The organism is Burkholderia sp. MR1-5-21, assembly GCF_053427715.1.
This window is the reverse complement of sequence record NZ_JBSAXD010000024.1, coordinates 55,740-110,185: the sequence shown is the minus strand read 5'-3', so window position 1 is coordinate 110,185 and position 54,446 is coordinate 55,740. Positions and strand designations below refer to the sequence as shown.

Below are 54,446 nucleotides of genomic sequence, written 5' to 3'. Positions count from 1 at the left end.
CGCTGTCGCTGATCTACTTCAAGAAAGTGCTGGTCACGAAGGCTGCGGTCGCCCAGATCGAGGAGTTGCTGTCATGAGCGAGATTCGCAAGAACGATCATCGTTTGATGCAGGTCCTGCTCGCACCGGTGATTTCCGAAAAGGCGACGCTGGTTGCCGACAAGAACGAGCAAGTCGTGTTCGAAGTCGCACCGGATGCCACGAAGCAGGAAGTGAAGGCGGCTGTCGAGCTGCTGTTCAAGGTTGAAGTTGATTCCGTCAACGTGCTGGTTCAGAAGGGCAAGCACAAGCGCTTCGGCCGTTCGATGGGCCGCCGCAAGGACGTGAAGAAGGCATATGTTTGCCTGAAGCCCGGCCAGGAAATCAACTTTGAAGCGGAGGCCAAGTAATCATGGCAATCGTGAAAGTTAAACCGACTTCGCCGGGTCGCCGCGCGATGGTCAAGGTGGTCAACAAGGACCTGCACAAGGGCAAGCCGCACGCGGCACTGCTCGACACGCAGAGCTCCAAGGCTGGCCGCAACAACAACGGTCGCATCACGACGCGTCACCAGGGTGGTGGTCACAAGCAGCACTACCGCGTGATCGATTTCCGTCGCACGAAGGACGGCATCCCGGCGAAGGTCGAGCGTCTCGAGTACGACCCGAACCGCAGCGCGAACATCGCGCTGGTGCTGTACGCAGACGGCGAGCGCCGCTACATCATCGCGCCGAAGGGCCTGACGGTGGGCCAGCAGCTGATGTCGGGTTCGGAAGCGCCGATCCGTTCGGGCAACACGCTGCCGATCCGCAACATTCCGGTCGGTACGACGATCCACTGCATCGAAATGCTGCCGGGCAAGGGCGCGCAGATGGCGCGTTCGGCCGGTACGTCGGCGATGCTGCTCGCACGCGAAGGCGTGTACGCGCAGGTTCGTCTGCGTTCGGGCGAAATCCGCCGCGTGCACATCGAGTGCCGTGCAACGATCGGTGAAGTCGGCAACGAAGAGCACAGCCTGCGCCAGATCGGCAAGGCCGGTGCAAACCGCTGGCGCGGTATCCGCCCGACGGTGCGTGGCGTGGCAATGAACCCGGTCGACCACCCGCACGGTGGTGGCGAAGGCAAGACTGCAGCGGGTCGCGACCCGGTGAGCCCGTGGGGCACGCCGACGAAGGGCTTCCGCACGCGTCGCAACAAGCGCACGACGACGATGATCGTCCAGCGCCGTCACAAGCGTTAAGGAGTAGGCAATGGCACGTTCTGTTAAAAAAGGTCCGTTCTGCGACGCCCATTTGCTGAAGAAAGTTGAGGCGGCTGCAGCTTCGCGTGACAAGAAGCCGATCAAGACCTGGTCGCGTCGCTCGACGATCCTGCCGGATTTCATCGGTCTGACGATCGCCGTTCACAACGGCCGTCAACACGTTCCGGTGTACATCTCGGAAAACATGGTCGGCCACAAGCTTGGCGAGTTCGCACTGACCCGTACGTTCAAGGGTCACGCGGCCGACAAGAAGGCCAAGAAATAAGGGGCTATCAAGATGGAAGTGAAAGCAATTCATCGCGGTGCCCGCATCTCGGCGCAAAAGACGCGCCTTGTGGCTGACCAGATCCGCGGTTTGCCGGTCGACAAGGCGCTGAACGTTCTGACGTTCTCGCCGAAGAAGGCGGCTGGCATCGTGAAGAAGGTCGTGCTGTCGGCGATCGCGAATGCGGAGCACAACGAAGGCGCCGATATCGACGAGCTCAAGATCAAGAGCATCTACGTCGACAAGGCGGCATCGCTCAAGCGGTTTACCGCGCGCGCCAAGGGCCGCGGCAACCGCATCGAGAAGCAATCCTGTCACATCACTGTGACGGTCGGGAATTAAGGAGCCATACGATGGGACAGAAAATTCATCCGACTGGCTTCCGCCTGGCTGTCAGCCGCAATTGGGCGTCGCGTTGGTACGCGAACAACAACAATTTCGCGGCGATGTTGCAGGAAGACATCGGTGTTCGTGAATACCTGAAGAAGAAGCTGAAGAACGCTTCGGTCGGTCGCGTCGTCATCGAGCGTCCGGCAAAGAACGCGCGCATCACGATTTTCAGCTCGCGTCCGGGTGTGGTCATCGGCAAGAAGGGCGAGGATATCGAACTGCTGAAGACGGAACTGCAACGCCGCATGGGCGTGCCGGTTCACGTCAACATCGAAGAGATCCGCAAGCCGGAAACCGATGCTCAGCTGATCGCTGACTCGATCACGCAACAGCTCGAGCGCCGGATCATGTTCCGTCGCGCGATGAAGCGTGCGATGCAGAACGCGATGCGTCTGGGTGCCCAGGGCATCAAGATCATGAGCGCGGGCCGTCTGAACGGTATCGAAATCGCGCGTACGGAGTGGTATCGCGAAGGTCGCGTGCCGCTTCACACGCTGCGTGCCGACATCGACTACGCGACTTCGGAAGCGAAGACGACCTACGGGATCATCGGCGTCAAGGTGTGGGTGTACAAGGGCGATACCCTTGGCCGCAACGACGCGCCGGTGGTGGAAGAAGTAGCCGAAGACAAGCGTCCGCGTCGCAATGCGCGTCCGGGCGACCGTCGTCCGCGCCGTGACGGCGAAGGCGGCGCTCCGGGTGCTCGCCGTGGCGCACCGCGCCGTGGCGCCGGCAAGCCGGAAGACGGCAAGACTGGAGAATAACGATGCTGCAACCGAAACGCAGGAAGTATCGCAAAGAGCAGAAGGGTCGTAACACCGGCAAGGCGACGCGCGGCAACGCGGTGTCGTTCGGTGAGTTCGGCCTGAAGGCGATCGGTCGCGGTCGTTTGACCGCACGTCAGATTGAAGCGGCGCGTCGTGCAATGACGCGTCACATCAAGCGTGGCGGCCGCATCTGGATTCGTATCTTCCCGGACAAGCCGATTTCGCAGAAGCCGGCCGAAGTACGTATGGGTAACGGTAAGGGTAACCCGGAGTACTACGTCGCCGAGATTCAGCCGGGCAAGATGCTGTATGAAATGGACGGCGTAACCGAAGAACTGGCACGCGAAGCGTTCCGTCTGGCTGCAGCCAAGCTGCCGCTGAAGACGGCGTTCATCGTGCGCCAGCTCGGCGCCTAAGGAGAAAACATGAAGGCTTCCGAACTTCTCCAGAAAGACCAGGCCGCGCTCAACAAGGAGCTCGCGGACCTGCTGAAGGCGCAATTCGGCCTGCGCATGCAACTCGCGACCCAGCAGCTCACGAACACGAGCCAGCTGAAGAAGGTTCGTCGCGACATCGCACGTGTGCGGACCGTCATGACTCAGAAGGCGAACCAGAAATGAACGATAGCGTGAAAACCTCGCTGAAGCGGACGCTGGTCGGTCGGGTCGTCAGCAACAAGATGGACAAGACCGTCACCGTGCTGATCGAGCACCGCGTCAAGCATCCGATCTACGGCAAGTACGTCGTGCGCTCGAAGAAGTACCACGCGCACGATGAAGCGAACACCTGCAACGAAGGCGATCTCGTTGAAATCCAGGAAACCCGTCCTCTTTCGAAGACGAAGGCCTGGACGGTGTCGCGTCTCGTCGAGGCAGCCCGCGTCATCTGAGCGGGCCAGGCGGCAGAGCAGTAGCAGGCACTTCTCCGCGAAGTGCTTGAAATCGCAAAGTTTTTGCTTGCGTGACCAGGATTATTTGTTATAATCCTGGTCTTCCCTCTTTATGGGAGCCCCGTCGCGGGCGAAGTTGGTGGGGGAAGCGGACAGGCGCCAGCCTGCTCCGAAAGATTCACCGAATTGCGATGGCGGGTTTCGTTTGCCGTCGCTGCTGTTCCAACCCAAGCAGCCGATTGGCTGACGGGACCAAGACTGACCGAATGCATCATGGTGGTGCATCCGGATTAAGTTGGGAAAGACAAACCATGATCCAGACCGAATCTCGGCTTGAAGTAGCCGACAACACGGGTGCGCGTGAAGTCATGTGCATCAAGGTGCTCGGCGGCTCGAAGCGTCGTTATGCCAGCATTGGCGACATCATCAAGGTGAGCGTCAAAGAGGCAACGCCGCGCGGGCGTGTGAAGAAAGGCGAAATCTACAACGCCGTGGTGGTCCGCACCGCCAAGGGCGTTCGCCGTCAAGACGGCTCGCTGATCAAGTTCGACGGCAACGCCGCTGTGCTTTTGAATAACAAGCTCGAGCCGATCGGCACCCGTATCTTCGGGCCGGTGACGCGTGAGCTGCGTAGCGAACGATTCATGAAGATCGTTTCGCTGGCGCCGGAAGTGCTGTAAGGAGTCGCGATGAACAAGATTCGCAAAGGTGACGAAGTCATCGTCGTCGCAGGCAAGGACAAGGGCAAGCGTGGTGTCGTGCTGGCCGTCGGTGCCGACAAGGTGACGGTTGAAGGTATCAACCTCGTCAAGAAGCATGTGAAGCCCAACCCGATGAAGGGTACGACGGGCGGCGTGGAAGCGAAGACGATGCCCCTGCACATCTCGAACGTCGCACTGGTCGACGCGAATGGCAAGGCGTCGCGTGTTGGCATCAAGGTCGAGGAAGGCAAGAAGGTTCGCTTCCTGAAGACGACCGGTGCCGTACTGAGCGCCTGACGCAGCGGAGTTAAAAAATGGCTCGTTTTCAAGAGTTTTACAAAGAAACCGTAGTGCCCGGCCTGATCGAGAAGTTCGGTTACAAGTCGGTCATGGAAGTGCCGCGCATCACCAAGATCACGCTGAACATGGGTCTTGGCGAAGCGGTTGCTGACAAGAAGATCATCGAGAACGCCGTTGGCGATCTCACGAAGATCGCTGGTCAGAAGCCGGTCGTGACGAAGGCACGCAAGGCAATCGCAGGCTTCAAGATCCGCCAGGGCTACCCGATCGGCGCGATGGTGACGCTGCGTGGCCGCGCGATGTACGAATTCCTCGACCGCTTCGTGACCGTTGCCCTGCCCCGCGTGCGTGACTTCCGCGGTGTGTCGGGCCGTGCTTTCGATGGCCGCGGCAACTACAACATCGGTGTGAAAGAGCAGATCATTTTCCCCGAAATCGATTACGACAAGATCGACGCGCTGCGTGGGCTGAACATCAGCATCACGACGACCGCGAAGACCGACGACGAAGCGAAGGCTCTGCTCGCCAGCTTCAAGTTCCCGTTCAGAAACTGAGGTTACCGTGGCTAAACTGGCACTGATCGAACGTGAAAAGAAGCGCGCCCGCCTGGTCGCGAAGTTCGCAGCAAAGCGCGAAGCGCTGAAGGCGATCATCGAAGACCAAAGCAAGTCGGAAGAAGAGCGCTACGAAGCACGCCTTGAGCTGCAGCAACTGCCCCGCAACGCAAACCCGACCCGCCAGCGTAACCGCTGCGCGATCACGGGCCGTCCGCGTGGCACGTTCCGTAAATTCGGCCTCGCGCGCAACAAGATTCGTGAAATCGCATTCCGTGGCGAGATTCCTGGCCTGACCAAGGCGAGCTGGTAATAGGAGAAACATAAATGAGCATGAGTGATCCTATCGCCGATATGCTGACTCGCATCCGCAACGCGCAGATGGTCGAGAAGGTATCGGTCGCGATGCCCTCGTCGAAGGTCAAGGTTGCAATCGCGCAAGTCCTGAAGGACGAAGGTTATATCGACGATTTCGCCGTCAAGGCGGAGGGTGCGAAGTCCGAACTGAATATCGCGCTGAAGTACTACGCCGGCCGCCCGGTCATCGAACGCCTCGAGCGCGTGTCGAAGCCTGGCCTGCGCGTGTACCGTGGCCGTAACGACATTCCGCAGGTCATGAATGGCCTCGGTGTGGCTATCGTGTCGACGCCGAAGGGCGTGATGACCGACCGCAAGGCGCGCGCTACGGGCGTCGGCGGCGAAGTCATCTGCTACGTCGCTTAACCGAAAGGAGAGAGGAACATGTCTCGAGTAGGTAAGAGCCCGATCGCGCTGCAAGGCGCGGAAGTCAAGCTGGCCGACGGTGCGATCACCGTCAAGGGCCCGCTGGGCACCATCACGCAAGCGATCAATCCGCTCGTGAACGTGGCGAACAACGACGGCACGCTGAACCTGTCGCCGGCGGACGAAAGCCGCGAAGCAAATGCACTGTCGGGCACGATGCGCGCGATCATCGCGAATGCCGTGCACGGCGTGACCAAGGGTTTCGAGCGCAAGCTGACGCTGGTTGGCGTCGGTTACCGTGCGCAAGCGCAAGGCGACAAGCTGAACCTGTCGCTGGGTTTCTCGCACCCGGTGGTGCACCAGATGCCGGAAGGCGTCAAGGCAGAAACCCCGACGCAAACCGAAATCGTGATCAAGGGGATCAACAAGCAACAAGTCGGTCAAGTGGCTGCGGAAGTCCGCGGTTACCGTCCGCCGGAGCCCTACAAGGGCAAGGGCGTGCGCTATGCCGACGAGGTTGTGATCCTCAAAGAAACGAAGAAGAAGTAAGGGTGCGCAATCATGGATAAGACTCAATCTCGCCTGCGCCGCGCTCGCCAGACGCGTATCAAGATCGCTGAGCTGCAGGTCGCGCGTCTCGCCGTGCATCGCACGAACACGCACATCTACGCTCAAGTGTTCTCGCCCTGCGGCACCAAGGTGCTGGCCAGCGCGTCGACGCTCGAAGCGGAAGTGCGCGCCGAGCTCGCCGACAAGTCGGGCAAGGGCGGCAACGTTAATGCTGCGACGCTGATCGGCAAGCGTATTGCCGAGAAGGCAAAGGCCGCCGGCATCGAATCCGTCGCCTTCGACCGCTCGGGCTTCCGCTACCATGGCCGCGTCAAGGCGCTGGCTGAGGCAGCTCGTGAAGCTGGGCTCAAGTTCTAAGGAAGGAATTCGTCATGGCAAAGATGCAAGCGAAAGTTCAGGCTGACGAGCGCGACGACGGCCTTCGTGAAAAGATGATTTCGGTCAATCGCGTGACCAAGGTCGTGAAGGGTGGCCGTATTCTCGGCTTCGCCGCACTGACCGTGGTTGGCGATGGTGACGGCCGTATCGGCATGGGCAAGGGCAAGGCGAAGGAAGTGCCGGTTGCCGTGCAGAAGGCAATGGAGCAAGCTCGCCGCAACATGTTCAAGGTGCCGCTCAAGAACGGCACGCTGCAGCACGAAGTGCACGGCAAGCATGGCGCATCCGCAGTCCTCCTCGCCCCGGCGAAGGACGGTACGGGCGTGATCGCAGGCGGCCCGATGCGCGCAGTGTTCGACGTGATGGGCGTTCAGAACGTCGTGGCGAAGAGCCACGGTTCGACGAACCCGTACAACCTCGTTCGCGCCACGCTGGACGGTCTGCGCAAGCAGTCGACCCCGGCAGACATCGCGGCGAAGCGCGGCAAGTCCGTCGAAGATATTTTGGGCTAAGCCCGGGTGGTCACCATGTCTGAAAAAACTGTCAAGGTTCAGCTCGTCAAGAGCCTGATCGGCACCCGCGAATCGCACCGTGCGACCGTGCGTGGCCTGGGCCTGCGCCGACTCAACTCGGTCAGCGAGCTGCAGGATACGCCGGCGGTCCGCGGCATGATCAACAAGGTCTCGTACCTCGTCAAGGTCATCGCGTAAGCGGCCGATTACGGATCAAGGAGTTGATATGGAATTGAATAACCTGAAGCCGGCTGCTGGCGCCAAGCACGCCAAGCGTCGCGTCGGTCGCGGCATTGGTTCGGGCCTCGGCAAGACGGCTGGCCGCGGTCACAAGGGTCAGAAATCGCGTTCGGGCGGCTTCCACAAGGTCGGCTTCGAAGGCGGTCAGATGCCGCTGCAACGTCGTCTGCCGAAGCGCGGTTTCACGTCGCTGACGAAGGAATTCGTTGGTGAAGTGCGCCTGGGCGACCTCGAGAAGCTGCCGGTCGATGAAGTCGATCTGCTCGCACTGAAGCAAGCCGGTCTGGTCGGCGAGCTGACGAAGAGCGCGAAGATCATCGCCACGGGCGAACTGAAGCGCAAGATCGTCGTGAAGGGTCTCGGCGCCACCAAGGGTGCGCGCGCAGCGATCGAAGCGGCTGGCGGTTCGTTTGCCGAGTGACACGCATAACGCGTCGTCACTAGCATTTGCATCGGAGAAGGTACTTGGCTAACAGCCCGAGTCTTGCAAAACCCGGTCGAAGCACGGCGAAGTTCGGCGATCTGCGCCGGCGTGCAATGTTCTTGCTGCTGGCGCTGATCGTCTATCGCATCGGCGCGCACATTCCCGTGCCGGGCATCGATCCGGATCAACTGGCGAAGCTGTTCCAGAGCCAGGCGGGCGGCATCCTTGGCATGTTCAACATGTTCTCGGGTGGCGCACTTTCCCGCTTCACGATCTTTGCGCTGGGGATCATGCCGTACATTTCGGCGTCGATCATCATGCAGCTGCTGGCGATCGTTTCGCCGCAGCTCGAAGCGCTGAAGAAGGAAGGGCAGGCAGGGCAACGGAAGATCACGCAGTACACGCGGTATTTCACCGTGGTGCTCGCGACCTTCCAGGCATTCGGTATCGCGGCCGCGCTGGAAAACCAGCCTGGCCTCGTCACCGATCCCGGCATGCTGTTCCGGCTGACGACGGTCGTGACGCTGGTGACTGGCACGATGTTCCTGATGTGGCTGGGTGAGCAGATCACCGAGCGTGGTCTGGGCAACGGTATCTCGATCATCATCTTCGGCGGGATCGCAGCAGGGTTCCCGAATGCCGTCGGTGGCTTGTTCGAGCTGGTGCGTACGGGTTCGATGAGCATCATTTCGGCGATCATCATCGTCGTCCTGATTGCCGCGGTGACTTACCTGGTCGTGTTCATCGAACGCGGTCAGCGCAAGATCCTCGTGAACTACGCGAAGCGCCAGGTCGGCAACAAGATCTACGGCGGGCAGTCGTCGCACCTGCCGCTGAAGCTGAACATGTCGGGCGTGATTCCGCCGATCTTCGCATCGTCGATCATCCTGTTCCCGGCAACGATTCTCGGCTGGTTCAGTACCGGTCAGCCGACGGGAAGCTGGTTCTCCAACACGCTGCATAACGTGGCGGAGGCGCTGAAGCCGGGTCAGCCGGTCTATGTGCTGCTGTACACGCTGGCGATCGTGTTTTTCTGCTTCTTCTACACCGCACTGGTGTTCAACAGCAGGGAAACTGCGGACAACCTGAAGAAGAGCGGTGCATTCGTGCCGGGCATTCGTCCGGGCGAGCAGACCGCGCGATACATCGACCGCATCCTCACGCGTCTGACGCTGGCCGGTGCGATCTACATCGTCTTCGTGTGTCTGCTGCCGGAATTCCTGGTGCTGCGCTGGAACGTGCCGTTTTATTTTGGTGGAACGTCGCTGCTGATCATTGTCGTCGTCACGATGGACTTCATGGCGCAGGTGCAGTCGTACGTTATGTCGCAACAATATGAGTCGCTGCTCAAGAAGGCAAACTTCAAGGGTGGCAACGTCCCAATGCGTTGAAAGGACTTATGGCCAAAGACGATGTAATCCAGATGCAAGGCGAGGTGATCGAAAACCTGCCGAATGCGACCTTCCGTGTGAAGCTGGAAAACGGCCATGTCGTATTGGGGCATATCTCCGGAAAGATGCGGATGCACTACATCCGCATCCTGCCGGGCGACAAGGTGACGGTTGAATTGACGCCTTACGATCTGTCGCGTGCGCGGATCGTGTTCCGGGCGAAGTGATTTGAAAAAAGGGTAATATCATGAAAGTGATGGCATCGGTTAAGCGCATTTGCCGCAATTGCAAGATCATCAAGCGCAAAGGCGTCGTTCGCGTGATCTGCAGCTCGGATCCGCGCCACAAGCAGCGCCAAGGCTGACCGCGCGTTTGTTTGCGCTTTTTGTTTGAGGAAAAACAATGGCTCGTATCGCAGGGGTTAACATCCCGAATCACCAGCATACCGAGATCGGCCTGACGGCAATCTTCGGTGTCGGCCGCACCCGCTCGCGCGAAATCTGCGTGGCTGCTGGCGTGGAATTCTCGAAGAAGGTCAAGGACCTGACCGACGCAGATCTCGAAAAGCTGCGTGAAGAAGTGGGCAAGTTTGTCGTCGAAGGCGATCTGCGCCGTGAAGTGACGATGAACATCAAGCGCCTGATGGATCTCGGCTGCTACCGCGGCGTGCGTCATCGCAAGGGCCTGCCGATGCGCGGCCAGCGTACGCGTACGAACGCACGCACTCGCAAGGGTCCGCGTCGTGCAGCGCAAGCGCTGAAGAAGTAAGCGGAACTGACAGTTACAGGAAAACGTAATGGCTAAGGCTTCGAACACCGCGGCGCAACGCGTTCGCAAGAAGGTCAAGAAGAACGTCGCTGAAGGCGTGGTTCACGTTCACGCGTCGTTCAACAACACGATCATCACGATCACCGATCGCCAGGGCAATGCGCTGGCGTGGGCGACGTCGGGCGGCCAGGGCTTCAAGGGCTCGCGCAAGTCGACGCCGTTCGCTGCTCAGGTTGCTGCTGAGTCGGCCGGTCGCGTGGCGATGGAATACGGCGTGAAGAATCTGGAAGTGCGGATCAAGGGCCCGGGCCCGGGTCGCGAGTCGGCAGTGCGTGCACTGCACGGCCTCGGCATCAAGATCACCGCGATTTCGGACGTCACTCCGGTTCCGCACAACGGCTGCCGTCCGCCGAAGCGTCGCCGCATCTAACGATGTGCTGGCGCAACGCCTGTCGCCGCCTAGCGTCGACGGGCTGTGCTTTTTTGATTGACTAAGCCCACCGTTCGCCCCAAAGGGAGCGAACTAGCGCGGACTCCGGTTCGCGTGACCGATTGATAAAGGAATGCAAAGTGGCACGTTATATCGGCCCTAAGGCCAAGCTGTCCCGCCGTGAAGGCACCGACCTCTTCCTGAAGAGCGCACGCCGCTCGCTCGCAGACAAGTGCAAGCTCGACAGCAAGCCGGGCCAGCACGGCCGTACCTCGGGCGCACGTACGTCCGATTACGGCACGCAGCTGCGTGAAAAGCAGAAGGTCAAGCGTATCTACGGCGTGCTGGAGCGTCAGTTCCGCCGCTACTTCGCCGAAGCCGACCGCCGCAAGGGCAACACGGGTGAAAACCTGCTGCAACTGCTCGAGTCGCGCCTCGACAACGTCGTGTACCGCATGGGCTTCGGCTCGACCCGCGCTGAAGCGCGTCAGCTGGTGAGCCACAAGGCGATCACCGTGAACGGCGTCGTCGCGAACGTCCCGTCGCAGCAAGTGAAGGCAGGCGACGTGGTTGCGATCCGCGAAAAGGCGAAGAAGCAGGCGCGTATCGTCGAAGCGCTGTCGCTGGCCGAACAAGGCGGCCTGGCGAGCTGGGTTGCGGTCGATGCGAAGAAGTTCGAAGGTACGTTCAAGCAAATGCCGGAACGCGCTGACATCGCTGGCGACATCAACGAAAGCCTGATCGTCGAATTGTATTCGCGTTAATCCGATTGACGGCCGAGGTACCCCGATTGCGTCGCGCAAGGAAGGGCCTCGGCTGTTTATTTTCTGGTTGTTACCGGTCAGCCTTATCGGTGTAACGAGCCGAGGGTATTGAAAAGGAAAGCCCATGCAAACCAGTTTGCTGAAACCCAAGATCATCGCCGTGGAATCGCTGGGCGAGAACCACGCGAAGGTGGTCATGGAACCGTTCGAACGCGGTTACGGCCACACCTTGGGCAATGCGCTCCGTCGTGTGCTGCTGTCGTCGATGGTCGGCTATGCGCCGACCGAAGTGACGATCGCGGGCGTCGTGCACGAGTATTCGACGCTTGATGGTGTGCAAGAGGACGTCGTCAACCTGCTGCTGAACCTGAAGGGCGTGGTGTTCAAGCTGCACAACCGCGACGAAGTGACGGTAACCCTGCGCAAGGAAGGCGAAGGCGTCGTCACGGCCGGCGATATCGAGTTGGCGCACGATTGCGAAGTCATCAACCCGAATCACGTGATCGCGCATCTGTCGAAGGGCGGCAAGCTCGACGTGCAGATCAAGATCGAGAAGGGCCGCGGCTATGTGCCGGGCAACGTGCGTCGCTATGGCGAAGACACGGCCAAGATCATCGGCCGCATCGTCCTCGACGCATCGTTCTCGCCGGTTCGCCGCGTGAGCTACGCGGTCGAAAGCGCGCGTGTCGAGCAGCGTACCGACCTCGACAAGCTCGTGATGAACATCGAGACGAGCGGCGTGATCACGCCGGAAGAAGCGATCCGTCAATCGGCACGCATCCTGGTCGACCAGCTGTCCGTGTTCGCGGCGCTGGAAGGCACGGAAACGGCAGCGGAAGCGCCGTCGCGCGCACCGCAGATCGACCCGATCCTGCTGCGTCCGGTGGACGATCTCGAGCTGACGGTTCGTTCGGCGAACTGCCTGAAGGCCGAGAACATCTACTACATCGGCGACCTGATCCAGCGCACGGAAAACGAGCTGCTGAAGACGCCGAACCTCGGTCGCAAGTCGCTCAACGAGATCAAGGAAGTGCTCGCTTCGCGCGGTCTCACGCTGGGCATGAAGCTCGAGAACTGGCCGCCGGCTGGTCTCGACAAGTAAGCCCGGTTGTTGCTGTAACTGGTCAAGATGCGGATTTTCCTTTAGAATCCGCATCTTGCTTTTTTTCGTTACCGGCCCGTGCACCTCTTGGGTGCGATAGAAGAGCTGGATCAAAACTTTGAATCAAGGAAACTGAAATGCGCCATCGTCATGGTCTGCGGAAACTGAACCGCACGAGCAGCCACCGTCTGGCTATGCTCCGCAACATGTCCAACTCGCTGATCGAGCACGAAGTCATCAAGACGACGCTGCCGAAGGCGAAGGAACTCCGTAAGGTCGTCGAGCCGCTGATCACGCTCGGCAAGAAGCCGTCGCTGGCAAACCGCCGCCTCGCGTTCAACCGCCTGCGCGATCGCGACTCGGTCGCGAAGCTGTTCGACGTGCTCGGTCCGCGTTTCGCGAACCGTCCGGGCGGCTACCTGCGCATCCTGAAGTTCGGCTTCCGCGTCGGCGACAACGCACCGATGGCACTGGTCGAACTGCTGGATCGTCCGGAAGTCGAAGAAACGGAAAACGTCCAAGAAGCTGAATAAGCTTTTCGGCACGTAGCAGCAAGAAAGGGCTAAGCGAATGCTTGGCCCTTTTTGTTTTGGCGCGCCGATCTGCGATCGATTGTCGCAGTGCCGTTCGTCGGCACCGTCGCGCAGGGTGCGCTACGATACGGGGCAACCGGCGTGCGCGAACAGCCGGTGAACGAACGGGAGGGCACGTATGGTGGTGGTCCTGATGTTGACGACGGTGCCGGATGCGGCGACCGCCGAGACGCTCGCCGACGGTGCGCTCGCCGCACGGCTCGCTGCCTGCGTGTCGGAGCTCGGCACGATCCGCTCGCGCTATCACTGGCAGGGCAAGGTCGAGACGGCGCAGGAAATTCAGCTGCTGTTCAAGACGAGCCCGGTACGCGCGCTCGAACTGGAACGATTTATTCACGCGCATCATCCGTACGACACCCCCGAAATCGTCTCCTGGCAGGCCGCCGCATCGCCGGCATATGGCCAGTGGGTGACCAGCGAAACTCAACGTCTATTTCATGTTTAACGGTATGGCTTTACGCGCGCGCGTCAACGCGCTGCGATTCCTCGCGTTCCTGTTGCCGCTCGCGTTCGTGCTGGGCGGGATGTCGCTTGCCCGGGCCGCCGACGATTTCCTCGATCCGTCGGTCGCGTTCAAGTTCAGCGCGAGCGAGGTGCCCGGCCAGGTCGACGTCCGCTTCAAGATCGCCGACGGCTATTACCTGTATCGGGAGCGGTTCGCGTTCGCGGTCAAGAGCGGGCAGGCGACGCTCGGCGAGGCGCAGATGCCGGCCGGCCACGTGAAGTTCGACCAGACGTTCCAGAAGAACGTCGAAACCTATCGTGGGGACCTGGTGATCCACGTGCCCGTCAAGCAGGCATCGGGTCCGTTCGAGCTCGCGGTGACGTCGCAGGGCTGCGCGGACGAGGGCATCTGCTATCCGCCCGCCGAGCATCTCGTGAAGGTCAGCGGCGATGCGTTGGGCGCAGCAACGGCCGCATCGTCGGCCGGCCCCGACACCGCGGCCGGCAATTGGTTCGACAAGGTCACGAGCGCCGAGTATGCGCAGTCGCTGCTCGAAGGACACGGCTTCCTGACGATCGTCGCGCTGTATTTCGTCGCGGGCATGGTGCTGAGTCTCCTGCCCTGCTCGTACCCGATGATTCCGATCGTGTCGGCGATCATCATTGGCCAGGGCACGCGTGCGACCCACGCGCGGGGCTTCGCGCTGTCGCTGACGTATGTGGTCGGCATGGCGCTCGTCTACACGGTGCTCGGCATCGCCGCCGCGCTGGTCGGGCAGAGTCTCGGCGCATGGCTGCAGAACCCGTGGGTGCTGGGCAGCTTCGGCGTGCTGCTGACGGCGTTCGCGGTGTCGCTGATTTCCGGCGTCGATATCGCGTTGCCGCAGCGCTGGCAAAACGGTGCCGCAAACGCGTCGGGCGGCCGCAAGGGCGGGCACTTCGCGGCGGTTGCGGCGATGGGCGCGCTGTCGGCGCTCGTCGTCGGCGCGTGCATGACGGCGCCGCTGTTTGCCGTGCTCGCGTTCATCGCCCACACCGGCAACGCGCTGCTCGGCGGCGCCGCGCTGTTCTCGATGGGGTTGGGGCTCGGCGTGCCGCTGCTGATCGTCGGGGTCGGCGCCGGCGCAGTGCTGCCGCGCGCGGGCGCGTGGATGGACGGCGTGAAGGTGTTCTTCGGGATCGTGCTGCTCGCGGCCGCGCTGTGGATCGTCTGGCCGGTGCTCGGCGGTGCGTTCAAGATGATCCTCGCTGCGGTGTGGCTGCTGATTGCCGCCGCGGCGCAGGGGCTGTTCACGCCGCATGCGGGGGCGGTTTCGATCTGGCGGCGCCTCGGGCGCGGGCTCGGCGCGGCACTGACGATCTGGGCGGCCGCATTGCTGGTCGGTCTGGCGGCGGGTTCGACCGATCCGGTGAAGCCGCTGGCCGTGCTCGCCGCGCGCACGACGGCGGCCGTCTCGGGCGCGCCCGCAGCCGGTGCGTCCGCTGCGCAGGACGGGCCGGCGTTTGCGTCGGTCGGGTCGAATACGGAGCTGGATGCGTTGCTGAAGACGTCGGGCCGGCCGGTGATGCTCGATTTCTATGCCGACTGGTGCGTGAGCTGCAAGGAAATGGAGCATCTGACGTTCACCGATTCGCGCGTGCAGGCGCGGCTCGCGCAACTGCATCTGGTGCGCGCGGACGTCACCGCGAACAATGCGGCCGATCAGGCGCTGCTCAAGCGCTTCAACCTGTTCGGGCCGCCCGGCATCATTTTCTTCGACCGCAACGGCAATGAGATCGGGCGCGTGGTCGGCTACCAGGCCGCCGAGACGTTCCTGCGCAGTCTCGATCGCGCGGCCGTTCCGTCGGTGTGACCGGCGCGGCGCCGCCGGGGAATCGGGGCAGCCGCCGCGACGCGAACGGGCACCCGATTCGCACGCGATGCGGCAGGTGCTACAGGCAAGAAAAAACGGCGACGCACCGAAGTGCGTCGCCGTTTTGCTTTGTGCGTGCAGGCCTGCGGATCAGCGCTGGGCCTTCAGCAGTCGCGCGGCGTCGAGCGCGAAATACGTCAGCACGCCGTCGGCGCCGGCGCGCTTGAACGCGAGCAGCGATTCGAGCACGACCTTGTCGTGATCGAGCCAGCCGTTCATCGCCGCGGCCTTCAGCATCGCGTATTCGCCGCTGACCTGGTACACGTAGGTCGGGAAGCGGAACTCGTCCTTCACGCGGCGCACGATGTCGAGGTAAGGCATGCCGGGCTTGACCATCACCATGTCCGCGCCTTCCTCGATGTCGAGGCGCACTTCGCGCAGCGCTTCGTCGCTGTTCGCCGGATCCATCTGGTAGGTCATTTTGTTGCTCTTGCCCAGATTCGCCGCCGAACCGACCGCGTCGCGGAACGGGCCGTAGAACGCCGACGCGTACTTGGCCGAATAGGCCATGATGCGCGTGTGGATATGGCCATCGCTTTCGAGCATTTCCCGGATCGCGCCGATGCGGCCGTCCATCATGTCCGACGGCGCAACGATATCGACGCCGGCCTCGGCCTGCGCGCGCGCCTGTTCGATCAGGATCTCGATGGTGTCGTCGTTGATGACGTAGCCGTTTTCGTCGAGGACGCCGTCCTGGCCGTGGCTCGTGTAAGGATCGAGCGCGACGTCGGTCAGCACGCCGAGCTCGGGGAAGCGCTGCTTCAGCTCGCGCACCGCGCGCGGGATCAGGCCCTCGGGGTTGGCCGCCTCGCGGCCGTCGGGCGTCTTCAGCGACGGCTCGATCGCCGGGAACAGCGACAGCACGGGCACGCCCAGTTCGACGCACTGCTCGGCGACGTGCATCAGCAGGTCGACGGACACGCGCTCGACGCCGGGCATCGACGGCACAGGTTGCCGCTCGTTCGTGCCCTCGACGACGAACACCGGATAGATCAGGTCGTCGGTGGTCAGGCGGTTTTCGCGCATCAGGCGGCGGGAGAAGTCGTCACGGCGCATCCGGCGCGGACGGTGAAGCGGATGGAAGCTCATGGCAGTTGGGCAGAAATGAGGGCAATAAGGGCCTTACGGAACCCTTAGGTTATTTTCTGGAGCGTTGGTATATGATAGCGATCGAGCGGTACGCCTTGCGTGACGCTCCCCGCTTCTCCTCCCTGAGCGGGTGCCTGTCGTTATTCGATTAGGCTGTTTGACCCGCCGTTCAACGGCGGGTTTTTTTATGAGCCGGCCGAATCGCAGGCACTGCCAGGTGCGCGCCGCCGATCCCGGCTGCGCGTTGCCCGATCATTTTGCTACAGGCTCGGCATTTGCGTCGGCGACGGACGGCCGCACCCAGCTTTCGATCAGCGCATGAGCCTCGTCGAGCCCCGTGCGCTTGAGCGCGGAGAACAGCTGGACCGTCAGCTTGCCCTGGACGCCCGCGTCGCGATACGCATCGAGCCCCTTCTGCGTCGTCCGCAGCGCGTTGATGCTTTCCTGGCGCGTCAATTTGTCGCACTTCGTCAGCAACGTGTGGATCGGCTTGCCGGTCGGCGCGAACCACTCGATCATCCGGCGATCGAGATCGGTCAGCGGACGGCGGGAATCCATCATCAGGATCAGGCCGCACAGCTGCGAGCGGGTCGCGAGGTAGCTCGACAGCAGCATTTCCCAGTGCGCTTTCGCGGCGCCGGGCACTTCCGCGTAGCCGTAGCCGGGCAGGTCGACGAGATTCGCGACGGGCTCGGCCGCCGGGCCGACCGAGAAGTAGTTGATGTGCTGCGTGCGGCCGGGCGTCTTCGACGCGAACGCGAGCCGCTTCTGGTTGCACAGCACGTTGATCGCCGTCGATTTGCCGGCGTTCGAGCGGCCCGCGAACGCGACTTCAGGCTGCACCGTCGGCGGCAGGTCGCGCAGGTGGTTGACGGTTGTGTAGAAGCGGGCTTGATGGAGCAGAAAGGCCATGGGAACCGGGGACGGACGGGCGGCGCGAGCCGCTTGGTGGAGGCGGGGTAGCCCCGATAGGCGCGGGGGCTTTCAGCGCGATATTGTACAATACGGCCGTTTTACCGAAGGCCCCGGGTGCCCGCCTCGCGCGCTTCTGCGGTAGACTGGTCGCCGTCGTTTATTGCAGAACCTCAAATTCCCACAAGACGAAACAGGGTGTGCGAATGAATCGACTGTGCAAGTCTCTGATGGTGCTTCAGGTTGCAGCAGGGTTCGTAGGTTTCGTAGCAGAGGCAAAGGCGGCGGATGCGGCAAAGCCGGATCTGGACCGCGGCAAGGCGATCGCGGGGCAGGTTTGCGCATCGTGTCACGGCGCCGACGGCAACAGCGCGACGGGGAGCTTTCCGAAGCTCGCCGGCCAGCATCCCGAATATCTGGTCAAGCAGCTGAACGACTTCAAGGCACAGCCGGGCGCGAAAGGGCCGGCACGTACCAATGCCGTGATGGTGGGTTTCGCGAGCGCGCTGAGCGCTGACGACATGCGCAATGTCGCCGCGTACTACGGTTCGCAGACGACGAAGCTCGGCACCGCGCACGACGCGGCGACCGTGCCGATCGGCCAGAAGATCTACCGCGGCGGCATCGCGGAGAAGGGCGTGCCCGCATGCGCGAGCTGCCACGGGCCGACGGGGCAGGGGATTCCCGTCCAGTATCCGCGTCTGTCGGGCCAATGGTCGGATTACACGGTTGCCCAGTTGACGGCGTTCCAGCAGGGGGCTGGCGCCCGTAACAACAACGAGGCGATGCATCAGATCGCATTGCGTCTGACGGACAGCGAGATCAAGGCCGTGGCGGATTACATCGCCGGCCTGCACTGAGCGTCAGCGCGAACGAAGTGTCCGGGCGCCCGAAGGGCGGCCGGCGTCAGAACAAGAAAAGGGTGGGGCGCCGCGTCGTTGCGGCCGCCTTGCCCTTTTTTGTTGTCAGTCGGAGTTTGAATGAGCGTTAGCACGTCGGGGTTGCAGTCGAAGTCGGGTCAGGGCGCGCCGAAGCGCGCGGTCGAGCTGTTGAGCTCGATGCGCTTCGCGATCGCATTGCTGGTGGTGCTGTCGATTGCGAGCATCGTCGGGACCGTCCTGACCCAGGACGACCCGTATCCGAACTACGTGAACCAGTTCGGGCCGTTCTGGGCGGACATCTTCCGCTCGCTCGGCCTGTACAACGTGTACAGCGCGTGGTGGTTCATGCTGATCCTGATCTTCCTCGTCGTGTCGGTCTCGCTGTGCGTGACCCGCAATGCGCCGAAGATGCTCGCGGACGCGAAGAGCTGGAAGGACAAGGTCCGGGAAGGCAGCCTGCGCGCGTTCCATCACAAGGCCGAATATTCCGCGAGCGGCACGCGCGCGGCGGCCACCGCGACGCTCGCCACCTTCGTCACGAAGGCCGGCTACAAGCACGTCGTGCGCGAAACCGACAGCGCGACGCTGATCTCCGCGAAGCGTGGCGCGCTGACGAAGTTCGGCTACATCTCCGCACACGTCGCGATCGTCGTGATCTGCATCGGCGGCCTGCTCGACAGCAACCTGCCGATCAAATTCCAGATGTGGATGTTCGGCAAGAGCCCCGTCAACACGAGCGCGACGATCAGCGAGATCTCGGCCGACCATCGCCTGTCCGCGTCGAATCCGACATTCCGCGGCTATGCATGGGTGCCGGAAGGCCAGTTCGTGTCGACCGCGATCCTGAACCAGCCGAGTGGTTCGCTGATCCAGGACCTGCCGTTCTCGATCCAGCTCAACAAGTTCATCGTCGACTACTACACGACGGGCATGCCGAAGCTGTTCGCGAGCGACATCGTCGTGATCGATCGCGAGACCGGGCAGAAGATCCCGGCGCGCGTCGAGGTCAACAAGCCGTTCACGTACAAGGGCGTGTCGATCTACCAGTCGAGCTTCCAGGACGGCGGCTCGCAGATGCAGATGACCGCGTACCCGATGACGGGCGGCGCGGCGAAGACGTTCCCGCTGCAGGGCACGATCGGCAGCTCGGTGCCGCTGCCGGGCCCGGACGGCGACACGATCGAGTTCTCCGACTTCCGCGCGATCAACGTCGAGAACATGGCCGACGCGAGCGGCAAGCCGGACGTGCGCGGCGTCGCGAAGACCGAATCGCTGAAGGAAGTGTTCGACGAGCGGCTCGGCTCGGGCGCGAAGTCGTCGAAGCCGATGCAGCTGCACAACATCGGCCCGTCGGTCCAGTACAAGGTGCGCGGCAAGGACGGCCAGGCACGCGAGTTCAACAACTACATGCTGCCGGTCGACATGGGCGGCGACCGCGTGTTCCTCGCCGGCGTGCGCGCGAGCCCGAACGATCCGTTCCGCTACATGCGGATCCCGGCGGACAGCCAGGATTCGATCGGCGAATGGATGCGCATGCGCGCTGCGCTCGAGGATCCGGCCGTGCGCGCGGAGGCCGCCGCACGCTTCGCGCAGCGTTCGCTGCCGGGCAGCGAAGCGGCGCTGCGCGGCCGTCTGCAGGATAGCGCATCGAAGGTGCTGACCCTGTTTGCAGCCAGCGACGACAGCGACGGGCGCGGCGCGGACGGCCAGCCGCTGGGCGGCTTCCAGGCGGTTGCGACGTTCATCGACCGCTCGGTGCCGAAGGCCGAGCAGGAGAAGGCGGCCAGCCTGCTGCTGCGGATGCTCGAGGGCGCGATGTGGGAGGTCTGGCAGATCGCGCGCGAGCGCGCGGGCGAGCCGCCGGCCCAGCAGGGCGCGGATTCGGTCCGGTTCGTGCAGGGCTCGATCAACGCGCTGTCCGATAGCTTCCTGTATGGTTCGCCGGTCTATCTGCAGCTCGACTCATATAAGCAGGTGCAAGCTTCGGTATTTCAGTTGACGCGCGCGCCGGGCAAGAATCTGGTGTATCTTGGCAGCCTGCTGCTGGTCGCCGGCATCTTCGCGATGTTCTACGTGCGCGAGCGGCGCCTCTGGTTCTGGCTCAAGGACGCCGCCTCCGGCGTCGATGTGGTGATGGCGATGTCCACGGCCCGTAAGACCTTCGATTTCGAGAAAGAATTCGTGCAGACGCGCGACGCGGCAGGCGCCGCATTGCGCGCCGCACCTCGCGATGCCGCCCCGGCCGCCCCGGCCAGTTCGGCAACAGCTTCCCGCCCGCCGGCTGGCGGCGGTTCCGAGAATTCCACCCGGTAACATCATGGATCTCACTCAAGTCTCCCCCTCTCGTGAGGCGTCGGTACAGGCCCCGGTTTCGGCGCCGTTGTTCGACGACCGTCCGTTCCTGATGCGCCTGTCGCCGATCGACTGGCTGTTCGCGCTGGCGCTGGTGCTCGGCGCGGGCTACGCGTTCGTGCACTACAACGCGCACATGGATTACTACGACAAGGCGGTGCTGACCGGCACCGTCCCGGCGCTCGTCGTGCTCGGCTGGCGCTGGAAGCCGGCCCGGCTGCTGATGGCGTCGATCGCGGTGCTGTCGCTGCTGTCGATCCAGATCTACCAGGGCGACCTCGCGCGCGCGGATTCGGCGTTCTTCCTCAAGTATTTCCTGTCGAGCCAGTCGGCGATCCTGTGGATGAGCGCGCTGTTCGTGCTCGCGACGATTTTCTACTGGATCGGCACGCTGACCCGCTCGGAGACGGGCGGCGCGATCGGGCAGAAGCTCACGTGGGTCGCGGTGCTGATGGGCTTCACGGGGATGATGGTGCGCTGGTACGAGTCGTACCTGATCGGTGCAGACGTCGGCCACATTCCGGTGTCGAACCTCTATGAAGTGTTCGTGCTGTTCAGCCTGATCACTGCGCTGCTCTATCTGTACTACGAAGGCCATTACGGCACGCGCGCACTCGGCGCGTTCGTGCTGCTGGTCATCAGCGCGGCCGTCGGCTTCCTGATGTGGTACTCGATCGCCCGCGACGCGCAGCAGATCCAGCCGCTCGTGCCGGCGCTGCAGAGCTGGTGGATGAAGATCCACGTGCCCGCGAACTTCATCGGCTACGGCAGCTTTGCGCTGTCGGCGATGGTGTCGGTCGCGTACCTGATGAAGGAGCGCGGCGTGCTCGCCGATCGCCTGCCGGCGCTCGACGTGCTCGACGACGTGATGTACAAGTCGATCGCGGTCGGTTTCGCCTTCTTCACGATCGCGACGATCCTCGGCGCGCTGTGGGCGGCCGAGGCGTGGGGCGGCTACTGGAGCTGGGACCCGAAGGAAACCTGGGCGCTGATCGTCTGGCTGAATTACGCGGCGTGGCTGCACATGCGTCTGATGAAAGGCCTGCGCGGCACGGTCGCTGCATGGTGGGCGCTCACCGGGCTCGTCGTCACGACATTCGCGTTCCTCGGCGTCAACATGTTCCTGTCCGGGCTGCACAGCTACGGCAAGCTGTAAGATCCCCGACGCTCGTCCGACCAAAGACCGCCGGTGCACTGCGTGCCCGGCGGTTTTCTTTTGTAACGGGCGGGCGAACCGGGTGCCGAACGGCGCATGATGGGCCGGGTCGAACGCGCATGGCGCGTGCATGATGCGCACGCAGGAGGAGCAGCACGATGTGGATCAGACGGCCTTTCCGGAGCGCGTTGAGCGGTGACGACATTCCGCGCAGCGAGATCACGCCGCGCGCGGTATTCGAGAACCGCAGGCGCGTGCTGCAGGCGGCCGGCATCGCGGCGGCCGGCGGCATGCTGGGCGCGAGCGGCGCAGCGTTCGCCGCGTACGCGTCGCCCGATGCGCGGGCGGCGAAACTGGCCGCGAAAACCAACCCGAAGTTCGTCGTCGCCGACAAGGTGACGCCGTTCAAGGACATCACGTCCTACAACAATTTCTACGAGTTCGGCACCGACAAGGGCGATCCGGCCCAGAACGCCGGTACGCTGCGGGCGCGTCCGTGGCGCGTGAGCGTCGAAGGCGAGGTGCAGCATCCGAAGGTGTTCGATCTCGACGAGCTGCTCGGCCTCGCGCCGCTCGAGGAGCGCGTGTACCGGCTGCGCTGCGTCGAAGGCTGGTCGATGGTGATTCCGTGGATCGGCGTGCCGCTCGCCGAGCTGATCAAGCGCGTGCAGCCGACCGGCAACGCGAAATACGTGCAGTTCGTCACGCTCGCCGACCCGTCGCAGATGCCGGGGCTGTCGACGCCGATCCTCGACTGGCCGTATTCGGAAGGCCTGCGGATGGACGAGGCGATGCATCCGCTGACGCTGCTGGCGATGGGCGTGTACGGGCAGGTACTGCCGAACCAGAACGGCGCGCCGGTGCGCGTCGTCGTGCCGTGGAAGTACGGTTTCAAGAGCGCGAAGTCGCTCGTGAAGATCCGCTTCGTCGCCAAGCAGCCGCCGACCAGCTGGAACACCTATGCGCCGAACGAGTACGGCTTCTATTCGAACGTGAATCCGAATGTCGACCATCCGCGCTGGAGCCAGGCCACCGAGCGGCGTATCGGCGAGGACGGCTTCTTCACGCCGAAGCGCAAGACGCTGATGTTCAACGGCTACGGGGACCTCGTCGCGTCGATGTACCAGGGCATGGACCTGAAGAAATTCTTCTGACGCGACCGGTGAGAAACGACATGTCTCCTTCGACGCTCACGCCCGCGCGCGCCGCCGCGCCGCGACCGGGCAGGCTGCGCACGGCGGCAGCGCCAAGCTGGGTCGCGCCTGCCAAGGTACTGGTGTTCGCCGCCGGCCTGTATCCGCTTGCCCGTCTCGTGCTGTTCGGCCTGAGCGAGCGGCTCGGCGCCAACCCGATCGAGTTCGTCACGCGCTCGACCGGCCTGTGGACGCTCGTGATGCTGTGCATCACGCTCGGTGTCACGCCGCTGCGCCGGATGACGGGCGTCGCGGTGCTGCTGCGGTTTCGGCGGATGCTCGGGCTGTTCGCGTTCTTCTATGCGACGCTGCACTTCACGACCTATATCTGGTTCGACAAGTGGTTCGATCTGGTCGCGATCCTGAAGGACGTCGGCAGGCGGCCGTTCATCACCGTCGGCTTCACCGCGTTCGTGCTGCTGATCCCGCTCGCCGCAACGTCGCCGCGTGCGGTGGTGCGCAGGCTCGGCCGCCACTGGGCGATGCTGCATCGCGCGATCTATGCGATCGCGCTGCTCGGCGTGCTGCATTTCTGGTGGATGAAGGCCGGCAAGCACGATCTCGCGCAGCCGAAACTGTACGCGGCGATTGTCGCGGCGCTGCTCGGCTGGCGGCTGCTTGCGTGGGGCTGGCGGCGCGTGCGCGCCTGACGGGGCGAGAATGCCCGGATATGGCAAAAGGCGATGACCGGGCAGTCATCGCCTTTTTTGCGGGGGCAACGTGCGTGCCCCGCTGCGTCGTTTACTGCGTGCTCGCGGGACCGGAAGCCGGCGCGGGGGCCGGCACGTCCGAAGCGCCGCTCGACAGTTCAGGCGACAGCGACAGCGGCGTGCCCGACGTATCGGGCATGCTGTCGGCCGCGGATTCGTCGGTCGGCTTGACGCCCGACGGCGGTGTATCCTGCTGCTCGATCGGTTTCGGCGGCAGCGGCGGCACGGTGGGCATATAGAGCGGACCGCGTTGACCGCAGCCTGCAAGAATTGCCAAAGCCGCTACAATCGCGCTCATCCGGAAAACGACTCGCATGATCGTCCCTGAACAATTGAATCGATAGAGTTTAGCATGTCCGATACCGAATACCTGACCCGTGCCGAGGCCGTGCTGACGGCCGTCGAGCGTACCGTGGACGCCGCCAACGACGGCGATCACGACATCGACCTGGAGCGCAACGGCAGCGTCCTCACGCTGACGTTCGAGAACGGCTCGAAGATCATCGTCAACCTGCAGCCGCCGATGAAGGAAGTGTGGATTGCCGCGAAGGCGGGCGGATTCCATTACCGCTACATCGACGGCAAGTGGCTCGATACGCGGACCGGCACCGAATTCTTCTCGGCGCTGAGCGACTACGCGACGCAGCAGGCCGGGATGCCGATCACGTTCAGCGCGTGAGCGTCGGCGTCGACTGGCGCGAATCGTCCTGCCAAAATCGTCGTACCAAAGAGAAAGCGGCCCGCGGGCCGCTTTTTTTCATGTCCGTGCTATCAGTCAGTAGCGCGGTCAGTGGCCACGGAACAGGTTCATGATGTCCTGCTTCTCCTGCTCGTCGACGTGCGGAACGGGCTCCTCGGTCGCGTCCTGCACCGCCGGCGCTTGCGGCACGCCAACCGTCGACACGAAGCCGTGTCCCGGCGTGAAGTCGGTGAAATACAGCTCGCTGCCGAGCGCCTCGACGCCGTCGGGCATCGCCGGCTTGAATTCGGGGACGCCCTTCAGCGCCGCGCCCATGTAGTCGATCCACACGGGCAGCGCGAGGCCGCCGCCGGTTTCGCGATCGCCGAGGTTGCGCGGGTTGTCGTAGCCGATCCACGCGATCGCGGCGAGCGTGTGCTGGTAGCCGGCGAACCATGCGTCGTGCGAGTCGTTCGTCGTGCCGGTCTTGCCCGCGAGGTCGGTGCGCTTGAGCATGTTGGACTTCGCGCCGGTGCCGCGCTGCGCGACGCTCTGCAGCAGGCTGTTCATCACGTACGCATTGCGCGCATCGATCGCGCGCGGCGCGTTCTGCTCGGCGACGAGCGGCTGCGCACGGGCCACGATCGCGCCGTTCGGATCGGTCACTTCGGCGATCAGGTACGGATTGACCCGATAGCCGCCGTTCGCGAACACCGAATAGGCGCCCGCCATCTGCAGCGGCGTGACGAGACCTGCGCCGAGCGCCATCGGCAGGTAGGCCGGGTGGCGGTCGGCGTCGAAGCCGAAACGCGTGATGTATTGCTGCGCGTACTTCGTGCCGATGTGGTTCAGGATCCGGATCGACACGAGGTTGCGCGAGCGCTGCAGCGCGGTGCGCATCGACATCGGGCCCTCGAAGCCGCCGCCGTAGTTCTTCGGTTCCCACGGCTGGCCGCCGGTTTCCGCGGCGCTGAAGTACAGCGGGCCGTCGTTGATCACCGTCGCCGGCCCCAAGCCCTTGTCGAGCGACGCCGAGTAGATGAACGGCTTGAACGACGAACCCGGCTGCCGCCACGCCTGCGTGACGTGGTTGAACTTGTTCTTGTTGTAGTCGAAGCCGCCGACGAGCGAGCGGATCGCGCCGTCCTGCGGAACGATCGACAGGAACGCGCCCTCGACCTGCGGCAACTGCGTGATCGCCCATTTGCCGGCGTCGTTCTTCACGACGCGAACGATTGCGCCCGGGCGAATGCGCCGGTTCGGCTGCGCGTTGGTCGACAGCGCGCCGGCGGCAAAGCGCAGGTTGTCGCCTTCGAGCGTGGCCTCGCTGCCGTCGATGAACGCGACCGTGATCTGGCGCGGGCTTGCCGCGGTCACGACCGCCGCGATCAGCTCGCCGTTGTCCGGGTGCTCGAGCAGCGCGTCGTCGATCGCCTGCTCGCGGTCGTCTGCGTTGGCCGGCAGCTCGATGAAGCCTTCCGGGCCGCGATAGCCGTGGCGCCGCTCGTAGTCCATGATCCCGTTGCGCAGCGCGCTGTAGGCGACCTGCTGGTCGGCGGAATCGATTGTCGTGATGACGTTGAAGCCGCGCGTATAAGTCTCTTCGCGGTATTGCGCATACATCATCTGGCGCACCATTTCCGCGACGTACTCGGCGTGCACGCTGTACTCGCGGCCTGCGCCCTTGACGACGAGCGGCTGTGCGATCGCCTCGTCGTACTGCTCGCGCGTGATGAAGTTCAGCTCGAGCATCCGCTGCAGGATGTACTGCTGGCGCACCTTCGCGCGCTTCGGATTGACGACAGGGTTATACGCGGACGGCGCCTTCGGCAGGCCCGCGAGCATCGCGGCTTCCGCGAGCGTGATGTCCTTCAGGTCCTTGCCGAAATAGACCCGCGCGGCACTCGCGAAACCGTATGCGCGCTGGCCGAGATAGATCTGATTCATGTAGACCTCGAGAATCTGATCCTTCGTCAGCGCGCGCTCGATGCGGTACGCGAGCAGCATCTCGTAGATCTTGCGCGTGTAGGTCTTCTCGCTCGACAGGAAGAAGTTGCGGGCGACCTGCATCGTGATCGTGCTCGCGCCCTGCGTCGCATGGCCGTTCGTCAGCGCGACGATGCCGGCGCGGAAGATCCCGGTGAGGTCGACGCCGCCGTGGTCGTAGAAGCGTGCGTCCTCGATCGCGAGGATCGCCTTCTTCAGCGAGTCGGGCACGTCCTTGAAGTGGACGATGTCGCGGCGTTCCTCGCCGAATTCGCCGATCAGCACGTGATCGGACGTATAGATGCGCAGCGGAACCTTCGGACGATAGTCGGTCAGCGCGTCGAGCGACGGCATGTTGGGCGACGCGACCACGAGCGCGTAGCCGAGCACCAGGCCGCCGCACAGGACGAGCGCCACGCATACCGCGGCGAAGCCGAGCAGGACTTTCAGCCACCAGGGGCGTTTCTTCGGCTCCGGGGCAGGGGGCGGGGACGTAGGGGACGTGGATTGCATAGGCATACCGGAATACAGTCCCGCGATTATAGCTGCCCGGTATGACCGGCCCCGACGCGGGGGGAGTTCCCGCGCCGGGGGGCGCGGGTACGGCCGTGGTTGCCGTCCTTCAAGGATAGCGCGCCGGCGGGCGCGTTTCGCGGCGTTGGCCGTTCGGCCGACTGTCGGCGGCGCGTGCCGCTGCGCAGAATGCGAGCCTGGGATTGCGGCATGGGCCGCAACGATTGCGGGAGGCTCGGATGGCCGGACGATGGGTGGCGCGTTTCGCGATGGGCAGGTGCACGGCGACAGGGATCGACGTCGGCGCCAACGAGGTGAGGGTGGCGGTGCTGAGCCGGGGCCGGCGTGGCGCGAACGTGCGGGTCGAGGGGCTCGAGGTCGAGCCGCTCGGGCCGGCGGACGGGCCCGAGGACGCGCGCTGGGCGGCGGTCGGCCGGGCACTGTCGGTGGCCGTGTCACGCTTGTCGTCGCGCGGGGTGCGATGTGACGCGCGCGGCGTGATGGCGCTGCGCGACGACGAGATGCGCACCGCAACGCTCGATCTCGCCGGCCGTGACGATGTTGCCGACGCGGCGCGGCAGGCGGCGGAGCGCATTTCCGGGCTTGCGCCGGACAGTCTCGCGTTCGACTGGCGGACGGCGGACGGCGCGCGGCCGGGCGAGATCGCGATCGCCGCCGCGCCGCAGGTCCTGCTGCAGCGGCGGATCGATGCGGCAGCGCTCGCGGGCGTCGACCTGACGGCGGTGGACGGCGAGTCGATGGCGGCGCTGCGGGCGCTGCGCCATGCCGCATCGCACGAACTGGACGCGCACGACCCGTATTGCGCGCTCTGGTTCGGCGAGACGGGCGTGCGCGGCTGGTGGCTGGAGCGCGACGCCGCGGTGCTGCAGTTCGCGTTCCCCGATCGTGCGCATGGCGCGCTGCCCGATGCGCTGCGCGCGTTTGCGCGGCAGCCGGCCCGTTGCGTGGTCGTCGGCGGCGACGATCGCTGCGTCGCCCGGTTCGGAACCTCCGTCGCCGAAATCGGCGATCTGCTCGGCGCGATCGCGTTGCCGTTCGAATGCGTGCATTGGGCGGCCGACGTCGCCGACGTGCAATCCGGTGCGCCGAGCGGGCCGGCGTTCGCGGTGGCGTTCGGGCTGGCGCTGCGCGGGGTCCGGGAATGAGTGCGCAGGGCGCCATGACAGGCGCATCCGCGGCATGTGCGGCCGGGCCGGCATCGCTCGGCGGATTCAACCTGCTGCCGTATCGCGACCGCATCGCGCGTGCGATGCGCCGCCGCCGCGCGGCGCAATGCGGCGCCGCGATCCTGCTCGGCGCGGCGGGCGTCGGCGTGTGGACGGGTGGCGCGGCCTGGCTGCGCGTGCGCACCGATGCCGAACGCGCGCGCGTTGATGCGCGGCTGCTGCGGCAGCAGCCGCAGGTCGACGCGGCCGTGCGCGCCGCGCGAAGCGCCGAGGCCGCGGTGCAACGCAGCGGGCAGGCGGCAGTGCTGGCTGCGCCATACCGGCAGGCAGTCGAATTGCTCGCGTTGCTGGCGCGGGTGCGCGACGACGAAGTGCGTCTGGACGCGTTGCGTGCCATGCCGTCCGGCGCGGAACTGGACGCACGGGCGGCCAGCTACCGCGCGGCGGCGCGGTGGTTCGCCCGGCTCGCGCACGAACCGCAAAATTGGCGTGCCGACGTCGATGCGCTGACGCCGGCCCCGCCCGAACCGGCGGGCGCCGCGGGCGCGGCAGGGATGCCGTACCGCTTTTCCGTGCAATTGCGCTGGCACGACGCGCCGTCGCATCCGGCGCCGCCGGAGGGGCATCGATGACGGCGATCGCACATCGATCGGGATTCGGCGGCACCCGCTGGAACGGTGTCGTGTCGCGTGTGCAGCCGGCCGCGTTGCACGCCGCAGGCTGCGTCCTCGCGTTCGGCGCAGTGCTCGCCGGCGGCATTCATCTGGCGGATGCGGCCGACTGGAGCGGCCTTGCCCGCAGCCGTGCATCGCTCGACGCAGCCACCGCGCGCGCCGCCGCGGCGGATCGCGTGCTCGCCGCCGCGCACCGGCGGCGTGACGCGCAAGCGGCCCCGGACGGCGGCGACAGCGAACCGGCAGTGCCCGGCCAGGCCTCGCTGATGCTCGAGCTGGCCGAACTCGTCGCGTCGAGCGGGCTGCGGATCGTGTCGTTCGAACCGGGGCCGCTGCCGGCGCAGCGTGCGAAACCGGATGCGCGGCGCACGGTGCGCGTCGTCGCGGACGGCGGTTTTCCGGCGCTGCGGCGGCTGGTCGATCGCCTGGCGGCGTTGCCCGTGCTCGTCGTGCCGTCGGCGATCCACGTCGAACGCGACAAGCGCGACAAGCGCGGCGAACGGGCGGCGCGCGTGGCGTTGGCGCTCGACCTGTTTCCCGGATTGCCCGGGGCAGCGCTTGCTCAGCGCGACGCACCGGCCGGGCCGGGGCCGACGGAGGCCGATCCGTTCGCTTCCGCAGACGATCCGGAATCGGGCGGTGCCGCGCCGTCGCGTCTGGCCGGCGTGATGCGGGATGTCCGTGCCGGTCTCGCGCTGTTCGACGACGGCGCGGGCGGGATCACGGCGGCGGTTGCCGGCGACGCAGTCGGTACGATGCGCGTGACACGGATCGACGCGGAGGCGGTCACGCTCGCGACGGCGAATGGTCCGCGCAGGATGGCGCTGATCGAGCCGACCGGGGGAGGCGCGCAATGGTGAAGAACGCATGGCGCGCAGCGCTCGTCTGGATCGGCATGAGCGCCGCCGCTGCGTCGGGTGCGCTGCCGCCGCTGCCCGCCGCGTGGCCTGCTGCGGAGTCGCGTGCCGCCGATCTGCTGCCGGACATGCCGTCGGATGTGCCACTGCCGCAGGGCACGATCGCCGGTGCGGACATCGCGTCGCCGGCGCCGGAGACGGTTCCGCCGCCGCCCGAGCCGGCGCCGCGCACTGCGCCCGCGCCCGCACTCGAAGGTCCGCCGATCCCGCTGCCGCCACCCGCGCGCATGAGCGATGCGGCCGCGCGGCAACCGGGCGACAGGGACGACGCGCGGCGGATCTCGCTGAATCTCCAGGGCGTCGGCCTGACCGCCGCATTCGACGCGTTTGCGCGCTTCACGGGGCTCAACATCATCGTCGGCGAGCAGGTGCGCGGGACCGTGTCGTTACGTCTGAACAATGTCCGCTGGCGGGATGCGTTCGACATGCTGCTCGAGACGCACGGGCTTGCGATGTCCCGGCGCGACAACGTGATCTGGGTCACCCCGGCGACCGAACTGGCGGCACGGGAGCGCGAGCGCTACGACGCACATGCGCGGTCCGCCGATCTCGAGCCCCTCGACAGCCGCACGTTCGTGTTGCATTACCCGCGTGCGCAGGACGTGCAGCGGCTCCTGACCGGTGCCGCCGGGCAGCGGCTGCTGTCCAGGCGCGGCGCGGCGGCGGCCGACGTGCGCATGAACCTGCTGTTCGTCACCGATCTCGCGCCGCGTATCGCCCAGATCGCCGCACTGATCACCGCGATCGACCGGCCGTCGAGGCAGGTCCGGATCGAAGCGCGCATCGTCGAAGGCGAGCAGGGCTTCTCGCGCAACCTCGGCGCGCGCGTCGCGTTGCGCGCGCAGGGCCGGCCCGCGGCGGGCGAAGGCGCGGCCACGGCCGATCGCACCGCGCTCGACCTGGCCGCCCGGCCGCTCGCCGGCTTCGATGCCGCCACGGCCGGCTTCACGCTGTTCGCCGCACCGCTGAGCCGTGTGCTCGACGTCGAATTGAGCGCGCTCGAGGCGCAGGGACGGGGACAGATCGTATCGAGCCCGCGCGTCGTGACGGCCGATCGCGCGAAGGCGATCGTCGAGCAGGGGGCCGAGCTGCCGTACCAGGCGAAGGTCGGCAACGGCGTGAGCGGCGTACAGTTCCGCCGCGCGACGCTCAAGCTCGAGGTCGAACCGCAGATCACGCCGGACGGGCGCGTCGTGCTCGATCTCGACGTCACGAAGGACAGCGTCGGCGAGCCGACGGCGGCCGGCCCCGCAATCCATACCAAGCACGTGCAGACCCGGGTCGAGGTGGAGGACGGCGGGACGGTCGCGATCGGCGGGATCTACGAGCGGCTGGACCGGGACGATGTGACGCGCGTGCCGCTCTTGGGCAAAATACCGGTACTGGGCGCGCTGTTCCGGCACCGGGCGCAGCGTGAACAGCGCAGCGAGCTGGTCGTCTTCATCACCCCGACCGTGGTCGGCAGGCGGTGCGATGCGGCCGGCGCCGACGCGCCGAACCCTGGTGATCCGGCCCCGGACGCCGCCGGCCCAGGCTCGACAAGGCAGCCGCTTTGCCAGTAAGCTGCGCCACACACCAGCAAGATTGAAGCAGAGGAAGCCGTTGCAAGCGCGGGACTCACACGCAAACGTATTTTTCGTCGGCCTTATGGGTGCGGGTAAGACCACCGTAGGCCGTGCGGTCGCGCGCCGGCTCGACAGGACGTTCTTCGACTCCGACCACGAGATCGAGGCACGCACGGGCGCCCGCATCCCGGTGATCTTCGAGATGGAAGGCGAGGCCGGGTTTCGCGACCGCGAAACGCAGGTGATCGCCGAGCTCACGCAGCGCGAGAACATCGTGCTCGCGACGGGCGGCGGCGCAGTGTTGCGACCCGAAAATCGCGACTGCCTGAAAGCGCACGGCATCGTCGTCTATCTGCGCGCGAATCCGCACGATCTGTGGCTGCGCACGCGCAAGGACAAGAACCGGCCGCTGTTGCAGACCGAGGATCCGAAGGGGCGCCTCGAGGCGCTGTACGAAGTGCGCGACCCGCTGTACCGCGAATGCGCGGATTTCGTCATCGAAACGGGCCGCCCGTCGGTCAACGGGCTCGTCAACATGGTGCTGATGCAACTCGAACTGGCGGGAGTCGTCGCCAAGCCACTACAAGCATGATTACTGTCAACGTCGATCTGGGCGACCGCGCCTATCCGATTCATATTGGCGCCGGCCTGATTGGCCGCTCCGAACTGTTCGCTCCCCACATCAAGGGCTCGTCCGTCACGATCGTCACGAACACGACGGTCGATCCGCTCTATGGCGATGCGTTGCGCGCAGCGCTCGCGCCGCTCGGCAAGCGCGTGTCGACGGTCGTGCTGCCGGACGGCGAGGCGTACAAGAACTGGGAAACGCTGAACCTGATCTTCGACGGGCTGCTGACCGAACGTGCGGACCGCAAGACGACGCTCGTTGCGCTCGGCGGCGGCGTGATCGGCGACATGACGGGGTTCGCGGCCGCGTGCTACATGCGCGGCGTGCCGTTCATCCAGGTGCCGACCACGCTGCTGTCGCAGGTCGATTCGTCGGTCGGCGGCAAGACGGGCATCAACCACCCGCTGGGCAAGAACATGATCGGCGCGTTCTACCAGCCGCAGGCCGTGATCGCGGACATCGGCGCGCTGAAGACGCTGCCCGACCGCGAACTGGCGGCGGGTATCGCCGAGATCATCAAGACCGGCGCGATCGCCGACGCCGCGTTCTTCGACTGGATCGAAGCGAACGTCGGTGCGCTGAACCGCCGCGAGCCGGACGCGCTCGCCGAGGCGGTCAAGCGCTCGTGCGAGATCAAGGCGAGCGTGGTCGCGGCCGACGAGCGCGAAGGCGGCCTGCGCGCGATCCTGAATTTCGGCCACACGTTCGGCCATGCGATCGAGGCCGGGCTCGGCTATGGCGAATGGCTGCACGGCGAGGCGGTCGGCTGCGGGATGGTGATGGCGGGCGACCTGTCGGTGCGGCTCGGCCTGCTCGACGACGCGTCGCGGCGGCGGCTCGACGCGGTGATCACCGCCGCGCACCTGCCGACCCGTGCGCCCGCGCTCGGCGACGCGCGCTACATGGACCTGATGCGCGTCGACAAGAAGGCTGAAGCCGGCGCGATCAAGTTCATCCTGCTGAAGCGCTTCGGCGATACGCTGATCACGCCGGCGCCCGACGAAGCGGTGTTCGCTACACTGGCGGCAACGACGCAATAATCCCGGCCCGGCTGCCCGGTGCCCTTGACGTGGAGGAGACGGTGAGCGAGACATCCAGCAGCAAGTTGCCACGCCAGCCCCGCAGCGCTGCCGCGCCGGTGGCCGAGCCGCCGACGCTGGCGGCGCTGGAAGCCCATCTCGCCCCGTATGCCGCGCACGGGTCGCAGTCGCGCGGCCGGCGCCATCCGGAGCCGCCGCCCGCGGCCCGCACCGAATTCCAGCGCGACCGCGACCGCATTGTCCACTCGACCGCGTTCCGCCGGCTCGAATACAAGACCCAGGTCTTCGTCAATCACGAAGGCGACCTGTTCCGCACGCGCCTCACGCACAGCCTCGAAGTCGCGCAGATCGCGCGCTCGGTCGCACGCAACCTGCGGCTGAACGAGGATCTCGTCGAGGCGATCTCGCTCGCGCACGACCTCGGGCACACGCCGTTCGGCCATGCGGGGCAGGACGCGCTCAACGCATGCATGCGCGAGCACGGCGGCTTCGAGCACAACCTGCAGAGCCTCGCCGTCGTCGACGAGCTCGAAGAGCACTACGGGGCGTTCAACGGCCTGAATCTTTGCTTCGAAACGCGCGAAGGCATCCTCAAGCATTGTTCGCGCGACAACGCGCGCAAGCTCGGCGCGCTCGGCGAACGCTTCCTGCAGGGGCGCCAGCCGTCGCTCGAGGCGCAGCTCGCGAACATCGCCGACGAGATCGCGTACAACAACCACGACGTCGACGACGGCCTGCGCTCCGGGCTGATCACGATCGAGCAGCTCGCCGGGATCGGGCTGTGGCAGCGTCATTACGAGCAAGCGCTCGCCGAATTCCCGCAACTCGAAGGCCGCCGTCTCGTGCACGAGACGGTGCGCCGCATCATCAACACGCTGATCGTCGACCTGATCGACGAGACGCGGCGCAACCTCGCGCGCGTCGCGCCGGCGTCGCTCGACGACGTGCGTGCGGCGCCGCCGCTCGTGTCGCACAGCGAAGCCGTCGCAGCGGAGGCGGCGTCCCTCAAGCGTTTCCTGTTCAAGAACCTGTACCGCCATTACAAGGTGATGCGGATGGCGAACAAGGCGCAGCGCGTCGTCACGGGCCTGTTCGACGCGTTCCTCGACGATCCGCGCCTGCTGCCGCCGCCATACCAGTCCGACGAAGCGGACAAGCAGCCGCGCCTCGTCGCCCATTACATTGCCGGCATGACCGATCGCTTCGCGCTGAAGGAATACCAGCGCCTGTTCGTCATCAGCGACAACTGACTGTCATAAACGACCACTAGACTTCGCCGGTTCAATGGCGATAGGGAAGCTGTACCTGCTGTTGGTAACGTTTTCATAGGAGAGGTCGATGAAGAAGAAGCCTGCGGGGACCATGGTCCGTTCGATCGCGCTCGGCGGCGCGCTGATGTTCGGTGTGCAGCACGCGGCATTCGCGGTGACGGAGATCCAGTTCTGGCATGCGATGGAAGCCGCGCTCGGCGATCGGGTCAACGAGATCGCAGCGCAGTTCAACGCGTCGCAAAGCGACTACAAGATCGTGCCGGTCTTCAAGGGCACGTATGACCAGGCGCTCGCGGCCGGCATCGCCGCGTACCGCAGCGGCAACGCGCCGGCGATCCTCCAGGTGTACGAAGTCGGCACCGCGACGATGATGCAGGCGAAGAAGGCCGTGGTGCCTGTCTACGACGTGTTCAAGCAGGCAGGCATGCCGCTCGACGAGAAAGCGTTCGTGCCGACCATCGCGAGCTACTACAGCGACGCGAAGACGGGCCACCTCGTGTCGATGCCGTTCAACAGCTCGACGCCGGTGCTGTACTACAACAAGGACGCGTTCAAGAAGGCCGGGCTCGATCCGAACCAGCCGCCGAAGACGTGGGATGACGTGAAGGCCGATGCGGAGAAGCTGCGCAAGTCGGGCATGGCATGCGGCTTCACGACCGGCTGGCAGGGCTGGGTCCAGCTCGAGAACTACAGCGCGTGGAATGCGCTGCCGTTCGCGAGCCGCAACAACGGCTTCGACGGCTCGGACGCGGTGCTCGAGTTCAACAAGCCGCAGCAGGTCGCGCACATCCAGTTCCTGCAGCAGATGGCGAAGGACGGCACGTTCACGTATGCGGGCCGCAAGGACGAAGCGTCGGCGAAGTTCAACAGTGGCGATTGCGGGATCGTCACGACGTCGTCGGGGGCGCTCGCCAACATGCACAAGTACGCGAAATTCGATTTCGGTACCGGGATGATGCCGTACGACGCGAACGTGAAGGGCGCGCCGCAGAACGCGATCATCGGCGGCGCGAGCCTGTGGGTGCTGTCCGGCAAGGATCCGGCGACCTACAAGGGTGTCGCGAAATTCCTCGCGTACCTGAGCTCGCCGGCCGTCGCCGCGAAGTGGCACCAGGACACGGGCTATCTGCCGGTCACGACCGCCGCGTACGACCTGACCCGCCAGCAGGGCTTCTACGCGAAGAACCCGAGCGCGGAAACCGCGATCAAGCAGATGATGAACAAGTCGCCGCTGCCGTACACGAAGGGGCTGCGGCTCGGCAACATGCCGCAGATCCGCACGGTCGTCGACGAGGAGCTCGAGCAGGTCTGGGCGCAGAAGAAGTCGCCGAAGGAAGGGCTCGATTCCGCGGTCACCCGCGGCGACGAACTGCTGCGCCGCTTCGAGAAGACCGGCAGCTGAGCACGATCCGCGCCGAGCCGCCGCCGCGTCGCGCAAGCGCGCGCGACGGCCGGCGGCGCGGCCTTCCCGTTTCGCCTGTCCGGATTCCCGCGATGCAATCCCGTTCCCGTTTCGGCACGAGCCTGTTGCCGTACCTGCTGATCGCGCCGCAGCTCGCGATCACCGGCGTGTTCTTCCTGTGGCCTGCCGGCGTCGCGCTGTGGCAATCGACGCAGATGCAGGATGCGTTCGGCACGTCGAGCGAGTTCGTCGGCTTCGCGAACTTCTCGCATCTGTTCGCCGATCCGCTGTATCTCGACTCGTTCCGCACGACGCTCGTATTCAGCACGCTCGTGACGGTGAGCGGGCTCGCCGTGTCGTTGCTGCTCGCCGCGTGTGCGGACCGCGTGGTGCGCGGCGCGCGCGCATACCGCACGCTGCTGATCTGGCCGTACGCGGTCGCGCCGACGATCGCCGCGGTGCTGTGGGCGTTCCTGTTCAACCCGAGCATCGGCCTCGTCACCTATGCGCTCGCGAAATACGGAATCGTCTGGAACCACGCGCTGAACGGCGGGCAGGCGATGTTCCTGGTCGTGCTCGCGTCGGTGTGGAAGCAGGTGAGCTACAACTTCCTGTTCTTCTACGCGGGGCTGCAGGCGATCCCGCGTTCGCTGATCGAGGCGGCCGCGATCGACGGCGCGGGCCCCGTGCGACGCTTCTTCCACGTCGTGCTGCCGCTGCTGTCGCCGACAAGCTTCTTCCTGCTGGTCGTGAACCTCGTGTACGCGTTCTTCGACACGTTCCCGGTGATCGACGCCGCAACGGCCGGCGGGCCCGCGCAGAGCACCAAGACGCTGATCTACAAGATTTTCACGGAAGGCTTCCAGGGCCTCGACATCGGCAGCTCGGGCGCGCAGTCGGTCGTGCTGATGCTGATCGTCGTCGGGCTCACGGTGATCCAGTTCCGCTTCGTCGAACGCAGGGTGCAATACTCATGATCGAAAATCGCAAGGGCTTCGACCTGTTTTGCCATGCGGTGCTGATCGCGGGCGTCGTGCTGATCGTGTTTCCCGTCTACGTCGCGTTCTGCGCGGCGACGATGAATTCGGCGGAAGTATTCACGGTGCCGCTGTCGCTGGTGCCGAGCACGCATCTGTTCGAGAACATCGCGTACATCTGGCGGCACGGCAGCGGCGCGACGGCCGCGCCGTTCGGCCTGCTGCTCGTCAACAGCTTCGCAATGGCGCTCGGCATCGCGGTTGGCAAGATCGCTGTGTCGATCCTGTCTGCGTACGCGATCGTCTATTTCCGCTTTCCGTTCCGCAACACGGCGTTCTGGCTGATCTTCGCCACGCTGATGCTGCCGGTCGAGGTGCGGATTTTCCCGACCGTGCAGGTCGTGTCGACGCTGCACATGACGAACGCGTACGCGGGGCTCACGTTGCCGCTGATCGCGTCGGCAACGGCGACGTTCCTGTTCCGCCAGTTCTTCATGACGCTGCCCGACGAACTGATGGACGCGGCGCGCATCGACGGTGCGGGCCCGCTGCGCTTCTTCTGGGACGTGGTCCTGCCGCTGTCGAAGACGAGCATCGCCGCGCTGTTCGTGATCACGTTCATCTACGGCTGGAACCAGTATCTGTGGCCGATCCTGATCACGACGGAGGCGTCGCTGTCGACGGCCGTCGTCGGCATCAAGACGATGATCGCGAGCGGCGACACGGCAACCGAATGGCATTACGTAATGGCGGCGACGCTGCTGGCGATGATTCCGCCGCTCGTCGTCGTGCTGGCGATGCAGCGCTGGTTCGTGCGCGGCCTCGTCGATTCAGAGAAATGACGGACAGCAAACCGGAGAGTTACGACGAATGGCTGCGCTGAGCTTGAAGGCCGTCAGGAAATCCTATGACGGCAAGCAGAACGTGTTGCACGGAATCGACGTCGAAATCGCCGACGGCGAATTCATCGTGCTGGTCGGGCCGTCCGGCTGCGGCAAGTCGACGCTGCTGCGGATGATCGCGGGGCTCGAGAGTGTGACGGACGGCGAGATCGCGATCGGCGAGCGGGTGGTCAATACGCTCGAGCCGAAGGATCGCGATATCGCGATGGTGTTCCAGAACTATGCGCTGTACCCGCACATGACGGTCGCGCAGAACATGGGCTACGGGCTGAAGATCCGCGGCATCGAGCGTGCGACGATCGACGCGCGCGTCGCCGCCGCCGCGAAGATCCTCGAGCTCGAGCCGCTGCTCGCGCGGCGCCCGCGCGAGCTGTCGGGCGGGCAGCGGCAGCGGGTCGCGATGGGGCGCGCGATCGTGCGCGAGCCGTCGGTCTTCCTGTTCGACGAACCGCTGTCGAACCTCGACGCGAAGCTGCGCGTGCAGATGCGGCTCGAGATCCAGCGATTGCATGCGCGGCTCGCGACGACGAGCGTCTACGTGACGCACGACCAGATCGAGGCGATGACGCTCGCGCAGCGCGTGATCGTGATGAACCGCGGCTACGCGGAGCAGATCGGCGCGCCGGTCGACGTGTACGAGAAACCGGCGACCATGTTCGTCGCGGGCTTCATCGGCTCGCCGGCGATGAACCTGGTGCAAGGGCGGCTGTCGGACGATGGCGCGACGTTCACGGTCGCGGGCGGCGGCCCCGCGCTCCCGGTCGCCGGCGTGCCCGGAATCGGCACGGAGATCGCGCCGGGGCGCGACTGGGTGCTCGGCGTGCGCCCGGAGCACATGACGCCGCAGCCGGGCGTGCCGCACGTCACGCTGCCGGTCGATTCGTGCGAGCTGCTCGGCGCGGACAATCTCGCGCACGGCCGCTGGGGCGCGCACGACGTCGCGGTGCGCCTGCCGCACGCGGACCGCCCGGCGCGCGGCACGGCGCTCGGCGTTGCGCTGCCCGCACACCGGCTGCATTTCTTCGATCCCGAGACCGGCAAGCGCGCCGGCTAGGCACGTTCGCGAGCCCGTTATTAGCGGGAACAGGCCCTAACCCAATCGACAGGTGTCCCGATGACTTCCCACGCTGCCTGGCCGTATCCGCGCGTCGTCGCCCATCGCGGCGGCGGCACGCTCGCGCCGGAGAATACCCTCGCTGCGCTCGACGAAGGCGCACGGCGCGGCCACCGGATTGTCGAGTTCGACGCGAAGCTGTCGGTGGACGACGTGACGTTCCTGCTGCACGACGACACGGTCGACCGGACCTCGAACGGCCACGGGCCGGCGGCGCGGATGCGCTATGCGGAACTCGCGGCGCTCGACGCGGGCAGCTGGTTCGATGCGCGCTTCGCAGGCGAGCGGATGCCGACGCTCGAAGCGGCGGCGGCACGCTGCATCGCGCACGGGCTCGCGGTGAACATCGAGATCAAGCCGTGCCCCGGGCGCGAGCGCGAGACGGGACGGCGCGTGGCCGCGGACGCGGCAGTCCACTGGCGCGACGCCGCGGTGCCGCCGCTGCTGTCGTCGTTTTCGTTCGATGCACTGCAGCACGCGCGCGAGGCCGCGCCCGAGCTGCCGCGCGGGATGCTGTACGAAACCGTGCCGGACGACTGGCGCGCGCAGGTGGTCGACGCGCTCGACTGCGTGTCGCTGCACGCGGACCATCGATCGCTCGACGAGCCGCTGGTGCATGCGGTCAAGGCGGCCGGCCTGCGGATCCTCGTCTATACCGTCAACGACCTCGCGCGGGCCCGGCAACTCGTGCGGTGGGGTGTCGACGCGATCTGCACGGACCGCATCGACCTGATCGGGCCGCATGCGCTGGATGCAATCGGCTAGCGCCCGCGATTGGCGGAAACAGGCCCTGAAGCGGGCCTGACGCGTAAAAATCGACGCCCCGGCGGGTTTCCGTCCGGGGCGTTTTGCATCGTGGCGCGTTACGCGAGGAAAATTCCGCTACAAATTGCAGCGGGATTAACCATTCCCCAAATATTCGACTACGCTTAGAAGCGGTAGCCGACGTTCAGGTACGTGACGATCGGGTTGAGGTTGATCTTGGCCTTCGACGTTTCGGTCAGCGTGCCGACCGGGGTCCGGCGGGCCGTCGTGAACGTCGCGGTGACGCTGACCGGGACGTACGAGATCGACAGGCCGGCGAACCAGTGGTCGGTGAAGTTGTACGTGAAGCCGGCGTTGAAGACGGGCGCCCACTGGTTGCTGGTCGTCGCGCTGGTCGGGCCGCCGAGCACACCGTTCTCGAACGCGCCGTTCGTGAGCTTCGCGCCGGTGAACCAGACGTAGGTCGCGCCGACGCCGACGTACGGCCGGAACTTGGCGTTGGCTGCGTTGAAGTGGTAGCGCAGCAACAGCGCCGGGCTCCACTGGTATGCGGTGCCGAGCTTGCCGAAGCTTTCGAACTGACCCTTGCCGTTGATGTCGAACTTCGGCGGGATCCCGACGACAAACTCGGTGGAGATGTGGTCGGTGATGAAGTAGCCGGCCGCGAGGCCAAGCGTGTCGGCGTCGCTGATGCCGGCGCCGGTATTGGGAATGGACTGGTTGATGGGCGTGCCGCCGACTCCGTAGAGGAACAGCGGGTCGCTGCTGTCCTGCGGAGCAAAGTGGAACCACCCGGTGCTGACGTAAATGCTGCCTGCCGATTGCGCGTGTGCCGCACCGCCCGCAAACGTGAACGCGAGCGCAGCGGCCCCCGTAATGGCCAGTTTTCGTTTCATTGTGTCTCCTCCGATCTAAGGCGTGCTCATTATGACGACTGCGTTTAAAACCAAACAAGCTCGTAAGTTAGAGTTTTCTCCCTAGGTTTTCGCACGACCGTACGCTTCAGCGCGCCGCGGGCGAGGATTCTACGCAAGTGCGCGCAATCGGACCTTCGGGTATTTCCTAACGCGATCAAACGGACATTCAGCATGGCACGGTTAGCACGACTCTACGTTCCCGACCAGCCGCAGCACGTGATACTGCGCGGCCTGGATCAGCAACCCGCGTTCGTCGACGACCAGGATTACGAACTCTTCATCGATTGTCTGAAGGCCGCGGCGCGCGATCATCACCTGGCGGTGCACGCGTACGTGCTGCTGCCGCGCCAGGTGCAGCTTCTCGTGACGCCGAGCGACGAGGCCAGCTTGCCGAAAGCGATGCAGGCGGTCGGACGTCGTTACGTCGCCCATTTCAACCGGCGCTATTCGCGGCGCGGCACCCTGTGGGAAGGCCGCTATCGCGCGACCGTGATCGAAGGCGAGCGGTATTTCCTGCTCGCGAGCCGCGTGGTCGAGATGAGCCCGGTGCGCGCGCAGCTCGTTGCGGCGCCGGACGCCTATCGCTGGTCGAGCTACCGGCATCACGTCGGGCTCACGGTCGACAGCCTGATCACCGACCATCCGCTCTACTGGGCGCTCGGCAACACGCCGTTCGAACGCCAGCGCGCGTACAAGGAGCTGTGCGAGTCGCCGCTCGACGAGCGGCAGGCCGACCAGCTCCAGCAGGCGACGCTGAAGGGCTGGGTGCTCGGCGGCGACAACTACCGCGAATGGGCGGCGCGTACCGCGAACCGGCGCGTGTCGCCGTTGCCGCGCGGGCGCCCTCGCAAGGTGCGCGAGAACACGCCGCCGATCCAGCAGTAATCGCTGGCGGGCGGACCAGGAGGCGGTGCTGCGGGCGCCGCTTCTTTTTGCACCAAAATGATACGGCCCCAATAAAACGGCACCACATCGATGCATCTGTTTAATTGGGGTCTTATCAAGCGGTTTTTGTTGCTATTCCTTTGATTCGTCGCGTATATTCCGAATTCCGGTGGCCCGGGCGCAGCATGCCTGACCCACTGTCGGCCGCGCCGCCTCCTGCCTGGAAGCGGAATCGGCGGCAACAACAAAATGGTTCAACGGCCCTCGAGGCCCCTTTACGACGGTGTCCCCATGAACGACCACCAGCAGCCGCTCAACGCGGTGCCCGCCGCGCAAGGTCTGTATGACCCGCAAAACGAACACGACGCCTGCGGCGTCGGCTTCGTCGCTCACATCAAGGGCAAGAAGAGCCACGAGATCATCGAACAGGGTCTGAAGATCCTCGAGAATCTCGATCACCGCGGCGCGGTCGGTGCCGATCCGCTGATGGGCGACGGCGCGGGGATCCTGATCCAGATTCCGGATGCGTTCTACCGCGAGGAAATGGCGAAGCAGGGCGTGACGCTGCCGCCTGCCGGCGAGTACGGCGTGGGGATGATCTTCCTGCCGAAGGAAAACGCGTCGCGGATCGCGTGCGAGCAGGAACTCGAGCGCACGGTGAAGGCCGAGGGCCAGGTCGTGCTCGGCTGGCGCGACGTGCCGGTCGACCATGCGATGCCGATCTCGCCGACCGTGAAGGGGAGCGAGCCGCTGATCCGCCAGATCTTTATCGGCCGCGGCAAGGACATCATGGTGACGGATGCGCTCGAGCGTAAGCTCTACGTGATCCGCAAGACCGCGAGCCACCGTATCCAGGCGCTCAAGCTGAAGCACGGCAAGGAATACTTCGTGCCGTCGATGTCGGCGCGCACGGTCGTCTACAAGGGGCTGCTGCTCGCGGGCCAGGTCGGCGTGTACTACCGCGACCTGCAGGACGAGCGCGTCGTGTCGGCGCTCGCGCTCGTGCACCAGCGCTTCTCGACCAACACCTTCCCGGCGTGGGAACTCGCCCACCCGTACCGGATGATCGCGCACAACGGCGAGATCAACACCGTGAAGGGCAACGTCAACTGGCTGAACGCCCGCACCGGCGCGATCGCGTCGCACGTGCTCGGCGACGACCTGCCGAAGCTCTGGCCGCTGATCTACCCGGGCCAGTCGGACACCGCATCGTTCGACAACTGTCTCGAACTGCTCGTGATGGCGGGCTACCCGCTCGTGCACGCGGTGATGATGATGATCCCGGAAGCGTGGGAACAGCACACGCTGATGGACGAGAACCGCCGCGCGTTCTACGAATACCACGCCGCGATGATGGAGCCGTGGGATGGTCCCGCCGCGATCGCGTTCACCGACGGCCGCCAGATCGGCGCGACGCTCGACCGTAACGGCCTGCGCCCGGCGCGCTACATCGTGACCGACGACGACCTCGTGATCATGGCGTCGGAAGCCGGCACGCTGCCGATCCCCGAGTCGAAGATCGTCAAGAAGTGGCGTCTGCAGCCGGGCAAGATGTTCCTGATCGACATGGAACACGGCCGCATCATCGACGACAAGGAGCTCAAGGACAACCTCGCGAACGCGAAGCCGTACAAGAGCTGGATCGACGCCGTGCGCATCAAGCTCGACGAGATCGAGCCGAAGGCCGAGCAGGTCGCCGCAGGCCGCGCCGAGGGCGCCGCGCTGCTCGACCGCCAGCAGGCGTTCGGCTATACGCAGGAAGACCTGAAGTTCCTGATGGCGCCGATGGCGCAGCAGGGCGAGGAAGCGGTCGGCTCGATGGGCAACGACTCGCCGCTCGCGGTGATGTCGAACAAGAACAAGACGCTCTATCACTACTTCAAGCAGCTGTTCGCGCAGGTCACGAACCCGCCGATCGACCCGATCCGCGAGAACATGGTGATGTCGCTCGTGTCGTTCATCGGCCCGAAGCCGAACCTGCTCGACACGAACAACATCAACCCGCCGATGCGTCTCGAAGTGTCGCAGCCGGTGCTCGACTTCAAGGACATCGCGAAGATCCGCGCGATCGACCAGTACACGGGCGGCAAGTTCGGCGCGTACGAGCTGAGCATCTGCTACCCGGTCGCGTGGGGCAAGGAAGGCATCGAGGCGCGCCTCGCGTCGCTGTGCGCGGAAGCCGTCGACGCGGTGAAGTCGGGCTACAACATCCTGATCGTGTCGGACCGCAAGACCGACGCCGAGCACGTCGCGATTCCGGCGCTGCTGGCCACGTCGGCGATCCACACGCACCTCGTCCAGCAAGGGCTGCGCACGAGCACGGGCCTCGTCGTCGAGACGGGCTCGGCGCGTGAAACGCACCACTTCGCGCTGCTCGCGGGCTACGGCGCGGAAGCCGTGCACCCGTACCTCGCGATGGAAACGCTCGCGCAGATGGCCGAAGGCCTGAAGGGCGACCTGTCGCCGGAGAAGGCCGTCTACAACTTCACGAAGGCGGTCGGCAAGGGCCTGCAGAAGGTCATGTCGAAGATGGGCATCTCGACGTACATGTCGTACACGGGCGCGCAGATCTTCGAAGCGCTCGGCCTGTCGACCGACCTCGTCGAGAAGTACTTCAAGGGCACCGCGTCGAAGGTCGGCGGCATCGGCCTGTTCGAAGTCGCGGAAGAGGCGATCCGCCTGCACCGTGACGCGTTCGGCGACAACCCCGTCCTGCGCGACATGCTCGACGCGGGCGGCGAGTACGCGTACCGCGTGCGCGGCGAAGACCACATGTGGACGCCGGATTCGATCGCGAAGCTGCAGCACGCGACGCGCAGCAACTCGTACCAGACGTACAAGGAATACGCGCACCTGATCAACGATCAGACGAAGCGCCACATGACGTTCCGCGGCCTGTTCGAATTCAGGGTGTCGCCGGCGAAGGCGATTCCGATCGAACAAGTCGAGCCGGCGAAGGACATCGTCAAGCGCTTCGCGACGGGCGCGATGTCGCTCGGCTCGATCAGCACCGAGGCGCACGCGACGCTCGCGATCGCGATGAACCGGATCGGCGGCAAGTCGAACACCGGCGAGGGCGGCGAGGACGAGAAGCGCTATCGCAACGAACTGCGCGGCATTCCGATCAAGTCGGGCGAGACGCTCAAGTCGGTGATCGGCGACGAGATCGTCAGCGACATCGCGCTGAAGGACGGCGATTCGCTGCGCTCGAAGATCAAGCAGGTCGCGTCGGGCCGCTTCGGCGTGACGGCGGAATACCTCGCGTCGGCCGACCAGATCCAGATCAAGATGGCGCAGGGCGCGAAGCCGGGCGAAGGCGGCCAGCTGCCGGGCCACAAGGTGTCGGACTACATCGGCAAGCTGCGCTACTCGGTGCCGGGCGTCGGCCTGATCTCGCCGCCGCCGCACCACGACATCTACTCGATCGAGGATCTCGCGCAGCTGATCCACGACCTGAAGAACGTCAACCCGAGCTCGAGCATCTCGGTGAAGCTCGTGTCGGAAGTGGGCGTCGGCACGGTCGCGGCGGGTGTCGCGAAGGCGAAGGCCGATCACGTCGTGATCGCCGGCCATGACGGCGGCACCGGCGCATCGCCGCTGTCGTCGGTGAAGCACGCGGGCACGCCGTGGGAGCTCGGTCTCGCGGAAACGCAGCAGACGCTGGTGCTGAACCGCCTGCGCGGCCGCATCCGCGTGCAGGCCGACGGCCAGATGAAGACCGGCCGCGACGTCGTGATCGGCGCGCTGCTCGGCGCGGACGAATTCGGCTTCGCGACGGCGCCGCTCGTCGTCGAGGGCTGCATCATGATGCGCAAGTGCCACCTGAACACGTGCCCGGTCGGCGTCGCGACGCAGGACCCCGTGCTGCGCGCGAAGTTCTCGGGCCAGCCGGAACACGTCGTCAACTACTTCTTCTTCGTTGCCGAGGAAGTGCGCGAGATCATGGCGCAGCTCGGCATCGCGAAGTTCGACGACCTGATCGGCCGCGCCGACCTGCTGGATACCCGCAAGGGCGTCGAGCACTGGAAGGCGAAGGGTCTCGACTTCTCGCGCGTGTTCTACCAGCCGGAAGAGTGCGAGGACGTCGCGCCGCGTCACGTCGACGTGCAGGATCACGGCCTCGAGCGTGCGCTCGACCACGTGCTGATCGAGAAGGCGAAGGCCGCGATCGAGAAGGGCGAGCACGTGTCGTTCATCCAGCCGGTACGCAACGTGAACCGCACGGTCGGCGCGATGCTGTCGGGCGTGATCGCGAAGAAGCACGGCCACGACGGCCTCGCGGACGACGCGGTGCACATCCAGCTGAAGGGCACGGCGGGCCAGAGTTTCGGCGCGTTCCTCGCGAAGGGCGTGACGCTCGACCTCGTCGGCGACGGCAACGACTACGTCGGCAAGGGGCTGTCGGGCGGCCGGATCATCATCCGTCCGACCAACGACTTCCGCGGCAAGTCCGAGGAAAACATCATCTGCGGCAACACGGTGATGTACGGCGCGATCGAAGGCGAATCGTTCTTCCGCGGCGTCGCGGGCGAGCGCTTCTGCGTGCGCAACTCGGGCGCGACGGCGGTCGTCGAGGGCACCGGCGATCACGGCTGCGAATACATGACGGGCGGCACGGTCGTCGTGCTCGGCGAGACGGGCCGCAACTTCGCGGCCGGCATGTCGGGCGGCATCGCATACGTGTACGACCCGGACGGCACGTTCGTGGCGAAGTGCAACAAGTCGATGGTCGCGCTCGATCCGGTGCTGCAGCAGGCCGAACAGGAGCGCACGGTCGACCGCGCGCTCTGGCATGCGGGCACGACGGACGAAGCGCTGCTCAAGGGGCTCGTCGAGCGTCATTTCCAGTTCACCGGTTCGCCGCGCGCGAAATCGCTGCTGGAAAACTGGGACGCGGCGCGCCGCCAGTTCGTGAAGGTGTTCCCGCACGAATACAAGCGCGCGCTGGGCGAGATCGGTGCGAAGAAGGCGGCGAAGGAAGAACTGGCCGCCTGAGCGACGAACGACTTAGCAGAGGCCGCGCGCGCATGAATGCGGCGCGCGGCTCCCCCACCCGATACACGTAATCAGAAGAGCACCTTATGGGCAAGGCAACCGGTTTTCTGGAGTTCGAACGCCGCCACGAGGCGTACGAAGCACCGCTCACGCGCGTGAAGCACTACAAGGAATTCGTCGCGGCGCTGTCCGACGCGGACGCGAAGGTCCAGGGCGCGCGCTGCATGGACTGCGGCATCCCGTTCTGCAACAACGGCTGTCCGGTCAACAACGTCATCCCGGACTTCAACGACCTGGTGTATCGCCAGGACTGGCGTCAGGCGATCGAGGTCCTGCATTCGACCAACAACTTCCCGGAGTTCACGGGCCGCATCTGCCCGGCGCCGTGCGAAGCCGCGTGCACGCTCGGGATCAACGATGACCCGGTCGGCATCAAGTCGATCGAGCACGCGATCATCGACAAGGCCTGGGCCGAAGGCTGGGTCGAGCCGCAGCCGGCCGCGCACAAGACGGGCAAGAAGGTCGCCGTCGTCGGCTCCGGCCCTGCCGGCCTCGCCGCCGCGCAGCAGCTCGCGCGCGCGGGCCACGACGTGACGGTGTTCGAGAAGAGCGACCGGATCGGCGGCTTGCTGCGCTACGGGATCCCCGATTTCAAGCTCGAGAAGTGGCTGATCGACCGCCGCATGCGCCAGATGGAAGCGGAAGGCGTGACGTTCCGCACCAGCGTGTTCATCGGCAAGGACGCGCTGCCGGATTCGATCGGCAACATGGCGAAGGAAACGATCTCGCCGGCGACGCTCAAGGAAGAATTCGACGCCGTGGTGATCGCTGGCGGCTCGGAGACGCCGCGCGACCTGCCGGTGCCGGGCCGCGAGCTGGCCGGCATCCACTACGCAATGGACTTCCTGCCGCAGCAGAACCGCGTGAACGCCGGCGACAAGCTCGTCGACCAGCTGCTCGCGAAGGGCAAGCACGTCGTCGTGATCGGCGGCGGCGACACGGGTTCGGACTGCGTCGGCACGTCGAACCGTCACGGCGCGAAGGGCGTCACGCAGTTCGAGCTGCTGCCGCAGCCGCCGGAAGAGGAAAACAAGCCGCTCGTGTGGCCATACTGGCCGATCAAGCTGCGCACGTCGTCGTCGCACGAGGAGGGCTGCGAGCGCGACTGGGCGGTCGCGACGAAGCGCTTCGAAGGCAAGAACGGCAAGGTTGAGAAGCTGATCGCCGCGCGCGTCGAGTGGAAGGACGGCAAGATGCAGGAAGTGCCGGGCTCGGAGTTCGAGATGAAGGCCGATCTCGTGCTGCTCGCGATGGGCTTCACGCAGCCGGCCGCGCCGGTGCTCGAGGCGTTCGGCATCGACAAGGATGCGCGCGGCAATGCGCGTGCGGCGACCGAAGGCGACCGCGCGTACTACACGTCGGTCGACAAGGTGTTCGCGGCCGGCGACATGCGCCGCGGCCAGTCGCTCGTCGTGTGGGCGATCCGCGAAGGCCGCCAGTGCGCGCGGTCGGTCGATGCGTACCTGATGGGGCATTCGGAACTGCCGCGGTAAGCGCCGCGCGCGGGTTCGCGTGAAAGCCGGGTGTCCGCAAGGGCGCCCGGCTTTTTTTGTGGGCTGCGGTGACCCACGGTCACGCGCGCGTGTTTGTCCCTGAGCGTCCGCCCAGCTTTCCCTCTCCCTCCCGTCGCGCCGCTTTTGTCGCGGACGTCGCCTAATCTGAAGACATTCGGCGCCGATTTTCCGTCATCCTTGATTCCTTTCGTTTTGTAATAATCCTTGCGAACTGTCATATCATGTCGCCCTCCGGGCCGCGCAACGTGGCCGACATGACTGACCCCATTTAAAAGGACACTGGATGGAAGCACTCGTGCAAGGGCTGATCGACGCCGTCAACGGCGTGTTGTGGAACTACGTGCTGATCGCGCTGCTGCTCGGCGTGGGCGCGTGGTTCACGCTGCGGTTCCGGATGATCCAGCTGAAGGCGCTGTTGCTCAGCATGCGTCTCGTCGGCAGCAAGGGCGAGCCGGGCAGCATCTCGTCGTTCCAGGCGTTCGCGACCGGGCTCGCGAGCCGCGTCGGCACCGGCAACATCGCCGGTGTCGCGGTCGCGCTGACGGTCGGCGGGCCCGGCGCGATCTTCTGGATGTGGATGACGGCGCTTGTCGGGATGTCGTCCGCGTTCGTCGAGGCGACGCTCGCGCAGATCTTCAAGGTCTCGCATCCGGACGGCACGTATCGCGGCGGCCCTGCGTACTATATCCAGACGGGCCTGCGCTCGCGCGGCTTCGGCGTGCTGTTCTCGCTGTCGCTGATCCTCGCGTTCGGCTTCGTGTTCAACGCGGTGCAGGCGAATGCGATCGCCGACGCGTTCCACACGTCGTTCGGCTGGAGCCGCGCGGCGGTCGGCCTCGGCCTCGTGCTGCTGACCGCGCCGATCATCTTCGGCGGGATCCGCCGGATCGCGACGGTCGCGCAGGTGATCGTGCCGCTGATGGCGATCGGCTACCTCGCGCTCGCGGTCTACGCGGTCGCGACGCACGTCGCGCTGGTGCCGGACGTGATCGCACTGATCGTGAAGAGCGCGTTCGGCCTCGAGCAGGCGGCGGGCGGCCTGACCGGCTATGCGGTCAGCCAGGCGGTCGCGATCGGCGTGAAGCGCGGGCTGTTCTCGAACGAAGCCGGCATGGGCAGCGCGCCGAACGCGGCTGCGACGGCCAGCACCCGGCATCCGGTCACGCAGGGGCTGATCCAGATGCTCGGCGTGTTCGTCGACACGATCGTGATCTGCAGCGCGACCGCGTTCGTGATCCTGCTGTCCGGCCAGTACGAGATCGGCGCCGGGATGGAAGGCGCGGCGCTCACGCAGCGCGCGATCTCCAGCCATGTCGGCGAATGGGGCGGCACCTACATGGCGGTCGCGATCTTCTTCCTCGCGTTCTCGTCGGTGATCGGCAACTATGCGTATGCGGAAGGCAACGTCGAGTTCATCACGAAGCGGCGCGGGATGCTGCCGCTGTTCCGCATCGCGGTGCTCGCGATGGTGATGTTCGGCAGCGTCGGCCAGCTTCCGCTCGTGTGGGCGATGGCCGACACGAGCATGGGCCTGATGGCGATCATCAACCTGATCGCGATCCTCGCGCTCGGCAAGTACGCGCACGCCGCATGGCGCGACTACCGCCGCCAGCGTGCGGAAGGCATCGCCGATCCGGTGTTCACGCGCAACACGATTCCCGAACTCGCGCGCGTGCTGCCGACCGACGTGTGGGGCGAGCACGGCCCGCTGCCGCAGCGTCCGGCGGCGGCGCTCGAAACCGGGGCCGCGCCCGGCGTCGCGGTGCGCTGACCATGGACGCGGACCGGCTCCGTGCATTCGTCGCACTGATGCCCGATGCGGCATCACGCGACGCGTTGCACGCGTTGCCGGTCACGCGCGGCGCGCGCCACACGCAGCCCGCGCAGCTTCACGTGACGCTCGCGTTTCTCGGCGCGATCGAGCGCGGCGCATGCGATGCGCTGGCCGTGCGGCTACCCGTGCTGGCGGCCGCGCATGCGTTGCCGCTGCAGCAGGTCGAGCGGCTCGCGTGGTGGCCAAGCCTGCCGAAGGCGCGCCTGATCGTCGCGGAACTGGGCGCGGAACCGGCGCTGATCGCGCTGAACGACGCGCTCGTCGCGGCGTTGCAGGACATCGGGATGCCGACCGATCGCCGGCCGTTCCGGCCGCACGTGACGCTCGCGCGACTGCCGCACTACGCGGTCGGCCAGCCGGCGCACGGCGGCGCGTTGCACGCGCCGGTCGCGCTGCGTTTCGATGCGCTCACGCTGTTCGAGAGCCATTTGTCGCACGACGGGGTGTCGCACCGGCCGATCGTGTCGGCGTCGATTGCGCTGGAGGAGACGGGAGGAGGGGAGCCGGGGCCGGCGCAAGCGTGAACGGGCCCGGTGGCCAGCGCAAACCCGCGAACGGGGTGCGCCGGTGCGGACGGCGGCCGGGACGCTCGACGCGCTCCGGCCGCCGATTCGCAGGCGTTACGCGGCGACCCTGTCGTTGTCGCTCACGCGCTCGACGTTGATCGTGCCGCCGTGGTACACAGCGAGCGCTTCGCGATGCGCGATGCTGACGATCGCGGCCTGCGGCAGGCGCTCGTTGAACAGGTGATAGAGGCGCGCTTCGTTGTCCGCGTCGAGCGCGCTCGTCGCTTCGTCGAGGAACAGGAAGTCGGGCTTGTGCAGCAGCACGCGTGCGCCGGCGAGACGCTGCTGTTCGCCCGGCGACAGCACGCGGGTCCAGTGCGCGGTCTCGCCGAGCCGGTCCGCGTAGTCCTCGAGCCGGCACGCACGCAGCGCGTCGCGGCACGCGTCGTCGCTGAACGTGTCGGCGGTGGCAGGGTAGGTGAGCGCGGCCTTCAGCGTGCCGATCGGCAGATAGCTCGTCTGCGGCACGAACATCATCCGCGCGCCGACCGGCGCGTCGATCGCGCCGTCGCCGAACGGCCACAGGCCTGCGAGCGCACGCATGAACGTGCTCTTGCCCGAACCCGACTTGCCGATCACGAGCCAGCGCGAACCGGGCTCGATCGTGACGGTGCCGATGTCCGCGAGCGCATTGCCGTTCGGCAGCGCGAGCTTCAGCGACGACGTCGACAGCTGCTCGGAATCGACGTAATGCAGGTTGATGCCGCCGTGCTCGGTGGCGGGCGACACGCTTTCCTTCAGGTGCGACGCGCCCATCACGCGCTTGAATTCGCGCAGACGGTTGACCGTCGCGCGCCATTCGACGAGGGTGCTGTAACTGTTGATGAACCAGGAGAACGAGTCGCTGACGGTGTTGAACGCGGACGAGATCTGCATCAGCACGCCGAACGAGAACGCCCCCGCGAAGTAGCGTGGTGCGGCGACGACGAGCGGGAAGATGATCGCGATCTGGCCGTAGAAGCTCAGCACGAACGTGAGCCGCTTCGTGTACTTCATCACGCGCCACCAGTTGTCGCGGATCCGCATGAACAGGTTGTGCGCGTTGCCGTTTTCGGTGTTCTCGCCGTCGTAGAACGCGATCTGCTCGGCGTTCTCGCGCACGCGGATCAGCCCGAAGCGGAAATCCGCCTCGACGCGCTGCTGCTGATAGTTGATCGACACGAGCGGATGGCCGACCTTCTGGATGATCAGCGAGCCGACCACCGCGTACAGCGCGGCCGCCCACACCATGTAGCCGGGGATCGCGATCGGCGTGCCGCCGAGCGTGAACGTCAGCGCGCCCGCGAGCGACCACAGGATCGTGATGAACGACACGAGCGTGACGACCGTCGACAGCAGGTCGAGCGACAGCGACAGCGTGGTCGTCGCGAACGACTGCAGGTCGTCGGTGATCCGCTGGTCGGGGTTGTCGGCGAGGCGATCGCGTTCGATCCGGTAGAACGCGCGGTCGCCGAGCCACTGGCCGAGAAAGCGCTCGGTGAGCCACTGGCGCCAGCGGAAGCCGAGCATCTGCCGCAGGTAGCGGCCGTACACGGCGAGGATGATGAAGCCGAACGCGAGCGCCGAGAACTGCATCAGCAGGTTCGGGAAATCGTGGACGTCCTTCGATTGCAGCGCGTTGTAGAACTCCGCATTCCACTTGTTGAGCCGCACGTTGATCCAGACGACGCAGAGGTTGATCGCGATGATCGTCGCGAGCAGTCCCCATGCGATCTTCCACTCGGACGAGACCCAGTAGGGCTTGATGAGGCTCCACGCGGATACCGGGCGCTCGTCCTGCGGCATGTCGTGGGCGGTGTGGGTCGATTGGGTCATGTGCTTCCTGATGAGTAGCCGGCGCGCGCCGGGTGGGGCAGGGCGCGCGCCGCGAAACGGCATGCCGGGAAAAGTGCCGCCTGGGTGCCGGCTGGCGCGGGTGTTCCGGATGGTGACCCGCGCATCTTAAACGGCCCTTAATGTTCCTGGACGGTCCTTCACGGCCGGCGGTGACACGGCCGCCGGCGTGCGATTGCGCGCCGGCCTGCGGGCATTGTGCCAGACCGGCGCGCGGCATCGGTGAAATTGCCGACCGGGGACAGTTTGCGGCGCTTTCCGCTTTTATGGTCTAATGGCCGTCGACGAAACAGGGGTGCTTCGTGCGCGGCCGGCAGAAGGTTCGGGCGGCGCGGCGAGGCTGAGAGAGACCCTTTGCACCCGATCCGGGTAATACCGGCGCGGGAAGTTTCCGATCCCGCCGGGCCGTGCTGGCTGCCTCCCCATTGCCAGCGCCCTGTCCCGCCCGGCCGGCCTTTGCTGCCGGTTTCGTCCTTTTGGGTACGCGCATTGCGCGTTACGGAAGGATGCGATGACCGTTCAATCTTCAGTCTTTTGTTTCGCCCCGCGTGCATTCGCACGGGCTCGCGCACGTGCGTCCGCACGTCACGCACGCGTGTTCCGCGAGGAGGGCGCGCGATGACCGCCATGAACTCACGGCCGGATTTCGCGGTGCTGGGCGGCGGCCTCGTCGGCCGCCTGATCGCATGGCGGCTCGCCGGCGACGGGCACCGCGTCGCGCTGTACGAGCGCGGCGGCCCCGATGGCGAGCAGTCGGCCGCCTGGATCGCGGCCGCGATGCTCGCGCCGCTCGCCGAGGCGGCCAGCGCCGAGCTGCTGATCACCGAGCTGGGCGCCGCGTCGCTCGCGCGGTGGCCGCAGTGGCTCGCCGAGCTGCCCGAACCGGTGTTCTTCCAGCATCACGGCACGCTGGTCGTCTGGCATCACGCGGATCGCGCCGAGGCGCCGCTGTTCGAGCGACGCGTGCGCGCGAACGCGCCGGCCGAGTTGCTCGACGGCGGCTTCGTCACGCTCGCGGGCGCGCAGGTCGATGCGGCCGAACCCGCGCTGGCGGGCCGCTTCGCGCGCGGGCTGCTGCTGCCGCGCGAAGGCCAGCTCGACAATCGCCAGGCGCTGCGCGCGCTTGCCGCGGGCCTCGCCGAGCGCGGCGTCGACACGCACTGGCACGTCGCGATCGACGCGCACAACCGGCCCGACGCACACTTCACGATCGACTGCCGCGGGCTCGGCGCGAAGCCGGTGCTGCCCGCGCTGCGCGGCATCCGCGGCGAGGTCGCGCGCGTGCACGCGCCCGGCATCGGCCTGACGCGGCCCGTGCGGCTGCTGCATCCGCGCTATCCGCTGTACATCGCGCCGAAGCAGGACGACCTGTACGTGATCGGCGCGACCGAAGTGGAGGGCGAGGACATGTCGCCCGTCAGCGTGCGTTCCGCGCTCGAGCTGCTGAGCGCCGCGTTCTCCGTGCATCCGGCGTTCGGCGAGGCGCGCATCCTCGAGCTGAATTCGCAGTGCCGGCCGACGCTGCCCGATCATCGTCCGGCGGTGATCTGGGACGGCGCGGCGACGCTTGCGGTCAACGGCCTGTACCGGCACGGCTTCATGATCGCGCCGGAAGTCGCGCATGCCGCGGTCGCGCTTGCCGAGGCCGCGCTCACCGGCACGCTCGGCGGCACGGATGCGTTCGCCGCGTGGCGCGGCGCGGCGCGCTGGCCGGATCTCCTTCATCACCGAGACGACGCGCGCCAGCCGGCCTGACGCGCGCCGCCTTCCCGAATTCGACGAAGCACGCCATGGATATCCAGATCAATCAACAGATGCTGACGCTGCCCGACGGCGCGACGGTTGCCGATGCGCTGAGCGCGTTCGGCGCGCGTCCGCCGTACGCGGTGGCGCTGAACGGCACGTTCGTCGCGCGCACGCAGCATGCGGCGCGCGCGCTCGCGGCGGGCGACAAGCTCGACGTCGTGCACCCCGTCGCGGGCGGCTGAGCGCCGCCGGTTCGTCCCCGCTCTTTCCAGGAACACGAGATGACGTCCCTCACTTCCGCCGATGCGCTGACGCTGTACGGCGAAACCTTTGCAAGCCGCGTGCTGCTCGGCACGTCGCGCTATCCGTCGCTGCAATCGCTGTCCGACTCGATCGCCGCCGCGCGGCCCGGGATGGTGACGGTCGCGCTGCGCCGCCAGATGTCGGGCGGCACCGCCGAGGCCGGCTTCTTCGACCTGCTCAAGCGCCACGCGGTGCCGCTCCTGCCGAACACGGCGGGCTGCCAGACCGTCGCCGAGGCGCTCACGACCGCGCACATGGCGCGCGAGGTGTTCGAGACCGACTGGATCAAGCTCGAGCTGATCGGCGACGACTACACGCTGCAGCCCGACCCGGTCGGCCTGATCGAGGCCGCCGCGCAGCTCGTCAAGGACGGCTTCAAGGTGCTGCCGTACTGCACCGAGGATCTCGTGATCGGCCGGCGCCTGCTCGACGTGGGCTGCGAGGCGCTGATGCCGTGGGGCGCGCCGATCGGCACCGGCAAGGGCGTCGTGAACCCGTACGGGCTGCGCGTGCTGCGCGAGCG

The 54,446-nt window shown here is 65.8% G+C and carries 61 protein-coding genes and 1 riboswitch (2 of these 62 cut by a window edge); of the genes, 55 read left to right on the top strand and 6 right to left on the bottom strand.

Features of this window, described 5'->3' with window-relative positions; all coding sequences use genetic code 11:
* The 29 genes from rplD to dsbD form a co-directional block, all read left to right on the top strand.
* Nucleotides 1–77, top strand: partial view of a 50S ribosomal protein L4 gene (gene rplD / locus ACV229_RS28445; RefSeq protein WP_042582908.1) — the end only. 544 nt of this gene lie to the left of the window's left edge; the window shows 77 of its 621 coding nt (coding positions 545–621); the start codon falls outside the window, past its left edge; the stop codon is at nt 75–77.
* Nucleotides 74–388 carry a 50S ribosomal protein L23 gene (gene rplW / locus ACV229_RS28440; RefSeq protein ID WP_059472183.1) on the top strand — a complete coding sequence of 105 codons (315 nt, stop codon included), beginning with the start codon at nt 74–76 and terminating at the stop codon, nt 386–388. Before rplD ends, rplW begins: the two co-directional genes overlap by 4 nt.
* Nucleotides 389–390: 2 nt before the next feature.
* Nucleotides 391–1,218 (top strand): 50S ribosomal protein L2, encoded by an 828-nt coding sequence (rplB, locus tag ACV229_RS28435; protein ID WP_448086413.1) that lies wholly within the window; start codon nt 391–393, stop codon nt 1,216–1,218.
* 10 nt (nt 1,219–1,228) lie between these two features.
* Nucleotides 1,229–1,504 (top strand): 30S ribosomal protein S19, encoded by a 276-nt coding sequence (gene rpsS / locus ACV229_RS28430; RefSeq protein ID WP_004199273.1) that lies wholly within the window; start codon nt 1,229–1,231, stop codon nt 1,502–1,504.
* A gap of 12 nt (nt 1,505–1,516) precedes the next feature.
* Nucleotides 1,517–1,846 carry a 50S ribosomal protein L22 gene (rplV, locus tag ACV229_RS28425; protein WP_004199272.1) on the top strand — a complete coding sequence of 110 codons (330 nt, stop codon included), beginning with the start codon at nt 1,517–1,519 and terminating at the stop codon, nt 1,844–1,846.
* Between the two features lie 11 nt (nt 1,847–1,857).
* Nucleotides 1,858–2,658: a 30S ribosomal protein S3 gene (gene rpsC, locus ACV229_RS28420; RefSeq protein ID WP_006400654.1), complete on the top strand. Its 801-nt coding sequence runs from the start codon at nt 1,858–1,860 to the stop codon at nt 2,656–2,658.
* 2 nt (nt 2,659–2,660) lie between these two features.
* Nucleotides 2,661–3,077 carry a 50S ribosomal protein L16 gene (rplP, locus tag ACV229_RS28415; RefSeq protein ID WP_006482873.1) on the top strand — a complete coding sequence of 139 codons (417 nt, stop codon included), beginning with the start codon at nt 2,661–2,663 and terminating at the stop codon, nt 3,075–3,077.
* A gap of 9 nt (nt 3,078–3,086) precedes the next feature.
* The gene (rpmC, locus tag ACV229_RS28410; RefSeq protein WP_006400652.1) at nt 3,087–3,281 is read left to right on the top strand and encodes a 50S ribosomal protein L29; all 195 of its coding nucleotides are present in this window, start codon (nt 3,087–3,089) and stop codon (nt 3,279–3,281) included.
* Nucleotides 3,278–3,550: a 30S ribosomal protein S17 gene (gene rpsQ, locus ACV229_RS28405; RefSeq protein WP_440626506.1), complete on the top strand. Its 273-nt coding sequence runs from the start codon at nt 3,278–3,280 to the stop codon at nt 3,548–3,550. The genes rpmC and rpsQ overlap by 4 nt, the downstream gene beginning before the upstream one ends.
* A gap of 311 nt (nt 3,551–3,861) precedes the next feature.
* Nucleotides 3,862–4,230, top strand: a complete 369-nt coding sequence (gene rplN, locus ACV229_RS28400; RefSeq protein WP_004197951.1) for a 50S ribosomal protein L14 — start codon at nt 3,862–3,864, stop codon at nt 4,228–4,230.
* A gap of 9 nt (nt 4,231–4,239) precedes the next feature.
* Nucleotides 4,240–4,548, top strand: a complete 309-nt coding sequence (gene rplX, locus ACV229_RS28395; protein ID WP_448079567.1) for a 50S ribosomal protein L24 — start codon at nt 4,240–4,242, stop codon at nt 4,546–4,548.
* Between the two features lie 17 nt (nt 4,549–4,565).
* Nucleotides 4,566–5,105, top strand: coding sequence for a 50S ribosomal protein L5 (gene rplE / locus ACV229_RS28390; protein ID WP_448079566.1), 540 nt, complete (start codon nt 4,566–4,568; stop codon nt 5,103–5,105).
* 7 nt (nt 5,106–5,112) lie between these two features.
* Nucleotides 5,113–5,418, top strand: a complete 306-nt coding sequence (gene rpsN / locus ACV229_RS28385) for a 30S ribosomal protein S14 (RefSeq protein WP_006400648.1) — start codon at nt 5,113–5,115, stop codon at nt 5,416–5,418.
* A 14-nt stretch (nt 5,419–5,432) separates the two neighbouring features.
* On the top strand, nt 5,433–5,828 hold the full coding sequence (gene rpsH, locus ACV229_RS28380) for a 30S ribosomal protein S8 (protein ID WP_006477185.1): 396 nt from the start codon (nt 5,433–5,435) through the stop codon (nt 5,826–5,828).
* Between the two features lie 18 nt (nt 5,829–5,846).
* A complete protein-coding gene (gene rplF / locus ACV229_RS28375; RefSeq protein WP_160929355.1) occupies nt 5,847–6,377 on the top strand; it encodes a 50S ribosomal protein L6 in 531 nt (176 codons plus the stop codon).
* Between the two features lie 12 nt (nt 6,378–6,389).
* Nucleotides 6,390–6,755, top strand: a complete 366-nt coding sequence (gene rplR, locus ACV229_RS28370) for a 50S ribosomal protein L18 (RefSeq protein WP_006477183.1) — start codon at nt 6,390–6,392, stop codon at nt 6,753–6,755.
* Between the two features lie 14 nt (nt 6,756–6,769).
* The gene (gene rpsE, locus ACV229_RS28365; protein WP_008343875.1) at nt 6,770–7,288 is read left to right on the top strand and encodes a 30S ribosomal protein S5; all 519 of its coding nucleotides are present in this window, start codon (nt 6,770–6,772) and stop codon (nt 7,286–7,288) included.
* 15 nt (nt 7,289–7,303) lie between these two features.
* Nucleotides 7,304–7,486, top strand: coding sequence for a 50S ribosomal protein L30 (gene rpmD, locus ACV229_RS28360; RefSeq protein ID WP_006400644.1), 183 nt, complete (start codon nt 7,304–7,306; stop codon nt 7,484–7,486).
* A 28-nt stretch (nt 7,487–7,514) separates the two neighbouring features.
* A complete protein-coding gene (rplO, locus tag ACV229_RS28355) occupies nt 7,515–7,949 on the top strand; it encodes a 50S ribosomal protein L15 (protein WP_059759907.1) in 435 nt (144 codons plus the stop codon).
* Nucleotides 7,950–7,993: 44 nt separating this feature from the next.
* A complete protein-coding gene (secY, locus tag ACV229_RS28350) occupies nt 7,994–9,343 on the top strand; it encodes a preprotein translocase subunit SecY (protein WP_448086412.1) in 1,350 nt (449 codons plus the stop codon).
* 8 nt (nt 9,344–9,351) lie between these two features.
* On the top strand, nt 9,352–9,570 hold the full coding sequence (gene infA, locus ACV229_RS28345) for a translation initiation factor IF-1 (RefSeq protein ID WP_004521905.1): 219 nt from the start codon (nt 9,352–9,354) through the stop codon (nt 9,568–9,570).
* Nucleotides 9,571–9,590: 20 nt separating this feature from the next.
* Nucleotides 9,591–9,707 (top strand): 50S ribosomal protein L36, encoded by a 117-nt coding sequence (gene rpmJ, locus ACV229_RS28340; protein WP_004199844.1) that lies wholly within the window; start codon nt 9,591–9,593, stop codon nt 9,705–9,707.
* A gap of 38 nt (nt 9,708–9,745) precedes the next feature.
* Complete coding sequence (gene rpsM, locus ACV229_RS28335; protein ID WP_448079564.1) at nt 9,746–10,111, top strand: 30S ribosomal protein S13; 366 nt, start codon at nt 9,746–9,748, stop codon at nt 10,109–10,111.
* Between the two features lie 28 nt (nt 10,112–10,139).
* Entirely contained in the window at nt 10,140–10,541 is a 402-nt protein-coding gene (gene rpsK, locus ACV229_RS28330) for a 30S ribosomal protein S11 (protein ID WP_010092939.1), read from the top strand.
* Nucleotides 10,542–10,681: 140 nt separating this feature from the next.
* Complete coding sequence (gene rpsD, locus ACV229_RS28325; protein ID WP_448079563.1) at nt 10,682–11,305, top strand: 30S ribosomal protein S4; 624 nt, start codon at nt 10,682–10,684, stop codon at nt 11,303–11,305.
* Nucleotides 11,306–11,429: 124 nt separating this feature from the next.
* Nucleotides 11,430–12,407 carry a DNA-directed RNA polymerase subunit alpha gene (locus ACV229_RS28320; RefSeq protein ID WP_006765411.1) on the top strand — a complete coding sequence of 326 codons (978 nt, stop codon included), beginning with the start codon at nt 11,430–11,432 and terminating at the stop codon, nt 12,405–12,407.
* 137 nt (nt 12,408–12,544) lie between these two features.
* A complete protein-coding gene (gene rplQ / locus ACV229_RS28315) occupies nt 12,545–12,940 on the top strand; it encodes a 50S ribosomal protein L17 (RefSeq protein WP_004197924.1) in 396 nt (131 codons plus the stop codon).
* 178 nt (nt 12,941–13,118) lie between these two features.
* The gene (gene cutA, locus ACV229_RS28310) at nt 13,119–13,445 is read left to right on the top strand and encodes a divalent-cation tolerance protein CutA (protein WP_448086411.1); all 327 of its coding nucleotides are present in this window, start codon (nt 13,119–13,121) and stop codon (nt 13,443–13,445) included.
* On the top strand, nt 13,438–15,297 hold the full coding sequence (gene dsbD / locus ACV229_RS28305) for a protein-disulfide reductase DsbD (RefSeq protein ID WP_448086410.1): 1,860 nt from the start codon (nt 13,438–13,440) through the stop codon (nt 15,295–15,297). The genes cutA and dsbD overlap by 8 nt, the downstream gene beginning before the upstream one ends.
* A gap of 150 nt (nt 15,298–15,447) precedes the next feature.
* Here dsbD and hemB read toward each other — a convergent pair whose 3' ends face one another.
* The gene (gene hemB / locus ACV229_RS28300; RefSeq protein WP_448086409.1) at nt 15,448–16,446 is read right to left on the bottom strand and encodes a porphobilinogen synthase; all 999 of its coding nucleotides are present in this window, start codon (nt 16,444–16,446) and stop codon (nt 15,448–15,450) included.
* 252 nt (nt 16,447–16,698) lie between these two features.
* Complete coding sequence (yihA, locus tag ACV229_RS28295) at nt 16,699–17,358, bottom strand: ribosome biogenesis GTP-binding protein YihA/YsxC (protein ID WP_448086408.1); 660 nt, start codon at nt 17,356–17,358, stop codon at nt 16,699–16,701.
* A 206-nt stretch (nt 17,359–17,564) separates the two neighbouring features.
* On the opposite strand from yihA, the gene ACV229_RS28290 reads away from it, so the two are divergent.
* The 5 genes from ACV229_RS28290 to msrQ all read left to right on the top strand — a co-directional run bounded on the left by ACV229_RS28290 (nt 17,565) and on the right by msrQ (nt 23,590).
* A complete protein-coding gene (locus ACV229_RS28290) occupies nt 17,565–18,218 on the top strand; it encodes a c-type cytochrome (protein WP_448086428.1) in 654 nt (217 codons plus the stop codon).
* Nucleotides 18,219–18,338: 120 nt separating this feature from the next.
* Nucleotides 18,339–20,552, top strand: a complete 2,214-nt coding sequence (locus ACV229_RS28285; protein ID WP_448086407.1) for a cytochrome c biogenesis protein ResB — start codon at nt 18,339–18,341, stop codon at nt 20,550–20,552.
* Nucleotides 20,553–20,556: 4 nt separating this feature from the next.
* Nucleotides 20,557–21,747 (top strand): c-type cytochrome biogenesis protein CcsB, encoded by a 1,191-nt coding sequence (gene ccsB, locus ACV229_RS28280; protein WP_448086406.1) that lies wholly within the window; start codon nt 20,557–20,559, stop codon nt 21,745–21,747.
* 158 nt (nt 21,748–21,905) lie between these two features.
* Nucleotides 21,906–22,901, top strand: coding sequence for a protein-methionine-sulfoxide reductase catalytic subunit MsrP (gene msrP / locus ACV229_RS28275; protein WP_448086405.1), 996 nt, complete (start codon nt 21,906–21,908; stop codon nt 22,899–22,901).
* A gap of 20 nt (nt 22,902–22,921) precedes the next feature.
* Complete coding sequence (gene msrQ, locus ACV229_RS28270) at nt 22,922–23,590, top strand: protein-methionine-sulfoxide reductase heme-binding subunit MsrQ (protein ID WP_448086404.1); 669 nt, start codon at nt 22,922–22,924, stop codon at nt 23,588–23,590.
* Between the two features lie 91 nt (nt 23,591–23,681).
* Here the strand turns inward: msrQ and lptM are convergent, their stop codons facing one another.
* Complete coding sequence (gene lptM / locus ACV229_RS28265; RefSeq protein ID WP_448086403.1) at nt 23,682–23,966, bottom strand: LPS translocon maturation chaperone LptM; 285 nt, start codon at nt 23,964–23,966, stop codon at nt 23,682–23,684.
* Between the two features lie 36 nt (nt 23,967–24,002).
* On the opposite strand from lptM, the gene cyaY reads away from it, so the two are divergent.
* Nucleotides 24,003–24,329, top strand: coding sequence for an iron donor protein CyaY (cyaY, locus tag ACV229_RS28260; protein ID WP_448086402.1), 327 nt, complete (start codon nt 24,003–24,005; stop codon nt 24,327–24,329).
* A 108-nt stretch (nt 24,330–24,437) separates the two neighbouring features.
* Here the strand turns inward: cyaY and ACV229_RS28255 are convergent, their stop codons facing one another.
* Nucleotides 24,438–26,828, bottom strand: a complete 2,391-nt coding sequence (locus tag ACV229_RS28255; RefSeq protein WP_448086401.1) for a penicillin-binding protein 1A — start codon at nt 26,826–26,828, stop codon at nt 24,438–24,440.
* Nucleotides 26,829–27,067: 239 nt separating this feature from the next.
* Here ACV229_RS28255 and ACV229_RS28250 point away from each other — a divergent pair, with 239 nt between their 5' ends.
* The 12 genes from ACV229_RS28250 to ugpQ all read left to right on the top strand — a co-directional run bounded on the left by ACV229_RS28250 (nt 27,068) and on the right by ugpQ (nt 39,270).
* Complete coding sequence (locus ACV229_RS28250) at nt 27,068–27,994, top strand: competence protein ComA (RefSeq protein ID WP_448086400.1); 927 nt, start codon at nt 27,068–27,070, stop codon at nt 27,992–27,994.
* A 14-nt stretch (nt 27,995–28,008) separates the two neighbouring features.
* Nucleotides 28,009–28,647 (top strand): fimbrial protein, encoded by a 639-nt coding sequence (locus tag ACV229_RS28245; protein WP_448086399.1) that lies wholly within the window; start codon nt 28,009–28,011, stop codon nt 28,645–28,647.
* Complete coding sequence (locus tag ACV229_RS28240) at nt 28,644–29,549, top strand: pilus assembly protein (protein ID WP_448086398.1); 906 nt, start codon at nt 28,644–28,646, stop codon at nt 29,547–29,549. The genes ACV229_RS28245 and ACV229_RS28240 overlap by 4 nt, the downstream gene beginning before the upstream one ends.
* Entirely contained in the window at nt 29,543–31,168 is a 1,626-nt protein-coding gene (locus ACV229_RS28235; RefSeq protein WP_448086397.1) for a type IV pilus secretin PilQ, read from the top strand. Before ACV229_RS28240 ends, ACV229_RS28235 begins: the two co-directional genes overlap by 7 nt.
* 40 nt (nt 31,169–31,208) lie before the next feature.
* On the top strand, nt 31,209–31,763 hold the full coding sequence (gene aroK, locus ACV229_RS28230; RefSeq protein WP_448086427.1) for a shikimate kinase AroK: 555 nt from the start codon (nt 31,209–31,211) through the stop codon (nt 31,761–31,763).
* Complete coding sequence (gene aroB / locus ACV229_RS28225; RefSeq protein ID WP_448086396.1) at nt 31,760–32,839, top strand: 3-dehydroquinate synthase; 1,080 nt, start codon at nt 31,760–31,762, stop codon at nt 32,837–32,839. The genes aroK and aroB overlap by 4 nt, the downstream gene beginning before the upstream one ends.
* A 41-nt stretch (nt 32,840–32,880) precedes the next feature.
* Nucleotides 32,881–34,089: a deoxyguanosinetriphosphate triphosphohydrolase gene (locus tag ACV229_RS28220; RefSeq protein ID WP_448086395.1), complete on the top strand. Its 1,209-nt coding sequence runs from the start codon at nt 32,881–32,883 to the stop codon at nt 34,087–34,089.
* Between the two features lie 88 nt (nt 34,090–34,177).
* Entirely contained in the window at nt 34,178–35,512 is a 1,335-nt protein-coding gene (gene ugpB / locus ACV229_RS28215) for a sn-glycerol-3-phosphate ABC transporter substrate-binding protein UgpB (protein ID WP_448086394.1), read from the top strand.
* Between the two features lie 92 nt (nt 35,513–35,604).
* Nucleotides 35,605–36,489, top strand: a complete 885-nt coding sequence (gene ugpA, locus ACV229_RS28210; protein WP_448086393.1) for a sn-glycerol-3-phosphate ABC transporter permease UgpA — start codon at nt 35,605–35,607, stop codon at nt 36,487–36,489.
* A complete protein-coding gene (gene ugpE, locus ACV229_RS28205; RefSeq protein WP_448086392.1) occupies nt 36,486–37,331 on the top strand; it encodes a sn-glycerol-3-phosphate ABC transporter permease UgpE in 846 nt (281 codons plus the stop codon). The genes ugpA and ugpE overlap by 4 nt, the downstream gene beginning before the upstream one ends.
* 28 nt (nt 37,332–37,359) lie before the next feature.
* The gene (locus ACV229_RS28200) at nt 37,360–38,445 is read left to right on the top strand and encodes a sn-glycerol-3-phosphate import ATP-binding protein UgpC (protein WP_448086391.1); all 1,086 of its coding nucleotides are present in this window, start codon (nt 37,360–37,362) and stop codon (nt 38,443–38,445) included.
* Nucleotides 38,446–38,505: 60 nt separating this feature from the next.
* On the top strand, nt 38,506–39,270 hold the full coding sequence (gene ugpQ, locus ACV229_RS28195; RefSeq protein ID WP_448086390.1) for a glycerophosphodiester phosphodiesterase: 765 nt from the start codon (nt 38,506–38,508) through the stop codon (nt 39,268–39,270).
* Nucleotides 39,271–39,434: 164 nt separating this feature from the next.
* On the opposite strand, the gene ACV229_RS28190 is transcribed toward ugpQ, so the two are convergent.
* Nucleotides 39,435–40,166: an OmpW/AlkL family protein gene (locus ACV229_RS28190; protein ID WP_448086389.1), complete on the bottom strand. Its 732-nt coding sequence runs from the start codon at nt 40,164–40,166 to the stop codon at nt 39,435–39,437.
* 192 nt (nt 40,167–40,358) lie between these two features.
* Here ACV229_RS28190 and ACV229_RS28185 point away from each other — a divergent pair, with 192 nt between their 5' ends.
* From ACV229_RS28185 to thpR, 5 genes are all read left to right on the top strand, one after another.
* Entirely contained in the window at nt 40,359–41,072 is a 714-nt protein-coding gene (locus tag ACV229_RS28185; RefSeq protein ID WP_448086388.1) for a transposase, read from the top strand.
* A 291-nt stretch (nt 41,073–41,363) separates the two neighbouring features.
* Nucleotides 41,364–46,067, top strand: a complete 4,704-nt coding sequence (locus ACV229_RS28180) for a glutamate synthase-related protein (RefSeq protein WP_448086387.1) — start codon at nt 41,364–41,366, stop codon at nt 46,065–46,067.
* A gap of 86 nt (nt 46,068–46,153) precedes the next feature.
* Nucleotides 46,154–47,620, top strand: a complete 1,467-nt coding sequence (locus ACV229_RS28175) for a glutamate synthase subunit beta (protein WP_448086386.1) — start codon at nt 46,154–46,156, stop codon at nt 47,618–47,620.
* A gap of 304 nt (nt 47,621–47,924) precedes the next feature.
* Nucleotides 47,925–49,412, top strand: a complete 1,488-nt coding sequence (locus ACV229_RS28170) for an alanine/glycine:cation symporter family protein (RefSeq protein WP_448086385.1) — start codon at nt 47,925–47,927, stop codon at nt 49,410–49,412.
* 2 nt (nt 49,413–49,414) lie between these two features.
* A complete protein-coding gene (gene thpR, locus ACV229_RS28165) occupies nt 49,415–49,999 on the top strand; it encodes an RNA 2',3'-cyclic phosphodiesterase (RefSeq protein WP_448086384.1) in 585 nt (194 codons plus the stop codon).
* A gap of 96 nt (nt 50,000–50,095) precedes the next feature.
* Here thpR and ACV229_RS28160 read toward each other — a convergent pair whose 3' ends face one another.
* The gene (locus tag ACV229_RS28160; RefSeq protein WP_448086383.1) at nt 50,096–51,856 is read right to left on the bottom strand and encodes an ABC transporter ATP-binding protein/permease; all 1,761 of its coding nucleotides are present in this window, start codon (nt 51,854–51,856) and stop codon (nt 50,096–50,098) included.
* A gap of 299 nt (nt 51,857–52,155) precedes the next feature.
* A riboswitch (TPP riboswitch) is annotated at nt 52,156–52,278 on the top strand.
* Between the two features lie 214 nt (nt 52,279–52,492).
* On the opposite strand from ACV229_RS28160, the gene ACV229_RS28155 reads away from it, so the two are divergent.
* The 3 genes in view from ACV229_RS28155 to ACV229_RS28145 are tightly spaced (at most 39 nt apart) and all read left to right on the top strand, a layout consistent with a single transcriptional unit that may run on beyond the window.
* Nucleotides 52,493–53,629: an FAD-dependent oxidoreductase gene (locus ACV229_RS28155; protein ID WP_448086382.1), complete on the top strand. Its 1,137-nt coding sequence runs from the start codon at nt 52,493–52,495 to the stop codon at nt 53,627–53,629.
* A gap of 35 nt (nt 53,630–53,664) precedes the next feature.
* Complete coding sequence (thiS, locus tag ACV229_RS28150) at nt 53,665–53,862, top strand: sulfur carrier protein ThiS (protein ID WP_448086381.1); 198 nt, start codon at nt 53,665–53,667, stop codon at nt 53,860–53,862.
* 39 nt (nt 53,863–53,901) lie between these two features.
* Nucleotides 53,902–54,446, top strand: partial view of a thiazole synthase gene (locus ACV229_RS28145; protein WP_448086380.1) — the 5' portion only. 271 nt of this gene lie beyond the right edge of the window; the window shows 545 of its 816 coding nt (coding positions 1–545); it begins with the start codon at nt 53,902–53,904; the stop codon falls past the right edge of the window.

Bases quoted from the DNA above. Each gene is read 5' to 3' on its own strand.
- rpsQ (WP_440626506.1), top strand. From the start codon at position 3,278: ATGAACGATAGCGTGAAAACCTCGCTGAAGCGGACGCTGGTCGGTCGG.
- rpmD (WP_006400644.1), top strand. From the start codon at position 7,304: ATGTCTGAAAAAACTGTCAAGGTTCAGCTCGTCAAGAGCCTGATCGGC.
- rplB (WP_448086413.1), top strand. From the start codon at position 391: ATGGCAATCGTGAAAGTTAAACCGACTTCGCCGGGTCGCCGCGCGATG.
- ACV229_RS28155 (WP_448086382.1), top strand. From the start codon at position 52,493: ATGACCGCCATGAACTCACGGCCGGATTTCGCGGTGCTGGGCGGCGGC.
- rpsE (WP_008343875.1), top strand. From the start codon at position 6,770: ATGGCAAAGATGCAAGCGAAAGTTCAGGCTGACGAGCGCGACGACGGC.
- rplO (WP_059759907.1), top strand. From the start codon at position 7,515: ATGGAATTGAATAACCTGAAGCCGGCTGCTGGCGCCAAGCACGCCAAG.
- ACV229_RS28320 (WP_006765411.1), top strand. From the start codon at position 11,430: ATGCAAACCAGTTTGCTGAAACCCAAGATCATCGCCGTGGAATCGCTG.
- msrQ (WP_448086404.1), top strand. From the start codon at position 22,922: ATGTCTCCTTCGACGCTCACGCCCGCGCGCGCCGCCGCGCCGCGACCG.
- rpmJ (WP_004199844.1), top strand. From the start codon at position 9,591: ATGAAAGTGATGGCATCGGTTAAGCGCATTTGCCGCAATTGCAAGATC.
- rpmC (WP_006400652.1), top strand. From the start codon at position 3,087: ATGAAGGCTTCCGAACTTCTCCAGAAAGACCAGGCCGCGCTCAACAAG.
- rpsK (WP_010092939.1), top strand. From the start codon at position 10,140: ATGGCTAAGGCTTCGAACACCGCGGCGCAACGCGTTCGCAAGAAGGTC.
- ACV229_RS28170 (WP_448086385.1), top strand. From the start codon at position 47,925: ATGGAAGCACTCGTGCAAGGGCTGATCGACGCCGTCAACGGCGTGTTG.
- aroB (WP_448086396.1), top strand. From the start codon at position 31,760: ATGATTACTGTCAACGTCGATCTGGGCGACCGCGCCTATCCGATTCAT.
- rplW (WP_059472183.1), top strand. From the start codon at position 74: ATGAGCGAGATTCGCAAGAACGATCATCGTTTGATGCAGGTCCTGCTC.
- rplX (WP_448079567.1), top strand. From the start codon at position 4,240: ATGAACAAGATTCGCAAAGGTGACGAAGTCATCGTCGTCGCAGGCAAG.
- ACV229_RS28175 (WP_448086386.1), top strand. From the start codon at position 46,154: ATGGGCAAGGCAACCGGTTTTCTGGAGTTCGAACGCCGCCACGAGGCG.
- msrP (WP_448086405.1), top strand. From the start codon at position 21,906: ATGTGGATCAGACGGCCTTTCCGGAGCGCGTTGAGCGGTGACGACATT.
- ACV229_RS28180 (WP_448086387.1), top strand. From the start codon at position 41,364: ATGAACGACCACCAGCAGCCGCTCAACGCGGTGCCCGCCGCGCAAGGT.
- ACV229_RS28250 (WP_448086400.1), top strand. From the start codon at position 27,068: ATGGCCGGACGATGGGTGGCGCGTTTCGCGATGGGCAGGTGCACGGCG.
- thpR (WP_448086384.1), top strand. From the start codon at position 49,415: ATGGACGCGGACCGGCTCCGTGCATTCGTCGCACTGATGCCCGATGCG.
- rplP (WP_006482873.1), top strand. From the start codon at position 2,661: ATGCTGCAACCGAAACGCAGGAAGTATCGCAAAGAGCAGAAGGGTCGT.
- ACV229_RS28255 (WP_448086401.1), bottom strand. From the start codon at position 26,828: ATGCAATCCACGTCCCCTACGTCCCCGCCCCCTGCCCCGGAGCCGAAG.
- ccsB (WP_448086406.1), top strand. From the start codon at position 20,557: ATGGATCTCACTCAAGTCTCCCCCTCTCGTGAGGCGTCGGTACAGGCC.
- rplR (WP_006477183.1), top strand. From the start codon at position 6,390: ATGGATAAGACTCAATCTCGCCTGCGCCGCGCTCGCCAGACGCGTATC.
- rplE (WP_448079566.1), top strand. From the start codon at position 4,566: ATGGCTCGTTTTCAAGAGTTTTACAAAGAAACCGTAGTGCCCGGCCTG.
- thiS (WP_448086381.1), top strand. From the start codon at position 53,665: ATGGATATCCAGATCAATCAACAGATGCTGACGCTGCCCGACGGCGCG.
- cyaY (WP_448086402.1), top strand. From the start codon at position 24,003: ATGTCCGATACCGAATACCTGACCCGTGCCGAGGCCGTGCTGACGGCC.
- ACV229_RS28190 (WP_448086389.1), bottom strand. From the start codon at position 40,166: ATGAAACGAAAACTGGCCATTACGGGGGCCGCTGCGCTCGCGTTCACG.
- infA (WP_004521905.1), top strand. From the start codon at position 9,352: ATGGCCAAAGACGATGTAATCCAGATGCAAGGCGAGGTGATCGAAAAC.
- ugpQ (WP_448086390.1), top strand. From the start codon at position 38,506: ATGACTTCCCACGCTGCCTGGCCGTATCCGCGCGTCGTCGCCCATCGC.
- ACV229_RS28290 (WP_448086428.1), top strand. From the start codon at position 17,565: ATGAATCGACTGTGCAAGTCTCTGATGGTGCTTCAGGTTGCAGCAGGG.
- hemB (WP_448086409.1), bottom strand. From the start codon at position 16,446: ATGAGCTTCCATCCGCTTCACCGTCCGCGCCGGATGCGCCGTGACGAC.
- ACV229_RS28160 (WP_448086383.1), bottom strand. From the start codon at position 51,856: ATGACCCAATCGACCCACACCGCCCACGACATGCCGCAGGACGAGCGC.
- ugpB (WP_448086394.1), top strand. From the start codon at position 34,178: ATGAAGAAGAAGCCTGCGGGGACCATGGTCCGTTCGATCGCGCTCGGC.
- ACV229_RS28200 (WP_448086391.1), top strand. From the start codon at position 37,360: ATGGCTGCGCTGAGCTTGAAGGCCGTCAGGAAATCCTATGACGGCAAG.
- ACV229_RS28245 (WP_448086399.1), top strand. From the start codon at position 28,009: ATGACAGGCGCATCCGCGGCATGTGCGGCCGGGCCGGCATCGCTCGGC.
- yihA (WP_448086408.1), bottom strand. From the start codon at position 17,358: ATGGCCTTTCTGCTCCATCAAGCCCGCTTCTACACAACCGTCAACCAC.
- rpsM (WP_448079564.1), top strand. From the start codon at position 9,746: ATGGCTCGTATCGCAGGGGTTAACATCCCGAATCACCAGCATACCGAG.
- ACV229_RS28240 (WP_448086398.1), top strand. From the start codon at position 28,644: ATGACGGCGATCGCACATCGATCGGGATTCGGCGGCACCCGCTGGAAC.
- ACV229_RS28285 (WP_448086407.1), top strand. From the start codon at position 18,339: ATGAGCGTTAGCACGTCGGGGTTGCAGTCGAAGTCGGGTCAGGGCGCG.
- cutA (WP_448086411.1), top strand. From the start codon at position 13,119: ATGGTGGTGGTCCTGATGTTGACGACGGTGCCGGATGCGGCGACCGCC.
- rplN (WP_004197951.1), top strand. From the start codon at position 3,862: ATGATCCAGACCGAATCTCGGCTTGAAGTAGCCGACAACACGGGTGCG.
- rplV (WP_004199272.1), top strand. From the start codon at position 1,517: ATGGAAGTGAAAGCAATTCATCGCGGTGCCCGCATCTCGGCGCAAAAG.
- ugpA (WP_448086393.1), top strand. From the start codon at position 35,605: ATGCAATCCCGTTCCCGTTTCGGCACGAGCCTGTTGCCGTACCTGCTG.
- dsbD (WP_448086410.1), top strand. From the start codon at position 13,438: ATGTTTAACGGTATGGCTTTACGCGCGCGCGTCAACGCGCTGCGATTC.
- rpsH (WP_006477185.1), top strand. From the start codon at position 5,433: ATGAGCATGAGTGATCCTATCGCCGATATGCTGACTCGCATCCGCAAC.
- ugpE (WP_448086392.1), top strand. From the start codon at position 36,486: ATGATCGAAAATCGCAAGGGCTTCGACCTGTTTTGCCATGCGGTGCTG.
- ACV229_RS28185 (WP_448086388.1), top strand. From the start codon at position 40,359: ATGGCACGGTTAGCACGACTCTACGTTCCCGACCAGCCGCAGCACGTG.
- rpsC (WP_006400654.1), top strand. From the start codon at position 1,858: ATGGGACAGAAAATTCATCCGACTGGCTTCCGCCTGGCTGTCAGCCGC.
- rpsS (WP_004199273.1), top strand. From the start codon at position 1,229: ATGGCACGTTCTGTTAAAAAAGGTCCGTTCTGCGACGCCCATTTGCTG.
- rplF (WP_160929355.1), top strand. From the start codon at position 5,847: ATGTCTCGAGTAGGTAAGAGCCCGATCGCGCTGCAAGGCGCGGAAGTC.
- rplQ (WP_004197924.1), top strand. From the start codon at position 12,545: ATGCGCCATCGTCATGGTCTGCGGAAACTGAACCGCACGAGCAGCCAC.
- ACV229_RS28235 (WP_448086397.1), top strand. From the start codon at position 29,543: ATGGTGAAGAACGCATGGCGCGCAGCGCTCGTCTGGATCGGCATGAGC.
- lptM (WP_448086403.1), bottom strand. From the start codon at position 23,966: ATGCGAGTCGTTTTCCGGATGAGCGCGATTGTAGCGGCTTTGGCAATT.